We start from the raw sequence: 57,101 nt of genomic DNA on the forward strand, positions 1-57,101 counted from the left end.
CTTCGTCTGCGTCTCGGCGTTGAAGTACATCAGCGTGTTGCGGCAGACCAGCAGGTCGATGCGGGAGATCGGCGCGTCCTGCACCAGGTCGTTGCGCCCGAAGATGACCGACCGGCGCAGGTCCTTGCGGAAGCAGTACCGGCTCCCCTGCAGCTCGAAGTACTGCTCCAGCTGGGCCTCGGTGAGCCCTTCGACCTCGGCCGGGGTGTAGGCCGCGTGCCGGGCCTGCACCAGCGCTTCGTCGTCGACGTCGGTGGCGTAGATCTTCACCCGCTGCCGGAACGCCTCGATCCCGAGCGCGTCGGCGAAGAGCATGGCCAGGCTGTAGGCCTCCTGCCCGCCCGCGCACCCGGCGCTCCACACGCGGATCGGCTCTTCGGGACTGCGCTCGGCGAGCAGCGCGGGCAGCACCTCTTCCCGCAGGTAGTCCCACGCGTCGGGGTCGCGGAAGAACCCGGTCACGTTGATCAGGATGGTGTTGAAGAGCGCGACGAACTCGTCGGCGTTGACCTGCAGCTGGTCGATGTAGTCCGTGTAGTTGTCGATCTCGACCTGGCTCATCCGGCGGCGGACCCGGCGCATCAGGCTGCTGCGCTTGTACCCGGTGAAGTCGAAGCCCCGTGACTCCTTGAGGTAGGTCAGCACGGACTCGAACTCGCCGTTGGGTTCCCTGGGCTCGCTCACGATGTGACACGCTACCCGGCGTAACTGTCACCGCTGGTACGGGGACGCTGGACGAGAACGGCCCAGACGACCTTCCCGCCCGCCCACGACCGGCTGCACCCCCAAGTGCGAGCCAGCTGCGCGACGAGTTTCAGCCCCATGCCGGGTTCGAACGGGGAAAGCCGTTCGAGCAGCACCGCCGGGCGCGGGTCCTGGTCGGCCACGGCCACCGTGCACACGCCCGCCCGGAGGTCGAGGCGCAGCCGCGGTTCCGACGTGGTGTGCTTCAGGACGTTCTCGACCAGCTCGGTGGCGATGAAGCGGGCGTCTTCGGAAAGCCCGGGGACGCCCCACTGGGCCAGCCGGCCGGTGACGAATTCGCGGGCCTGCGCCGAACTGCCTTCGGCGCGGGCGAAGGTGCGTTCGCTCCGCCGCCGCACCGGGTGGTCCAGTGCCGCCGCGGCCGCGGCCAGGTCGGCGCGGACCGGGACGTAGCGGTCGACGGCGTGGCGGCCCAGCAGCGTCCGGCGTTCCGGCTCGGCGACCACCACCGTGAACGGGATGCCCGGCCAGTCGCCGATCCGCATGGCGATCAGGGCGAACACGCTGAGCAGCGACGGGTCGCCGATCTCGAGCGCGCTGATGTCGGCCACCAAGCCGTCCGGCGCGTCCGTCGCGATCTTGAGCAGGCCGTCGCGCAGCTGGGGGTAGGAAACCCGGTCGAACTCGCCGGTGACCGTCACGACCGTCGCGGTCCCGTGGCTGCCGACCGCGAGGTGCACCGCTGAAGAAATCATGGTCCCTCCGCCGTTTCCTCGCTTCCCGCGGCCGCGCGGAGCAGGAACCGGCGCAGCGTCTCCGCGGCGGCGGCGGCTTCACGGGCGGAGGAGGCATAGCGCTCCGCCAGTCCGCCCGGCCGCCGGCCGCCGGCCTGCGCCGCCAGCTTGGCGGCCAGGGTCGCCTTCTCGTCCAGCGCGCGCAATGCCTTCTGCAGCGCGAACCGGAACTCGTCGTCCTGGGCGGTGAGGAGGGCTTCGGCCGACCACGCGTGCCCGATCCGGCAGCGGTACCGGCCCACCGGGTCGACCTCGGCGAGCGGCCCCTGGCAGTCGGGGCAGGTGTAGCCCGCGGCGATGTCCCGTTCGGCGGGTTTGAGCGCGCCCGCCCGCACCCCGGCCCGCGCGATGCGGTCCTCCAGCAGCAGGACGTCCGACGGCGGCCGGCCCCCGGACTGCTCCACCGGCATCCGGACCAGCTTGTCGAGCATCGCGCCGATTTCGGCGGCACGGGCCGTGTACGCGTTGTCCACCAGGGAAAGCGCGTTTTCCGGCATGCCGCTGTAGAGCGCGTCGGCCGGGTCCTGGACCACGGCGACACCGCCCTGGTCCACGATCGCGCGCAGGCCGGCCGCGCCGTCGTCCAGCACCCCGGAAAGCACGACGCCGATGACGCGGGACCCGCCCGTCAGCGCGGCCGACCGGAACGTGGCGTTGACCGCGGGCCGGTGGCCGTTCTCGGTCGGGCCCGCCGAAAGGACCAGGCAGCCGCTTTCGGTGAGCAGGTGCCGGTCCGGCGGCGCGACGTACACGGTGCCGGGCTCGATCACCGCGCCGTGGCTCGCGGTCCGGGCGGGCAGCTGCCCGGCGTTGTCGAGGATGCGGGCGAGCGCGCTGTGCGCCCGCGCGGCGACGTGCATGGTGACCAGCAGTGTCCCGGGGAAGTCGGCGGGCAGTCCGGCCACCACGGCGCGCAGCGCCTCGACTCCACCGGCCGAGGCACCGACCACGACGAGATCACGCCGGAAGGGCGGCACGACGTCCACCTCCTCACCTGCACTTCCACGGTAGTCGAGTCGAGCCGCTACGACGAGTAGCCCCCACCGTGCGGGCTAAACCCGCCGGGACGCGCGATGTGCCCGCCGACGTGGTCGCGGATGGCCCCGGCGATCTCCGGCAGCGGCAGCACGGTGCCGACCTGCCCGGTGAGGATCGCGGCACCTGGCATGCCGAAGTGCTGCGAGGTGGCTTCGTCCTGGGCGAAAACGGTCCCCCCGCAGCGGACGATCGCCCGGATCCCGGCCTGCGCGTCGGTCCCGCGGCCGGTCAGGACCACCGCCAGCGCGCGGGGACCGCACGTGACGGCGAGCGTCGCCAGCAGCAGGTCCGCCGACGGGCGCGCCGGCGGCAGCGCACCGGCGTCCAGCAGCCCGATCCGCCCACCCGGGGTGACCAGCAGGTGCCGCGCCGAGGGGGCGACCAGCACGGTGCCGGGCGTCAGCTCGTCGTCGTCCGCGGCTTCGGCGACCCGCAGCGCGGTGCGTCCGTCGAGGATCGCGGCCAGCTGGCTCGGCCAGCTCGGATCCAGGTGCTGCGCGACGAGCACCGCGGCCGGGAAGTCCGCCGGCAACGCGCCGAGCACCCGGGAGAAGGCGTCCAATCCGCCGGCGGAGGCGACCAGTGCGACGACCGGGACCCGCACGGGGTAGGCGGCGGTCACCGGGACCCACCGCCGTCGCCGGCCACCCGCCGCGACCGGCCGCACGCTTCTCGACGGCCGCGCATACCCCGATTTTGACACCTCCGCGCGCCGGTCACCAGCAGCCCGGAGTGTCCTCGGTGCCGGACTCCGGGCGGACGTGGCATGCTCGACGCGTGACCACCTGGATCGACGTGATCAACTTTGTGCGGACGCGGTACGAAGTCCTGGAGGAGTCGGACGGCTGGCTGCGGTTCCGGCTGCACGGCCCGAGCGACCGGACCCAGCAGGCGACGGTCCACCACCTGGCCGAGCTCGACGGCGGCTCGTGGATCGAAATCTCCTCACCCGTCGGCTGGGCCGACTCGGTCGACCTGCGGAAGCTCCTCGAGCTCGCCGGCGGTTCGGCGGTCGGCGGCGCGGCCGTGGTGGACGGCGTCGCCCTCCTCAAGCACACCGTGCCGTTGGAGGACCTCAGCATCGAGGAGGAGTTCGAGCGCCCCCTCAAGGCGGTCGTCGCCCGCGCGGACGCCTTCGAGCACGAGCTGACCGCGGCCGACGAGTTCTGACCGTCCACAGGGGACACCGGGTGCCCGTCCGGAGTGGACGGCCGTCCGCTGCCTCGCGTGCAGCGGGCCGCCCACCGTCGGGCATGCTGGTCCCCGGTATCAGGGGACGAGAGGGCGCGAAATGGGTGTTTCACCCGATTTGACCATTCCGGCGAAGGTCGACAGCCCGGTGCCGCCGAAACCACCGGCGTCCGGGATCGCCCGGTGGCTGCTGGAGCACCGCGTGGCCCCCGTCGGCCGCGCCGGCGGTGAGGACCACGGCACCCCGCAGGCGTGGTGGAAGGTCATGTGCCTCACCGGCGTCGACTACTTCTCGACGCTCTCCTACCTGCCCGGGATCGCCGCGCTCGCCGCCGGGGCGCTCTCGCCGCTGGCCACGCTGCTCATCGTCGCGCTGACCCTGCTCGGCATGCTGCCGATGTACCGCCGGGTCGCCCGGGAAAGCCCGCACGGGCAGGGGTCGGTCGCGATGCTGGAAAACCTGCTGCCGTTCTGGCGCGGGAAGCTCTTCGTGCTCACCCTGCTCGGGTTCGTGGCCACGTCGTGGATCATCACGATCACGCTGTCCTCGGCCGACGCCACCGTGCACATGCTGGAGAACCCGTACCTGCCGGGCTTCCTGCACGGCCACGCCGTCCTCATCACCGTCGTGCTGCTGCTGATCCTCGGCGGGGTGTTCCTGCTCGGCTTCAGCGAGGCCGTCGGCGTCGCCATCCCGCTCGTCGCGGTCTTCCTGGTGCTCAACGCCGTGGTCACCGGTGCCGGCGTGCTCGACCTGCTCGGCGACCCCGCGGCGCTCTCCCGCTGGAGCGACGCCCTGACCAGCGGCGGCGGCGGGTTCGGCGGCATCGTCGGCCCGGCCGTCATCGCCTTCCCGATGCTGGTGCTCGGGCTCTCCGGGTTCGAGACCGGCGTCAGCATGATGCCGCTGGTCGCCGCCGACGGGAAGACCGCGGAGGAGCGGCTGGAGTCGCGGATCCGCAACACGCGGAAGCTGCTCACCGCCGCCGCGCTCATCATGTCCGTGTTCCTCATCGCGACCAGCTTCGTCACCACCGTGCTGATCCCGGCGGACGCGTTCAAGGAGGGCGGCGAGGCCAACGGCCGCGCGATGGCCTACCTCGCCCACCACGAGCTGGGCGAGATCTTCGGGACCGTGTACGACATCAGCAGCGTGCTCATCCTGTGGTTCGCGGGTGCGTCGGCGATGGCCGGGCTGATCAACATCGTCCCGCGGTACCTGCCCTCCTACGGCATGGCGCCGGAGTGGGGCCGGGCGGTCCGGCCGGTCGTGCTCGTCTACACCGCGATCAGCGTCCTCATCACCATCGCGTTCGGCGCCGACGTCAACGCCCAGGCCGGCGCCTACGCGACCGGCATCCTCGCGATGATGGTCTCGGGCGCGGTCGCGGTCAGCATCTCGGCGATCCGCCGCCGCCAGCGCGGCGCGGCCGCGGGTTTCGTCGTCCTGACGCTCGTCCTGCTCTACGCGCTCGTCGAGAACGTCATCGAGAAGCCGGACGGGATCGCCATCTCGGCGCTGTTCATCCTCGGGATCATCGTCGTCTCGCTGGTTTCGCGGGTCACGCGGACCACGGAGCTGCGTGCCGAGCACATCGAGTTCGACGACGAGGCCCGCCGGTTCGTCGCCGACTCGCTGGCCCACGACGGCGCCCTGAACATCATCGCCAACAAGCGCCAGGGCGGCGACCTCGCCGAGTACTCCGCCAAGGAAGCCGAACAGCGCGGGATGAACCCGGTGCCGGGCGCCGCCGACATCCTGTTCCTCGAGATCGACGTCGTGGACCCGTCGGAGTTCAGCAACGTGCTGCAGGTGCGCGGCGTCGAAGTCGACGGCTACCGCATCCTGCGCGCGAACAGCCCGGCGGCGCCCAACGCGATCGCCGCGATCCTGCTGACCCTGCGCGACGTCACCGGCGTCCGGCCGCACTGCTACTTCGAGTGGTCCGAAGGCAACCCGCTCGGGCACCTGTTCCGCTACCTGCTCCTCGGCCGCGGCGACACCGCACCGGTCGTCCGCGAGATCATCCGCAGCAGCGAGCCGGACGCGGACCGCAGGCCCGGCATCCACGTGGGCGGCTGAGGATGGGTTCGTTCGACGTACCGCTGGACGGCGAACGCGTCCAGCTCGAGGCGTTCATCGAGGAGCACCGCGGCGCCATCGAAGCCGCCCTCGACGGTTTGACGGAGGAGCAGGCCCGCCGCCGGCTGGTCCCGTCGGCGACGACGGTGCTGGGACTGCTCAAGCACGTCACGTGGATGCAGCGCGTGTGGTTCGAGGAGTGCGTGGGCGGCCGGTCCCGTGCCGAGCTCGGGCTGGTCGCGAGCCCGGACGACTCCTTCCGGCTGGGTGAGGGCGACACCGTCGCGTCGGTCACCGCGGCCCACCGGGAAGCCTGCGCGACGGCCCGGGAGGTGGTCGCGGAGCTGCCCCTGGACACCGTCGTGACCGGCCACCGGACGGGCCCGCGCACGCTTCGGTGGGTGTACCTGCAGGTGCTGCGGGAGCTGGCCCAGCACTGCGGGCACGCCGACATCCTGCGCGAGCAGATCCTCGCCGCCCGACCGGTCCCGCAGGCACGCACTGAAGGGGACGTTCCTGGCATGTGATGACAGGAACGTCCCCTTCAGTGCATCAGATGCCGGCAACGTCCCCTTCAGGACGGCGGGACCGCGCCGGGAGTCAGCGGGCGGCGGGCGGGGGTCCCGCGCGCCGGACCGGGGCGCGGGCGGGGGCCGGGGCGCGGCCCGGGGCCTGGACCGGAGCGCGGCCGGCGGGTGGACGCGGTCCCCGCGCCGGCTGGCGGGCCGCCGGGCGGCCGGGGTCGCGGGCCGGGGGGCGGGGCTGGCGGACCGGGCGGGGGTCGGGCTCGGGTGGGAGCGGCCCGGGGCGGTTGGCCCACGAGTCGAACAGCAGGATCAGGCCCGCGAACACCGCGCAGCCCAGCCCCAGCAGGACGTTGACCAGGGAGCCGAGGATTCCGGCGACCAGCAGGACCGGCAGCACGGCCATCAGGCAGTACGGGTCGATGCGGCCGAATTTCCGGCGCGGCGGACCTTCGCGCGAGCTCACCGCGCGGCCCCCGGCTTCCTCCTCGACATTCTTGCAGTATGCAGCGTCTCGCCCGGCGGGGCCACCTCCCTCCGCAGGGCCGTCTCGACCTCGGCGCCGGTGAGCCGCCTCGGGCCGACGTAGTAGAGGACCGCGCCCGCCGGCAGCTCCGCGTCCCAGGCCGGGTTGACCTCCAGGTCCGTGCCGGTGCGCACGGCCAGCACCGTCGCGCCGTACGAACGCCCGAGCGCGAGGCGGCAGCGTTCGGCCGGGAGCCGCCCGAGCGACTCCGGCAACGTCACCGAGAACGTGTCGGCGCCGCCGGCGGTCATCAGCTCGGCGTAGACGTCGGTGATGCCCGGCGACGTCAGCTCCTCGGTCACCATCCGCGGCGTGTGCCACTGCACGCAGCGGATCCGCGGGTCGACGTACCGGACCAGCTCGGCGCGCTCCAGGTCCCGCAGGGTGACGACGACGTGCGCCGCCGGGGTGGCGTGGTCGACGGTGACCGCGACCGCCAGCGCCGCGTTGTCGTCGGCCACGTCGACGAGGACCGCGGCCGCGCGCGCGACGCCCGCCCTGGCCAGGACGTCGGCCGCCGTCGGGTCGCCGCGGACGAACTGCACCGGCCGGTCCGGCATCGGGTGGACGCCGACCTCCTCCCCGGCGCAGAGCACCAGCCCGCTCACCCCGTCGGCCAGCAGCTGGGCCACGATCCGCTCGGTGCGGCCGGCGGTGTACCCGATCAGCACCGTGTGCCCGCTCGCCCGCACCGCCTCCGTTCCCTGCATCCGCCGTCCCTTCGCCTGTTCCAGCACCGAAGCGAGCTTCGTGAACACCGTCGTCAGGGTGGCGATGCCGCCCACGATGACGTAGGCGCCCACGACGTGCCCGGCGACGGTCTCGGGTGAGAAGTCGCCGTACCCGACCGTGGTCGCGGTGACGACGAAGTACCACCAGTACGTGCCGGGCCGGACCAGCTCGCTGCCCGCCGGCTCGGCCAGCGCCATCAGCGGCCAGCTGGTCGCGAACACGACGAGCACCACCGCGGCCGGCAGCAGCCAGCCGCGCCCCGGGTGGACGACCCAGCGCGCGAACAGCCGCGAAAGGAAGAACGCCACCGGCCCTCCTCACTCAGCGCGACCGCGGTCCCGTCACCCGATCACACGGTGCGACCGATCACAACGGTCTTTACCCGACCGTGACGGCGGACAGAAACGGACAGAATCCCGCCGGTTCCGGGGAAATCCCGCCGTTCCGTGGTGCACTCTGACTCATGGCGAACGACGTCCGGCGGAAGATCGGTGCGGCGGTCCTGGCGGTGGCGACGGCGTGCGGAGCGCTCACCGCCGCCGCGACCGCGGCGCCCGCCGCACTCCCCTCCCTCGCATTCTCCGACCCCGGCAGCCAGGCGTTGTTCGGCACGGCCTACGACGCGGCGCTCGACAACCTGGTGCGCACCAACACGATCGGCTACGACCCGAAGTACGACAAGAGCGGCCTGCTCGACCCGTCCGTCGGCTTCGTCCGCGCGGGTGGCGGCTACGACCAGCCGTGGACGCGCGACGCGTCGATCAACAGCTGGAACGCCACCAGCCTGCTCGACCCGGCCCTGGCCCGGAACACCCTCTGGGCGGTGGCCGACAAGGACGCCGGCGGCGCGCTGCGCGTGCAGCAGGACGACCAGCAGTGGGACCAGGTCGTCTGGGCGACCGCCGCGTGGCACCACTTCCTCGTCACCGGCGACCGCGCGTTCCTCGAAAACGCCTACGCCACCGCGAAGAACACGCTGACCATCCGCGAAAACGCCACCACGGCGGGGCTCAACCGCACCTACGGGTTGTTCACCGGCGCGTCGTTCTTCAACGACGGCATCGCCGGTTACCCCGCGCCCCCGGCCGACGCCACCGAATCGGTCAGCACCGGCAGCATGCCGTGGCCCGGCGTCGCGAGCGGGATGTTCTTGAGCACCAACGAGGTCTACTACGCGGCCTACGTCAACGCCGCGAACATGGCCGGGCAGCTGGGCCGGCCCGCCGCGGAAGCCGCCGTGTACCGCGCCAAGGCGGCCGCGCTGAAGAACGCGATCAACCGGAACTTCTGGAACCCGAAGACCGGCCTCTACGACTACCAGCTCCTCGCCGACGGCACCCGCGGCGCCTACCAGGAGGGCACCGGGCTGGCGTTCGCGCTGCTCTTCGGCGTCGCGAACCCCGCGCAGGCCCGCTCGATCGTCGCCAACGCCCGCGAAATGACGTGGGGCATGCCCGACACGTACCCGAACTGGGCGCGCTACTCCGACGCGCAGCCGGGCCGCCACAACGCGATCGTCTGGCCGCTCGTCCAGGGCCTGTGGGCGAAAGCGCTGGCCGGGCAAGGCGATCAGCAGGGCTTCGCCGCCGAGACCGCGCGCCTGGCGAAGCTGGCCGGCGGCAACAGCGGCTTCTGGGAGATATACAACGGGACCACCGGCGTCGTCGACGGCGGCTACCAGCGGCTCGGCGACGACGTGAAGTTCCACTGGGGCTCCCAGCCCGACCAGACGTGGTCGGCGACCGCGTACCTCGACATGATCCACAGTGGACTGTTCGGGCTGCGCTTCACCACGCGTGGCCTGAGCTTCGCCCCCACCCTGCCCGCCGGCTGGGGCGACGTCACCCTGCGGCACCTGCGCTACCGGGCCGCGGACCTCACCGTCACCCTGCGCGGCGCGGGCACCGCGATCCGCTCGGTCACCCTCGACGGCCGTCCCGCGGCCGCGGCGCTCCCGGCCACGCTCACCGGCGCGCACGCGATCGAGATCACCCTGACCGGCGCGCCCGCGGGCGACCGCGACGGCGACGGCGTGCCCGACGCCCGGGACCTCTGCGCCGACACCGCGGGGACCGTCGCGGGCTGCCCGGACCCGGCGCACCTCGAAGCCGAGGACGCGCACAACACCGGCGGCGTCAAGACGAACGCGAACCACACCGGCTACAGCGGCCGCGCCTTCCTCGACGGGCTCTGGGCCGAGGGCGCGGCGTCGGCCTTCACGATCCACCGCACCACGACCGCGCCGGCGTCCGGCACGATCACCGTCCGGTACGCCAACGGCAACAGCGACGCCCGCACCATGACGCTGTCCGTCGACGGCCGCCCGCTGCGGCAGCTGAGCTTCCCGAAGGTCTCCGACAGCTGGGACGACTGGGGCACGGCGACCTTCGGCGACGTCCCGCTCGCCGGCCGGGATCCGGTGCTCACGCTGTCCTACGCGCCCGGCGACACCGGCCGGATCAACCTCGACTGGCTCGGCTACCGCTGACCGCGAACACCATCCCGATGTCGGCGGCCTCCTGAACGGGGTCCTGCACCGCCTCGACGGTGAACCCGCGCGAGGTGAAGACGTCACGGACGGTGTCGCGGTGCTCGCGCCACCCTTCGACCTCGACGACCGCCTGCCGCACCAAGGGCCAATGGCGGTCTTCGAGACCGCGCAGGACGTCGAGCTCGGCGCCTTCGACGTCGACCTTGAGCAGGTCGACGCACTCGATGCCGTGTTCGTCGAGCACCGCCGAGAGCGGCCGGACCCGGACGCGGTGCGTTTCGAGCTCCCGCATCACCCGGAGCTTGCGCCCGACGATGCCGCGCAGGACGGGCACGGGCACCCGGCGGAGCCCGCCCCCGAGGCCGCCGCGCCGGATCATTTCGACGACGCTGGCGGTGACGCGCCGCCGCTCGACCTCGATGGTGCTCGCGTCCCGCAGCGACGACGAAAAGATGGTCGCCGCGGGGAAGTAGCTGAAGTCGAGCTCGGCTTCGGCGGCGGCCAGGCCGTACGGCAGCGCGGTCAGCCGGTCGGCGAAGAAGTCGCGGCCGTTGCGGTCCAGGGTCGCGAACAGCGGCGGGAGCGGTTCGAAGGCGTAGATCCGCGCGTCGCCGCCGAGGCGCTCGAACACCGCGGCGGAGAAGACGCCGACGTTGGCACCGACGTCGAGGACGGTGGCGCCGGGGGCCAGCTCGATGCCGTTGGCGAAGTAGGCGCCCACCTCTTCGCGCAGGAAGGCCACCTCCCACGGGTTGATGCTGTGGAGGTCGATCGCGTCCAGGGGCACGGGCGAAGGAATATCAGCAACGGCCTCGGCGGTCCAGCCCCGGAAGGCGCTTTCCGGCCCCCGGCGTGAACCGGCGGCCGCGGGGTATCCGCCGGGCATGACCGAGTCCGAGCACGAGCCCATCAGCCCCGACGTACCCCGCACGCCCGGGACCCCGGACGTCGACCTCGACATCGAGGTGCCGCCCGCGGACCGCGAGAAGCCCGACACGCAGGACGTCGAAGAGGACGCCGGCGAGGTCGAGCCGCCGGAGTGACTACCCGGCCGGCCAGGGCCGCGCCGCGGTCAGCAGGCCGATCATGCCCGCGACCAGGCGCATCTGCTCGACGGTCCGGATGTCGGCCTCGACCAGCCGCGGCGAGCACACCAGGATCGCCAGGGCCTGCGCCCGCGAGAGCGCGACGTTGAGCCGGTTGCGCGACAGCAGGAAGTCGAGCCCGCGGGGCAGGTCCACCGCCGACGACGACGTCATCGTCGTGATCACCACCGGTGCTTCCTGGCCCTGGAACCGGTCGACCGTGCCCACCCGGACCCCGGGGAAGCCGGCCTCCTCCAGCGCGCGGGTCACCGTGCGCGCCTGCAGGTTGTAGGGCGCGACGACGACGATGTCGGCGTCGCCGAGGGGCCGGGTCGTGCCGTGGTCGGTCCACGCGCGGCCGTGCAGGTCCGCGACGATCGCCGTGACGACGGCGGCTTCCTCGACCGAGCGGGTCGTGTTGCCGGCGTGGTCCGCCTCGGCCACGTACAACCCCGCGTCGACGCCTTCGAGCGACCGGCCGGCCGCCGACGGGTGGGCGTGGAGGCGGCCCGCGTAGGACAGCTCCGACACCGGCGCGCACACGGCCGGGTGCATCCGCCGCGTCTCGTCGAGGAAGTAGCCCAGCTCGGGCGGCATGATGTCGGCCTCGCCGATGAGGTGGCCCAGCGCCGAGGCCTCCGCGCCCGCCGGGTGCGTGCCCTGCACCACCTGCGGCAGCTGCTGCGGATCGCCCAGCAGCAGCACGTTCTTGGCGCAGACGGACACCGCGAGCGCGTCGGCGAGGGCGAACTGGCCGGCCTCGTCGATGATCATGTAGTCGAAGGGCTCTTCGCGGATCGCGGCGTTGGCGAAGGTCCACGCCGTCCCGCCGACGAGGTGGCCGGTGTCGTGCTCCGCGCGCCACTTGACCAGCGCCGGGTTGCTCTTCGGCTGCTCCCACGGCGCCGCGGGGTCCGGCGTCCGCTTCGCGCGCTTGGCGCACGGCAGGTCCGGCGCGCTCTTCTTCGCCGCGCTCAGCACGTTTTCCACGGCTTTGTGGCTGTTCGAGGTGACCGCGACGGTCCGGCCCGCGCGCACCAGCCGGGCGATCAGCTTGCCCGCGAGGTAGGTCTTGCCCGCGCCCGGCGGGCCCTGCACGGCGAGCGTCGAGCCGTCCAGCTCCTCGGCCGCCTCGATCACCGTGGCGACGAGGTCCGCCGCCGGCTCGGGCAGCGCCGCGCCCCAGCGCAGCCGCGGCGGGGTCCGGCGGAGCAGATCGATCCCGGGGTGGCGCGGGAGCGCCGGCAGCGTGTCGACGGTCAGGCGGGCGAGCTCGGCGACGGCTTCGTCCTTGGGCGAGGGCCGCACCGGGCTGCCGGGCAGGACCGCGGTCGGCCGGTCGTTCGTGGTCGCGTCCGGCGGGCTGCTCTCTTCCACCGTCAGCTCGACGGCCGACGCGGCGACGACCTTCCCGTCGCGGGCGGTGTCGCCGTAACGCAGCCGCACTTCGTCGCCGGGCGCGAACGGGTGCGGCCGGTCCGGGTCGCAGGCGAGCTGCAGCGTCCGCTTCGCCGTGCGCACCCGCCCGGCCGGGGGCACCCACTCCCCCGCCTCCAGCGCCACCGGGACGGCGCAGGCGGTGTCCACTTCGAGGTCGCCGAGCGGCGCGGCCAGCTGGCGGAAGTACTCCCACCACGCCGGGTTGGTCTCGCGGCGGTGGTAGCCGACGGACGCCGCCAGCAGCGCGCGGGCCCGGTCGTCCGCGGTGAAGTCCGCGGGGTCGTCCGGCAGGCCCTCGAGCAGCGGGTCGACCAGCGCGGCCAGCTGCGCGGCCCGTTCGGCGCGCCGCTCGGCGGCGACGTCTTCCTCGGCCGCGCGCAGCAAGGCGTCCTCGGCGGACTCCTCGGGCGGCACGGGTACGTCGATCCCGGCGTCGGCGCGGACGCGGTGCAGGAACCCGAACAGCCGCAGGGCGGAGACGCAGTCGTCCTCGGTGTCCTCGGCGATCCGCCGCAGCACCTCTTCCGCGCGCTCGGGTTCGCCGGACCGGTCGAACGCCAGGTACTCCTCGTACTCGTCGACGTCCGACACGGCGGTCTTGGTGCGGGCGCCGGGCTGGTAGAGCGGCTCGAGGTGGCGGATCGAGTACGACCGCTGCGACACGCGCAGCGCCTTGCGCACAACCGCGTGCAGGTCCACGACGGCGCCGCTGCGCAGCAGGTGGTCGACGGTCTCCTCGCGGGTCCCGTGCACGGCGGCGAGCCGCTTGATCGCGGTCACCTCGTAGGGCGCGTAGTGGTAGACGTGCGACCCGGGGTGCTCGGCGACGCGCGCGGCGGCGAAGTCTACGAACTCCTCGAAGGCGCGTTTCTCCTGGGCCCGGCTGTGCGCCCAGAAGGCGGTGAAGCGCCGGTCGTCTTCCTCGGTGACCGCGCCGAAGAGGTACTCGAGCCCTTCGCCGGCGAGGGCGTGCGGATCGCCGGCCAGGTCGACGAAGACGTCCCCCGGCGCGGGAGCCGGGAGGGCGGCCAGCTCGTCCGGGTCGACGATCTCGTAGGCGATCTCGCCGGTGGCGTCCTGCCGGACTTGCAGCGCGGCCTGGGCGCGCAGGGTGGCGAACGCCGTCACGGACAGATCCCGCGGCCGGTCCCCCGGCCCGGCGGCGGCCAGCGCGTCGATCGACCCCAGTCCGGCGGCGGTCAGCTTGCGCCGCTGGTCACCGCGCATCCCGGCGACGAGCGAGAGGTCGCGGTCGGCCTCGCGGGCGGAGGCGCAGTGCCGCGCGAACGAGCAGCCCGCGCAGGCCGGGCGTTCGTCGGCCCACAGCGGGAGGGGCAGCCGCGGGGCGCGGTCGCGCAGGCGGGCCCGCAGCCGGTCGACGAGGGGCCGGAAGTCGGCGACGCGCAGCGTCCGGGTGGTGCCGTCGCTCAGCCCGAGGTGCACGTTCGGCCCGCCTGCGTCACCGAGGGCATCGGCGCACGCGGTCAGCCGCACCACGGCGGCGGGCGTCGCGTGCCGGACGGGCTGGGCGTCGTGGACCTCGTAGCGGCCGTCGGCGGTCCGGACGAGCGAGTCGACGCGGCCGGTGAAGTCGCCGTCGCGGAGGACGGCGCCGGGGATGGTGGGTGTCCCGGCGCGGATGGCTTGCCGGGTGGCTTCGGCTTCGCTGCCGGGTTCCGGCTGGGACGGCGCGGCCGGGTCGGCGGGGCGGGGCGCACCGGGCAGGCCTGCGGCCCAGGCCTGGTGGAGGAGGCTGCGGTGCTCGCATTCGAGCAGATCGGCAAGATCAGCTGGGGTGACCATCGCCGCGAAGTCTTACACGGCGGGGGCGCCCGGGTTCCCGACACGCCGTGCGGCCGGCCCGCGCCCGCGGGCGCGACCCGGCCCGCGCCTGCGGGCGGACCGCGCGCCCGCCACCGCGGCCGCGAGCCATCGCGAGTGCCCCCGACGGCACCGCGAGCCCCCGCCACTGCGATCCGGAGCGCCCCCACCGCGGGCGTCATGGCCGCCGCCACCGCGAGCGCCCCGAGCCGCACCACCACAGCCGCGGCGGTGCTCGCCGCCGCGGGCCCTCCGCATCCGCCACCGCCATCGCGAGCCCCTGCCACCGCCGGGCCCACCACCAGCGCCGCCGCCACTCCACTTCGACCGCGGGCCTCACCGCGAGCACGAGCGCGGCCGCACCCGCGAGCACCGCCGCCGTCACCTCGAGCCCCTGCCACTGCCGGGCCCACCACTAGCGCCGCCGCCACTCCACTTCGACCGCGGGCCTCACCGCGAGCACGAGCGCGGCCGCACCCGCGAGCACCGCCGCCGTCACCGCGAGCACGAGCGTCGCAAATGACTCATTCGGGACCTCCGAGGTCCCGAATGAGTCATTCGCGACCTCGCTACCCGGGCTCGGCCACCGCCGGACGGCAGGTCAGCGGCCCGGGTCGCCCAAGAGCCGGTCCAGTTCGGTGGCCGCCTCCTCGTAGCCGGCGTCGCTCACCCGCTGCAGCTCCAGCAGGTCGCCGGCCGCGACCGCGCGGCGGGTGAGCAGGCGGCCGGCGTGCGTGCTGCCCTCGTCGAGGAGCTCGCTCAGCGCGGCGACGTCGCCGCGCGCGTCGGCCAGGTCGGCCAGGCGGTCGAGGGCGCGCTCGTTGCCCTCGTCGGCCAGCGCGCGCAGGGTGGCCGGATCCAGGTTCGTCATGCCATCGAGTCTGCAACCCTGCCCCAGGGGCGGGGTCAAGCGCGGCATCATGACGGGGTGATCACCATCGGCAGGCTGGCCGCGTACGCCGGCGTCTCGATCAAGACGGTCCGCGTCTACCACGCGAAAGGCCTGCTCCCGGAGCCGGCGCGCGATGCCTCCGGGTACCGGCGTTACACGGCCGCGCACGCCGTCGACCTGCTCAAGATCCGCACCCTCGCCGAGGCGGGCGTCCCGCTTTCGCGCATCAAGGACCTCGGCGACGCGACGCCCGAGGAGGTCCGCGCGGCCCTGCATGACGTCGACCGCGAGCTGACCGCGCGGATCAAGCGCCTCCGCGAGACGCAGCGGCGGCTCCGCCGGCTCGGGTCCGGCCCGGTGCACGGGCTGCCGTCCGACGTCGCGCGGCACCTCGAGCACCTCCCGGAGCTGGGGTTTTCCGCGCGCTGGGTCGCCATGGAGACCGACCTGTGGATCCTGGTGTACGCGACGCACCCGGAGCTGGCTGCGGAGTCCTTCCGCGACCAGGCGCAGGCCCTGACCGACCCGGGCCTGCGGCAGCTGTACCTGGACTACGACCGCGCGCACGACCTGGACCCCGCGGACCCGGCGCTCGACGCCCTCGCCGACCGGATCGTCACGGCCACCCGCCGCCGCTACGGCCCCGGCCCCTTGCCTGGCCTGGACGCCCCGTCGGCGGTACCGGCGCTGATCCAGAGCGCGGTCAACGCCGAGTCCCCGGCCTGGCGACGCCTCGACGGCCTGCTCCGCGCGCGGCTGATCCCCGGGACATAACCGTGCCGCGCCCCCGCGCTCGCCCTCGGAGAGGCAGCCATGCCGAACCCCGGGGCCCGCCCAGCCGGCCAAGTCCCGCGCCACCGGGAGGTAGCCGTGCCGAACCCCGGGCCCCGCCCAGCCGGCCAAGTCCCGCGCCACCGGGAGATGGCCATGCCGAATCCCGGGCCCCGCCCGGCCGGCCAAGCCCGCGCCGACCCTGGGAGGCGGCCGTGCCGACCCCTGGGCGCGCCCCGGCCGACCCAGCCCCGCGCCCAGTGAGGTACCCATGTCGAACCCAGCGACCCCCAGGAGGTAGCCGTGTCGCATCGAGGTCGCGTTCCCGGTGCCACCGGGCCCGTGCTCGGCCGTGCCCTCAAGGTGCTCGGAGCCTTCTCGCCGGACCACCCCGCCCTCCGCCTGAGCGAAGTCGCGCGCCGCGCGGGACTACCCGCGGCCACCGCGCACCGGCTGCTGCGGGAGTTCTGCGCGTGGGGCGCGCTCGAACGGGACGAAGCCGGCGTCTACCGGGTCGGGCTGCGGCTCTGGGAGCTGGGCGCGCTCGCGCCCCGCGGCTTGGGACTCCGCGAACGCGCCCTGCCGTTCCTGGAAGACCTCTCCCAAATCACCCGCGAGAACGTCCAGCTCGCCGTCCGCGAGGGCACCGAGGTGGTGTTCATCGAGCGGATCGCCGGCTCCGGCGCGGTCCCGGTCCTCACTCGCGTCGGCGCGCGGTTCGCGCTGACCGCGACCGGGGTCGGGCTCGTGCTGCTCGCGCACGCGCCCGCCGAGGTGCAGGAAGAGGTGCTCGCTCGCCCGATCGAGCGGTACACGCCGGAAACCGTCACCGACCCGGATCGGCTGCGGCACCTGCTCGCCGACGTCCGCACCCACGGGTTCTCCATCAGCGAGCGCCAGGTGACCCTCGACAGCCTCTCGGTCGGCGCCCCGATCCACGACGCGCGGGGCCAGGTCGTCGCGGCGGTGTCGCTGGTCGTCCGCCACGGCAGCGCTTCGCCGCACGCGCTGGCCCCGCTGGTCCGGACGAGCGCGCGGGCGATCTCGCGGGCTCTCGGCTGAGCTTTCCGTCTTATGGAAACGCCCTTCGCGACGAGGGGCCCGTCCACTCAGGCTGGGGGCCCCGCCACGAGAGGACGAACTCCGATGAGCGCCATTCCCCGTGACCAGTGGTACGTCGCCGCCTACGGATCCGAGATCGGCGCGGAGTTGTTCGGCCGCACCATCTGCGGCGAGCCCGTCCTGTTCTGGCGGACCCGCGACGGCAGCGTGACGGCCGTGGCCGATCGGTGCGTGCACCGGCGGTTCCCGTTGTCGCAGCAGCCTTCCCGGCTCGTCGAGGACCAGGTCGTCTGCGGCTACCACGGCTTCACCTACGGCGCGGACGGCAAGTGCGTGGCCGTGCCGGGACAGGCGCGGGTGCCCAGGACCGCCCGGCTGGCGCGGTACCCGGTCGTGGAGCAGGACTCCTTCGTCTGGGTCTTCATCGGCGACCCGGACAAGGCCGACGCCGCCCGGATCCCGCGCGCGCCCTACCTCGACTCGCCCGGCTACACCACCGTCGCCGGGATGGAACCGCTGCGGGCGCGGTTCTCGCTGCTGGTCGACAACCTGCTGGACCTCTCCCACGAGACCTACCTCCACGGCGGCTACATCGGCACCCCGGAGGTCGCCGCGACGCCGATCACGACCGAGGTCGACGAAGAAAACGCCGTCATCTACGTCTCGCGGCACATGGACGACGCGGAATGCCCGCCCTTCTACGCCAAGTCGACCGGGTTGCAAGGCCGGATCTCACGCTGGCAGGACATCGAGTACACCCCGCCCTGCCTGTACAAGCTGCACAGCCGCATCGCGCCGGTCGGGTCCGTGCCGCGCCCGGACGGCAGCGACCCGGACGCCTTCCACGTCGAGGTCGTCTACGCGATCACGCCCGAGACCGAGCACTCGACGCACGACTTCTGGGCCGTGGCCCGGGATTTCGCGCTCGGCGACGAAGGCGTGTCGGCGTTCCTGGCCGAGAACAACCGCACGGTGGTGCTGCAGGACGTCGAAGCGCTCGACGTCCTCGAACGCGTCATCGCCACCGAACCGGCGGGCTACCAGGAGCTTTCGGTCAACATCGACACCGGCGGGCTCGCGGCCCGCCGGATGCTGCAGCGGCTGGTCTCGCCGTGAACCGGGTGCTGTGGGTCCCCGGCACCGACTGGCTGCACGCGATCTGCCACTGCGGGGCCGAACGCGAATTCGACGACCCGGTCGCGCTCTGGGACTGGCTCCTCGCCCACCCCGAAGGACATCGATGAAGCTTCTGGTGGAAACGAAGGAAGAAGTGGCCGACGGCGTCGTCCGCTTGACGCTGCGGGCCCCCGGCGGCGAGCCGCTGCCACCTTGGGAGCCCGGCGCGCACGTCGACCTCGAGCTGCCCGGCGGCGTGCGGCAGTACTCGCTGTGCGGGCGTCCCGAAGACACCTCGGCGTACCAGGTCGCGGTGCTGCGGGAGCCCGCCGGCCGCGGCGGCTCGGCGTACGTCCACGACGAGCTGCGCCCCGGACACGAGGTCGAGGTTTCGCTGCCCCGCAACCACTTCCCGCTGGTGCCCGCGGAGCGGTACCTGTTCATCGCGGGCGGCGTCGGCATCACGCCGATCCTCCCGATGCTCGCACGCGCGACCGAGTGGCAGCTCGTGTACGGCGGCCGGACGCGTTCGTCGATGGCCTTCACCGGCGACCTGGCCCGCTACGGCGACCGCGTGACGCTCCACCCGCAGGACGAGGTCGGCCTCCTGGACCTGGCCGGGTTGCCGGTCGAGCCGGGCACCGCGGTGTACTGCTGCGGCCCGGAACCGCTGCTGGCGGCGGTGGAGGCACTCGGCTTCGACGACCTGCACGTCGAGCGCTTCACCGCGAAACCGGACGACGGCGCGCGCACGGCGTTCGAGGTGGAACTCGCCGGGTCGGGGCGCGTGCTGGCGGTGCCCGCCGACCGGTCGATCCTCGACGTGGTCGGGGAAGCCGGGGTCACGGTGCTGTCGTCGTGCCGCGAAGGGACGTGCGGCACCTGCGAAACCGGCGTGCTCGGCGGGACCCCGGACCACCGCGACACCGTGCTGACCGAGGCCGAGCGGGAGGAGGGCGAGGTGATGATGCTCTGCGTGTCCCGCGCCCGCTCGCCGCGGCTGGTGCTCGACCTTTGAGTTACCGCAAGCGCAGCTTCCGCAGCGTCTTGAGCCCGGAAAGCATGCTCTCGACGTACTTTTCGTAGCCCTGCCCCGGCCGCGGGCCCATCACCTGCTTCTTCAGCACCGCCAGGTTCTGCCCGTCGGTGTACTTGAGCAGGCCCTGGTCGCCGTGGCGGGCGCCGACGCCGGAGTTCTTGACGCCGCCCGACGGGGTGCCCTTGGCCGCGTAGGCCGTCGCGAGGATGTCGTTGACGTTCACGTTGCCGGACTCGATGCGGGCCGCCAGCGCGCGGGCCGCCGGGACGTCGGCGCTCCAGACCGAGGCGTTCAGGCCGTAGTCGGTGTCGTTGGCCAGCGCGACCGCTTCGTCGACCGTGCGGTAGGTGTGCAGCGCCACCACGGGGCCGAACGTTTCCGTCACACCGCAGAGCATGTCCTTCGTGACGCCTTCGAGGATCGTCGGCTCGAAGAACGCCGGGCCGAGGTCAGGGCGCGGCTTCCCGCCGGTCAGCACCGTGGCGCCCTTGGCGACGGCGTCGTCCACATGGGACTTGACGCGCCGCATGTGGTCCACCGAGACCAGCGAGCCCATCTCCGGACCGAAGTCGTACGCCGCGCGGACGTCGAGCGCCGACGCCGCCGCCACGAACGCCGTCTTGAACTCGTCGTAGCGGGACTCCGGCAGGTAGATCCGCTCGACGTGCATGCAGATCTGGCCGGTGTTGCCGAACGCGCCGAACACCGCGCCCCGCACGGCTTCCCCGATGTCGGCGTCCGCCAGCACGATCATCGGGTTCTTGCCGCCGAGTTCGAGGCAGCAGCCGATGAGGTTGCGGCCGGCGCGCTCGCCGATCACTTTGCCGGTGGCCGTGGAGCCGGTGAACATCACGTAGTCGGCCTGGTCGATCAGCGTCGGGCCGACGTCCGGGCCTTCGCCGCAGACGACCTGGAACAGCCCTTCCGGCAGGCCGGCCTCCTCCAGCAGCCGCACGCCGTAGAGCGGGGAGAGCGCCGTCTTGTTGTCCGGCTTCAGGACGACCGCGTTGCCGGCCATCAGCGCCGGGACGGCGTCGGAAATGCCGGTGGCGAACGGGAAGTTCCACGGCGCGATGATGCCGACGACGCCCTTGGGCCGCCGGACCTCGGTCGAGGACGTCACCAGCGGCACCGGCCCGCCGCGCTTCACCGGGGCCAGCAGCTTCGCCGCCCGCTTGAGGTAGTGGCTCATCACCATCGGCGGGTCGCAGGTCTCCTCGATCGCCATCCGCCGGTTCTTGCCGCTCTCGACCTGGATGAGGTCGGCGATGTCCCGCGCGTGGTCGACGAACAGCGTGTGCGCCCGCTTGAACACGGCCAGCCGCTGCTTGACCGGCGTGGCGGCCCACTTCCGCTGGGCCTCGCGCGCGACCGCGAACGCCCGCTCGATGTCCCCGGGCGTGGACTGCGGGAGCCCGACCAGGACGTCGCCGGTGTAGACCTCGGTGAGTTTCCAGGTCGCGCCGGACCCCAGCACCCTGGCGACCAGCTGGTTCAGGAACACGTCGGTCACCGAGGCCGGGCGGGAAAGCTCGAGCGGGGCGAGGGTCATGACCGGCTCCCGAGGACGAGCTGGGCGCCCATTTCGCCGATCATGATGCAGGGCGCGTTGGTGTTGCCGCCGGTGATCGACGGCATGATCGAAGCGTCGCAGACCCGCAGGGCGTCGACCCCGCGGACCTTGAGGTCGGGCCCGACGACGGCGAGCTCGTCGACACCCATCCGGCAGGTGCCGACGCCGTGGTAGACCGACGTCGCGCGGTTGAGGATCGCGTCGCGCAGCGCCTGGCCCTTGAGGTTCTCGCCGGGGTGGATCTCCTCCTTCACGGCGCCGCCGAACGCCTTCGAGGCCATGATCTCGCGCACCATCTCCGAGCCTTCGCCGAGCACTTCGAGGTCGGCCGGGTCGGCGAGGTACTGGAAGTCGATGAGCGGTGGGGCGGTGGGGTCGGCCGAGGCGAGCCGCAGCGTGCCGCGGCTCTTCGGGTAGATCAGCGTGGTGAGGACGGTCAGCGCGCCGCGCTTGTCGACGGCGTGCCGGATCGGGGCGTCCTGGTTGGGCGAGACGTACGCCCACGGCAGCAGGTGCAGCTGCAGGTCGGGGACGGTTTCGGCCTGCGAGGTGCGGAGGAACGCGACCGCCTCGAAGACGGAGTTCGCCAGGAACGTGGAGCCGGGGCGCAGCAGCTCCTTGGCCAGGCCGCGGGCGAAGAACGGCGCCGTGCCGCGCAGCTTGCTCGAAGACACCTGGAAGGTCAGGGCGTGGAACATGTGGTCGTGCAGGTTGTCCCCGACGGGCAGGTCGGCGACGACGTCGACGCCGTGTTCCTTCAGGTGCTCGGCGTGGCCGACCCCGGAGAGCATCAGCAGCTGCGCGGAGCCGACGACCCCGGCGGCGAGGATGACCTCCTTGCCGGCCCGCACGACCCGGCGACCGCCGCCGGTGTCGGTGACTTCGACGCCGCTGGCGCGGCCGTTCTCGATGAGCACCTTCGTCGCCAGCACGCGGGACTGGAGCTCGAGCGACGGCGGCGCGTGGTGGAGGTAGCCGCGCGAGGCGCTGTAGCGGAGGCCGTCGGCGGCGTTCTGCTGCATCCGGCTGACGCCTTCTTGGGACTCGGCGTTGTAGTCGTCGAGGATCTCGCAGCCGATGGCGTCGGCGGTGGCCTCGAGGAACTGCAGCGTCCCTTCCTGCGGGATCTTGTTGCGGGTGATGCGGATGGGCCCGCCGGCGCCGCGGAAGGCGTTCTCGCCGTCCTCGAAGTCCTCCATCCGCTTGTAGGCGGCGTTGACGCGATCGGCGTCCCAGCCCTCGTTGCCCTCGGCGGCCCAGGAGTCGAAGTTGGCGCGGTTGCCGCGGACGTAGACCATGCCGTTCACGGAGCTCGACCCGCCGACGACCTTGCCCCGCGGCACCGGCATCCGACGATCTAGAACGTGTTTCTGCGGAACGGAGTAGTAGCCCCAGTCGACGAGGCCCTTCAGCTGCGGCACCGCGTGCATCGGCGCGACCATGCCGGGCTTGGTGACCAGCAGCCGGCTGTCGCTCTTGCCCGCTTCCAGCACGATCACGCTGGCCCCGGACTGCGCCAGCCGCCCCGCGACCGCGGCACCGGAGCTCCCCGACCCGACGACGACGTAATCGGCTTCGTCGCCGCGCGGCGCCCGCTTCGCCATTTCCGCTCCTCGGTCCGCCCGGACACGTAAACTGTAACGTGTTCTAGTCAGGCAACCGTATAGCGTGAAGCCCGGGGAGCGCAACGGTCCCCGGGAGCGGCAGGCTCTCAGCCCCAGGTCAGGAAGCGGTAGTGCAACCCCGTCGAGGACTCCAGCCACTCCCCCACCGACTCCGCCGGCCGCCCCACCTCGGGTGCGTGGGTGTCGCCCTCGAAGGACTCGCGGAGCTCGGTCACCACCACCCGGTCCGCGACCGGCAGCGCCGCCGCGTACACCGCCGCGCCGCCGATCACCCAGACGTCGCCGGACACCGCCGCCAACGCCGAGGCCAGCGAGGGGAACGTCTCGGCGCCCTCCTGCGGGGTCCGCGAAAGCACCAGGTTGCGCCGCCCGGGCAGCGGCCGGAACCGCGGCGGGAGCGACTCCCACGTGCGGCGGCCCATCAGCACCGCCGCGCCCGCCGTCACCGCGCGGAAGTGGCGCAGGTCCTCCGGCAGGTGCCACGGCAGCTGCCCGTCCCGCCCGATGACACCGTTCGACGCCTGGGCCCAGATCAGCCCGATCACACCGCCACCGGGGCCTTGATGCCCGGGTGCGGGTCGTAGCCTTCGACCGCGAAGTGCTCGTAGGTGTAGTCGAACAGGCTGTCGGCCGGCTTCAGCTCCAGCGTCGGGAACGGCCGCGCCTCGCGCGCGAGCTGCGTGCGAACCTGGTCGACGTGGTTGTCGTAGACGTGGCAGTCGCCGCCGGTCCAGATGAAGTCGCCGACGCCGAGGCCCACCTGCGCGGCGATCATGTGGGTCAGCAGCGCGTAGCTCGCGATGTTGAACGGCACGCCGAGGAACAGGTCCGCGCTGCGCTGGTACAGCTGGCAGGACAGCTTGCCGTCGGCGACGTGGAACTGGAAGAACGCGTGGCACGGCGGGAGCGCCATCCGCGGGATGTCGGCCACGTTCCACGCGGACACGATGATCCGCCGCGAGTCGGGGTTCTCGCGCAGCGTGCGCAGGACCTCCGCGATCTGGTCGACGTGGCCGCCGTCCGGGGTCGGCCACGAGCGCCACTGGACGCCGTAGACCGGGCCGAGGTCACCGTCTTCGGCGGCCCACTCATCCCAGATCGTCACGCCGTGCTCGCGCAGCCAGCCGACGTTCGCGTCGCCGCGCAGGAACCACAGGAGCTCGTAGGCGATCGAGCGGAAGTGGACCTTCTTCGTGGTGATCAGCGGGAAGCCGTCCGAGAGGCGGTAGCGCAGCTGGTGCCCGAAGATCGACCGCGTGCCCGTACCAGTACGGTCCCCTTTGCGGGTCCCCGTTTCGAGCACGTGGCGGAGGAGGTCTTCGTACTGCGTGTCCGGCATGCCCGCGAGCCTAGCCAGCCTCGCCGCCGCCGAGGTACCCGCACCGCGTGACACCACCGGGTGGAACCGCCGTCGTAACTTGACTCATTCCAGATACGGTCCTAGGGTCGACGGCGATGTCCGACTACGAAGCGCAGTTGCGAGCTGTCTCGCTCCGCGTGACGCGGCCCCGCCTGGCCGTGCTCGCGGTGCTGCGCGAGAACCCCCACGTCGACACCGAAACGGTGATCGACCTGGTGCGCGCCGAGCACCCGTCGGTGTCGCACCAAACGATCTACGATGTGCTGCGTGCGCTGACCGACACCGGACTGGTGCGGCGCATCCAGCCCGCCGGTGCGAACGCCCGCTACGAGTCACGCGTGGGTGACAACCACCACCACGTCGTGTGCCGCTCCTGCGGGGCCATCGCCGACGTCGACTGCGCCGTCGGCCACACCCCCTGCCTCACCGCCTCGGACGACCACGGTTTCGTGATCGACCAGGCGGAGGTCGTCTACTGGGGCACCTGCCCCGACTGCGCGGCCGAACGCACCCGAAATGATTCGCCGCTCTCGGAAGGAAGTAAATGAGCTCCACCCAGGACAACGCCCCGTCCAGCGCGCAGGGCGTGGACAAGAAGGCGGCGGCCGGTTGCCCGGTCGCGCACGACTCCGTGACCTCGCACGGCAGCGAGAGCGAGAACCCGGCGATCAGCTCGCCGACGCCGAAGACGGGCGGCCGTCCGCGCACCAACAAGGACTGGTGGCCCAACCAGCTCGACCTGACGGTGCTGCACGCGCACTCGTCGAAGAGCAACCCGCTGGGCGAGAAGTTCGCCTACGCCAAGGAGTTCGCGAAGCTCGACGTCGACGCCCTCAAGCGGGACATCACCGAGGTGCTCACCACCTCGCAGGACTGGTGGCCCGCCGACTTCGGCCACTACGGCGGCCTGATGATCCGGATGAGCTGGCACGCCGCGGGCACCTACCGCATCCACGACGGCCGCGGCGGCGCCGGTGACGGCGGGCAGCGCTTCGCCCCGCTGAACAGCTGGCCGGACAACGCCAACCTCGACAAGGCGCGCCGCCTGCTGTGGCCGGTCAAGCAGAAGTACGGCCAGAAGATCTCGTGGGCCGACCTGCTGGTGCTGGCCGGCAACGTCGCGCTGGAGTCGATGGGCTTCAAGACCTTCGGCTTCGGCTTCGGCCGCGTCGACACCTGGGAGCCCGAGGAGATCTTCTGGGGCCCCGAGGACGACTGGCTGGGCGACGAGCGCTACGTCAGCGACTCGGAGATGGCGCCCGAGGTCGGGGCGACCGAGATGGGCCTCATCTACGTCAACCCCGAGGGTCCCCGCGGCAACGCCGACTTCAAGGCGGCGGCGGCCTTCATCCGTGAGACCTTCGCCCGGATGGCGATGAACGACGAGGAGACCGTCGCCCTCATCGCCGGCGGCCACACCTTCGGCAAGACCCACGGCGCCGGTGTCGCCGACGACCACGTCGGCCCGGAGCCGGAGGGCGCCCCGATCGAGGCGCAGGGCCTCGGCTGGCTGAACACGCTCGGCAGCGGCAAGGGCCCGGACCAGATCACCAGTGGCCTCGAGGTGACCTGGACCGACAAGCCGACCGAGTGGAGCAACCGCTTCTTCGAGATCCTGTTCGGCTACGAGTGGGAGCTCACCACGAGCCCCGGCGGCGGCAAGCAGTACGTCGCGAAGGACGCGCCGGAGATCATCCCGGACCCGTTCGACCCGAACAAGAAGCACAAGCCGACGATGCTGACGACGGACCTGTCGCTGCGCTTCGACCCGGTCTACGGCCCGATCTCGCGCCGGTTCCTGGAGAACCCGGACGAGTTCGCGCTGGCGTTCGCCAAGGCCTGGTACAAGCTGCTGCACCGCGACATGGGCCCGGTCAGCCGCTTCCTCGGCCCGTGGGTCGCCGAGCCGCAGCTGTGGCAGGACCCGGTGCCGGCCGTCGAGGGCGAGCTCGTGAGCGACGCCGACATCACCGCCCTCAAGGCGAAGGTGCTGGAGTCCGGCCTTTCGGTCGCCGAGCTGGTTTCGACCGCGTGGGCGTCGGCCGCGACCTTCCGCTCCACCGACAAGCGCGGTGGCGCGAACGGCGCCCGGATCCGCCTGGAGCCGCAGCGCAACTGGGAGGTCAACCAGCCCGAGCAGCTCGGCAAGGTCCTCGAGATCCTCGAGGGCGTCCAGCGCGAGTTCAACGAGGCCGGCGGCGCGCAGATCTCGCTGGCCGACCTGATCGTGCTGGCCGGCTCGGCCGCCGTCGAAAAGGCGGCGCGCGACGCCGGCGTCGAGACGACCGTGCCGTTCCACCCGGGCCGCACCGACGCCACGCAGGAGCAGACCGACACCGACTCGTTCAAGGTGCTCGAGCCGCGTGCCGACGGCTTCCGCAACTACCTGCGGTCCGGCGAGAAGCGCCAGCCGGAGGTGCTGCTGGTCGACCGCGCGTACATGCTCGGCCTCAGCGCGCCGGAGATGACGGTCCTGGTCGGCGGCCTGCGGGCGCTCGGCACCAACCACGGCGGTGCGGCGCACGGCGTCCTCACCGACCAGCCGGGCGTGCTCACCAACGACTTCTTCGCCAACCTGCTCGCGCCGGGCACCCGGTGGAAGGCGTCGGAGGCCGCGGAGAACGTCTACGAGATCCGCGACGTGACGACCGACGAGGTGAAGTGGACCGCCACCGCGGTCGACCTCGTCTTCGGCTCGAACTCGCAGCTGCGGGCCCTCGCCGAGGTCTACGCCAGCGACGACGCCCGCGAGAAGTTCGTGGGCGACTTCGTGGCGGCGTGGACGAAGGTCATGGAGCTGGACCGCTTCGACCTCGCCTGATCGGACGCCCGGGTCGTGAGTGTTTAGTCGGGTTAGAACCCGACTAAACACTCACGACCGGGTCAGGACCGGGCCGACGCCTCCGTCAGCGCGCGGCGGGTGAGTACGCGAGCCAAGTGACGGCGGTACTCGGCCGTCGCGTGCGGCTCGTCCGGCGGGTTCGTGCCCTCCGCCGCCAACGCCGCCGCGTCCTCGATCGACGCGCCTGACGCCAGCGCTTCCTCCGTCGCCGTGGCCCGCAAGGGCACGCCGCCCATGTTGATCAGGCCCACGCGGCCGCCGGCCACGGCCACGCCGACCATGGCCCAGTCGATCGCGCGGCGGGTGAACTTCTGGAAGCCCCACCCCTGCCCGGTCTGGCGGGGCAGGCGGACCTCGGTGAGCAGCTCGTCGGGCTCCAGCGGCGTCGTGAACGGGCCGAGGAAGAACTCCGCCGCCGGGATGCGCCGCTCCCCCGCCGGGCCGCGGGCGACCAGGACCGCGTCCGACGCCAGCACCACCGCGGGCAGGTCGGCCGCCGAGTCGGCGTGCACCAGCGAGCCGCCGAGGGTGCCGCGGTGGCGGACCTGGCGGTCGCCGACCTCGCCGGACGCGTGCGCCAGCAGCGGCGCGTGCTCCCGCAGGACCGGGTCCTGCGCGAGGTCGTGGTACCGGGACAGGGCGCCGATCACGACGTCGTCGCCGTCGAGGCGGACGTAGCGGAGCTCGTCGACCGGGCCGATGTCGACCACGTACTCCGGCGCCGCCAGCCGCAGCTTCATCAGCGGCAGCAGGGAATGCCCGCCCGCCAGCACCTTCGCCTCGTCGCCGTGCTCGGCGAGCCTGGCCAGCGCTTCGTCCACTGTGGACACGCGCTCGTAGCGGAATTCGGCGGGGATCACCGGTCCACCTCCTGGCCCGAAGCGTCGATCACGGCGCTGACGATGTTGTGGTACCCCGTGCAGCGGCAGAGGTTGCCCTCGAGCCCGGCCCGGACCTCGTCGCGGGTCGGCTTCGGGTTGTCCGCCAGCAGCGACACCGACGCCATGATCATCCCCGGCGTGCAGAACCCGCACTGCAGGCCGTGCTGCTCGCGGAACGCGCGCTGCACCGGGTGCAGTGAGCCGTCCGGCTCGGCCAGTCCTTCGACCGTCGTGACGGCGTGGCCGTCGGCCTGCGCGGCCAGCACCGTGCAGGACTTCACCGACTCGCCGTCGAGCAGCACCGTGCAGGCGCCGCAGGACGTCGTGTCGCAGCCGATGTTCGTGCCGGTGAACCCGGCCGTGTCGCGCAGGAAGTGCACCAGCAGCGTCCGGTCCGGCACCTCCTCGGCCACCGGCCGCCCGTTGACCTCGATCGAAACCTTCACCGCGCGCTTCCCTTCCCAGCTTCTTCAAGAGCCGCCCAGACCCGGATCGGGGTCGTGGGCATGTCCAGGTGGTGCACCCCGCGGGCGCTGAGCGCGTCCACCACGGCGTTGTGCACCGCCGGCGTCGAACCGATCGTCGCCGCCTCGCCGATCCCCTTGACCCCCAGCAGGTTCCGGTCGGTCGGGGTGGCCATGTCGACCAGCTCGAAGTCGGGCAGCTCCGCGGCGGTGACGAACGAGTAGTCCGCCAGCGTCGCGGTCGTCGGGTTGCCGTCCTCGTCGTAGGTGACGACCTCCATCAGCGCCTGCGCCGCGCCCTGCCCGAGCCCGCCGTGGCGCTGGCCGCGGAAGGTGAGCGGGTTGACGATCGGGCCGGCGTCGTCGACCGCGACGATCCGGCGCAGCTCGACCTTGCCGGTCTCGGTGTCGACCTCGACCACCGCGAGGTGCGCGCCGAACGGGAACGTCGGCTTGCCGCCACCGAACCAGACGTCGGCCGACAGCTTGCCCTCGCCCGCCGTCTCGGCAACCTGCGCCCAGCTCAGCACGGTGCTCGACGGCGCGCCGCGCACCTGCCAGACGCCGCGTTCGGCGTCGAGCTCGAGGTCGTCCGGCGCCGCTTCCAGCAGGTCGGCCGCCAGCTCGCGCGCCTGCGCGATCACCTCTTCCGCCGCCTGCCGGATCGCCGAGCCGCCCAGCTGCAGCGACCGCGAACCGAACGTGCCGATGGCCTTGGGCACCTCGTCGGTGTCGCCGTGGCGCACGGTGATCTTCTCCAGCGGCACGCCGAGCTGGTCGGACAGCAGCATCGCCAGCGACGTGCCGAGGCCCTGCCCGTGCGGCGAACTGCCGGTCCACGCGACGACCGAGCCGTCCGGGTGGATGTCGACGCGGCCGCTCTCGCCGCCGGAGTCGCCGCCGGTGATCTCGACGTAGGCCGCGATCCCCAGGCCCAGCTCGACCGGGTCACCGGCTTCGCGGCGCCGCTTCTGCTCGGCGCGCAGCTCGGCGTACCCGGCGGCGTCGAGGGCCTTGTCCAGCGCGGCCGCGTACTCGCCCGTGTCGTAAGAGGCGCCGGTCGGCGTCTGGTACGGGAACTCCTCGGGCCGGATGAAGTTGACCCGGCGGACTTCCGCCGGGTCCATCCCGATCTCCGCGGCGAAGACGTCCATCCCCCGCTCGACGGCGGCGGTCGCTTCGGGGCGGCCGGCGCCGCGGTAGGCCGCGATCGGCGTGGTGTTCGTGACGACCGCGCGGCTGCGCGTCTGGACCTTCGGGAACCGGTAGACCCCGACGGCCATCAGCTCGGTGAGCGTCGGCAGAAACAGCGTCCGCGGGTACGCGCCGGCGTCCTGGACGACGTCGAGGCGGTAGGCCAGGACGGTGCCGTCGCGCTTCCCGCCGATGGTCACGGTGTTCAGCTGCCCGCGGCCGTGCGTCATCGCGGTCAGGTTCTCGCTGCGCGACTCGACCCAGCGCACCGGGCGCCCGATCTCCTTGGCGGCCCAGCCCAGCACGGTGGCTTCGGGGTCGGCGCCGATCTTCGCGCCGAAGCCGCCGCCGACGTCGGGCGCGATCACGCGGACGTTCTCCTCGCCGACGCCGAGGCTCGCGGCCAGCTGCGTCCGCGCGATCTGGGCGTTCTGGGTGGACAGCCAGACCGTCAGCCTGCCGTCTTCGCCCCACGCGCACGAAGCGCCGCGCACTTCGAGCGGTGCCGGCGCGACGCGCTGGTTCACGATCGTCTGCGAAACGACGACCTCGCACTCGCCGAAGATCGTGTCGTCGAACTCTTCCGCGCCCTTGACCTGCACGATGTTGCTGCCGATTTCGGGGTACAGCACCGTCTCGTCCGCGAGGGCGGCGCCGATGCTCGCGACGGCGTCGAGCGGGTCGTAGTCGACGTCGACCAGCTCGGCCGCGTCGGCCAGCTGGTAGCGCTCCTCGGTGAGGACGAGCGCGACCGGCTCGCCGACGTAGCGCACCACGCCGTCGGCCAGCCAAGGTTCCGGCACCGGCCCGGCCGCGTGCGGGCCGAGCCCGAGGTCGGCGGCGGTGAACACGCCGAGCACACCCGGCGCCGCCTTCGCCTCGCTCACATCGATGCCGCCGATCCGCGCGTGCGCGATGGGACTGCGCACGAACACCGCGTGCGCGGCTCCGGAAAGCGCTTCCTCCCGCAAATCGTCAACGTAGGTGCCGCCCGCGGTGATCAGGTTCTGATCCTCTTGGCGGACGACCCGGGTCCCGACAATGCTCATCTGGTCTCCTGCTCGCCGATACCCCGCCGATCATGCCTTGTCCGCGGCACCGCCGTCAGCCCGCGGCGGGGAAGTCTTTCAGGCGTAAGCCTGCCAGGCGAGCACGACGGCCAGCCCGAGCCCGGCGAGCCCGATCCCGATGCGCAGCGGCGTCGCCGGCAGGTGGCGCACGAGGGTCGAGCCCAGCCACGAGCCGCCGAGCGAACCGAGGCAGACGGCGAGCGCGGCGAGCCAGACGACCTTGCCGGTACAGGCGAAGACGATCGCGGCGAGGAAGTTCGCCGACCCGGTGACCAGGTTTTTCGCCGCGTTCGTCCGGGCGAGCGGCTGGCTCCACACCGACACGAGCAGCGCAAGCATGAGGACACCGGCGGCGGCCCCGAAGTAGCCGCCGTAGACGCCGATGAAGAACGCGGCGACCGCGGTGCCGGGGCGGAGGCCGTGGTGTTCGGCGGCTTCGGCCAGGCGGCGCAGGCGCGGGCCCGCCATCAGGACCACCGCGGCGCCGCCGATGAGCCACGGGACGATCGCGGTGAAGGCGTCGGACGGCGTCAGCAGGAGCACGAGCCCGCCGGCCGCGCCGCCGACGGTGGTGATGAGGCAGAGCGGCACGATCCGGGCGCGCTGACCGGCGAGTTCGGGCCGCGCCCCGGCCGCGGCCCCGGCGGTGGTGCCGAGCATGGCGACGGTGTTGGTGACATTGGCGACGACCGGCGGCAGCCCGGCGGCGAGCAGCGCCGGGTAGGAGACGAGCGAAGCGAGCCCGGCGATGGCCCCGGTGAGCCCGGCGCCGACGCCGGCGAGCACGAGGAGGAGCAGGGTGGCCGGGTCGGTGATCACGTTGTCATCTCAACACGCCGGCCCCGCCCGTCGCCGGTGAGCTTGCTCCCACCGCCCGCGCGTCCGGCCCGAAACGACGTGAATGACTCATTCCTGTCGTCGGAGGCCAGGGCTCCGGCAAAGTCGTCGGCCCCGGCTCGCTTCACCGCCGGCAGGCAGAGTGGGCGGTTCGAGCGAGGTCGCGAATGAGTCATTGGCGGCTTTAGAGGTCCCGAATGAGTCATTCGCGACCTCGCCTTCGGCAAGCCGCCGCTCGGTGCGCGGGAGGTCCGGACGGGCGGGAACCAGCCGCGCAGTATAGGTCGTTATACGAATTACCCGGGTCTTGTCCGAAATCGGACGGGATCCGGCCGCAGGGTTGCCCGGCCGCCGCCCGGCGTCCCAGAATCCGCGCTGACAAGGTTGTCAACGCACCTGGGAGTCACGCATGGGTGAGCTCGACCGGCGGCACGCGCTCGCCCTGTTCGGCGCGGCCGGCGCCGCCGCGCTGCTGGTGAACCTGCCCGGCCGGGCGGACGCCGCCGCGAGCGCGCCCGATCCCGTCGCCGCCACCTACCTCCGCGTCCTGCTGCGGCACACCCGCTGGGCCGAGCAGCAGTTCGACGCCAAAGCCGGCATCTACCCCGCCCGCGACTTCACCTTCGCCGTCGTGCTCGGCAACGCCGTCCTCCTCACCCGCGACGGCTACGACCCCGAAACCGCCGGGGTCGACCGGGAGACGCTCAAGGCCCACACCCTCGCCACGATCCGGCACTTCGCCGCGTCCAACCTCCTGACCGGCGGCACCGAGTGGGGCCGCAAGCTGTTCTTCGACACCACGTTCCAGTCCTACTTCCTGCTCGCCGCCCGTCTACTGTGGACGGACCTGGACGCGGCCACGCGCGCCAACGTCGAGCGCATCACCACCGAACAGGCCGCCTACACGACCGCGCTCGGCGACCAGGACGACCCCACCTCCGGCAGCTGGACCCCGAACGGCCTCAAGGGCGGCTACGTCGGGGACACGAAACTCGAGGAAATGGGCGTCTACGCCCAATCCCTCGCCCCGGCCCTCGCCTGGGCGCCGGCCGACCCCCGGGCGCAGGCGTGGCGGGACGCCTTCGGCACCTGGAGCCGCAACGAAGCCGGGCTGCCCGCCGCCGACCTCGCCAACCCGCGGCTCGTCGACGGCCGCCCGGTCAGCGCCAACACCGCCACCAACCTCTACGACACCTTCCTCGTCGAGAACCACGGCTCCTTCGGCCCGCACTACCAGGAAGAGCTCTGGCGCACGTCCGGCCGCAACGCGATGCACTTCCTCGCCGCCGGGACGCCGCTGCCCGAGGTGCTCACCGCGCAGCCGAACGGCGAACTGCTCTGGCGCACCATGCTGCTCATGACCAGCGACGCCGGTGAGCCGCTGATGCCGATGGTCGCCGACCGCGAGCACCTCTACGGCCGCGACGTCATCCCGCTCGCCTTCCGCGCCCAGGTCCTCGGCGACCGCTACGCCGCGTACGCCGAGGCGCAGCTGGCCGGCCGGCTCGAGCCGTACCAGGCCTACGCGCCCGCCGACCGGATCACGAAGTTCTCCGGCGAGCCGAAGTACGAGCCGGAGGCCCGCGCCGAACTCGCCATCAGCTACCTGCTCCACGAGTGGCGCGCGAAGCAGGGCCGGGTCACGCCGGTCACGAAGCAGGAGTTCGACGCCCACGCCGCCGGGGTCGCCGACTTCGGCACCGGGCCGGGGCTGCTCGCCCACCGCTCCCCCGCCGCCTGGGCGGGCACCGTGACCAAGCCCGGGTTCGTGAAATTCGCCTGGCAGCCGAACCACGACGACTGGCTGTTCGTCCTCGGCGGCGCCAACCCCGCGCTGCTGCCCGCCACGAACATCGCCGTGCGCGAACGCCACGCGACCACCTACGAGCGGGTCCGCGACGGCTTCGACGCCACCGTCGGCGTGCTGCGCTTCGACACCGGGTACGCCGCCTTCGCGACCCTGCCCACCGGCGCCGCCGTCTACGCCAGCACCGGCGTCACCGACGGCGAAGGCGTGCTGAACGTCTACAACCTCGCCATGCCCGGCGTGCCCGGCCTCGACGGCGACCGCGCCTACACCTCCGCCGAAGGGACCGTGACGGTCGAAGCGCAGGCCGCACCGACCGGCGCCCGCACCGACGACGTCACCTTCGCGCCGGTCACCGCGCGGCACGTCCGGATGCTCGGCGTCACACCGGACCCGCAGTACGGCTACTCGCTCTGGGCGTTCGAAGTCCGCGACGGGACCGGCCCCGACCTCGCCCGCGCCGGGACGGCGACGGCGTCCTCGGCGACCGCGGGCAAGGAAGCGAAGTACGCCAACGACGGCGACCCGGCGACGCGCTGGGCGGTGTCCACTTCGGACCGTCCGCGCGCCGACAGCTGGCTCGCCGTCGACCTCGGCACCGCGCGGGTGTTCGACCGCGCCCGGCTCAGCTGGGAGGCGGCCGCGGGCCGCAAGTACCGGCTCGAAACCTCGCCCGACGGCGTGACCTGGACGGCGGTCGCGACCTACCCGGTCCCCGCGCTGCGGAGCACCGGCGGCCGGCTGGACGTCGACGGGCGGGCCGGGATCGTCGTCGACAGCCCGAACCCGCTCACCGTCACCGGCGACCGCGTCACGCTTTCCGACGGCCCCGCCGCGCCCCTGCTCGCGGAGCTCTACCCGGCCCCGGCCGGTGCGAAGCCGTCCGGACGCGCCGCGACCACCGCGCCCGCCGTCCGGGCGAGCGTCACCGACGGCTTCCTGGTGCTGGTCAACCTTTCCGGCACCGCCGCCACGGGCACCGCGGACCTGCGGCAGAGCCGGCCGGAGAAAACGCTCTACCGCGGCGAGCAGGTCCTCACCGCGACCGGGACCACCTACACCGTCGGCCTCGCGCCCGCCGAAGGCCGCGTCGAACCCCCGCGGTTCACCGTGCGCGGCCCGGCCGGGCTGAAGGCCGTCGTGCGCGACGCGAGCCGCGTCGACCTCACCGCGCCCGGACCGCTGCCGTCGGTCGTCACCGTGACACCCGAGGGTGGACGCCCGCGGCCGGTGGTGCTGCCGCCGCGCCGGACGGTGCCCGTCGTGTTCGGCGAAGTCCGGCCCTACCCCCTGGCCGACCTCGCGCTCGGTGCGCGCGCCTTCCCCGCCGAACCGCTGCCGCCCGGGATGTCGAGCCCGGCCGCCGCCGTCGACGACGACCCGGCGACCGCGTGGCGGCCCGGGCCCGGCGGCCGGCTCGTCGTCGATCTCGGCGCGGCGGCCGCGGTCTCCGCCGTCGAGCTCGCCTGGACGCCGGGGCGCGTGCCCGCCGCCACGGTGGAAACCAGCACCGACGGGGTCACCTACACGACCGCGGGTACCGCGGGCCGCGGCCGCACCTCGACGGTGAAGCTCACCGGTCCGGCGCGGTACGTCGCCGTCCGGACGGACTGGCGCGGCGGCGACGCGAGCCTCACGCGGTTGTCCGGGTGGACTTGATCGATTTCGCACCGGTCGCGGCGGGCGCCGAGGCGAGTACCTTGGCACCACAGGACTTGCCACCCCCCGCTCGGGAGGACGGATGCGCGTCACGATCGCCGAGGTCGCCCGCCGCGCGCGGGTGAGCAAGACGACCGTGTCCAGGGTGCTCAACAACAAAGCCGATGTGGACGCGGCGACCGCGATCCGGGTGCGCGAGGTGATCGCCGCGACCGGGTACATCCCCAGCGCCGGCGCGGTCGGGCTGGCCCGCGGCGTGACGCGCACGGTCGGGATGCTGGTGCCGGGCCTGACCTGGCCGTGGATGGGCGAAGTGCTGCAGGGCGTCGCCGACGTCGTGGAGTCGAAGGGTTACGGCCTGCTGCTGTCCACCGCCAACCGCGGCAGTGAATCCCTGGACGAGTTTTCCCGGCAGGTGTCGGCCAAGGCGTTCGACGGCCTGCTGCTCATCGAGCCGCCGGACGCGGTGCGCCACTTGCGCGTGCTGCACGACTCCGGGCTGCCGGTGGTGGTGATCGACGACCGCGGCCGCCGTCCCGCGTTCCCGTCGGTGGGCACGGACAACCGCCACGGCGGTGCGGTGGCGGCGCGCCACCTGCTGGACACCGGCCGCACCCGGCTGGCCACGGTCACCGGCCCGCGCGACTTCGGCTGCACCGCCGACCGCCTCAACGGGTTCAACGAAGCCGTCCGCGACGCCGGGCTGACGCTCGACCCGAACCTCATCATCGAAGGCGACTTCACGAGTGAGAGCGGCGAGGCCGCGATCCTCCAGCTGCTGGCGTCGGGCCCGGAGTTCGACGCGGTCTTCGCGCACAACGACCTCACCGCGGCCGGGGTGCTGGCCGGGCTGCGCAAGTCCGGGCGCGCGGTGCCGGGGGACGTCGCCGTGGTCGGCTTCGACGACATCCCCCTGGCCGCGCACACCCAGCCGCCGCTGACGACGATCCGCCAGCCGCTGCGGACCATGGGCGAGACGGCGGCCCGGCAGCTGCTCGCGCAGCTCGCCGGGGCGCCGCCGCCGGGACAGCCGCTGATCGTCCCGACCTCGCTCGTGGTGCGGGAATCGACTCAGGAAACGGTCAGCGTGCCCGACAGGGGCACGTTGCGCGACGAGTCGCCGACGTAGACGCGGTACTGCCCCGCGTTCGCCGTCCACGAACCGGTCCAGTGCGCGAGGTCCCGCGGGGTGAGCGGGAACGACACGGCCTGGCTCTGCCCGGGGTTCAGCTGGACCTTCTTGAACCCTTTCAGTTGTTTCGGCGGCTCCCCGTTGCCGGCGGGCTGCCCGACGTAGAGCTGGACGACGTCGGCGCCCGCCCGGGTCCCGGTGTTGGTCACCGTCGCCGTCACGGTGGCCGTGCCGTTCGTCCCCTGCGGGGAGACGACCAGGTTCGAGAACCCGAACGTCGTGTACGACAGGCCGAAGCCGAACGGGAACAGCGGTTCGACGTTCCGGCTGTCGTACCAGCGGTAGCCGACGTTGAGCCCTTCGGAGTACTCGATCCGGTCGTTCGCGCCCGGGAACTGCTGGACGTTCGCGGTCGGCAGGTCGGCGAGCTGCTTCGGGAAGCTGACCGGCAGCTTGCCCGAGGGGTTGACGTCGCCGTAGAGCAGCGACGCGATCGCGGTGCCGTTCTCCTGGCCCGGGTACCAGCCCTCGATCACCGCGGCGACCTTGCCCAGCCACGGCATCGTGACCGCGGACCCGGTGTTGAGCACGACCACCGTGCGCGGGTTGGCCGAGGCGACGGCGTCGATCAGGTCGTTCTGCTGGTGCTGCAGATCGATCGTGTCGAGGTCCTCGGTCTCGGATTCACCGTAGCTGGCGAACACGATCGCGACGTCCGCGGTGCGCGCGGCCGCCACCGCACCCGCGATGTTCGGCGTCTGGACGTGCTCCCCTGCACCGTCCACATAGGACACCGTGACGCCGGACCCGGCCCGTGCCCTGATCCCGTCGATCGGGTTCACCGACGCCGGCGACGGGTTGACCTTCGCGCTGCCGCCGCCGATGTTCTGCGGATCGATGCCGTCGCCGCCGGAGAGCGCGATCGATTTCGTCGAAGCGGTCAGCGGCAGCACGCCGGTGTTCTTCAGCAGCACCGATCCGGCCGCGGCGACGTCCCGCGCGGTGGCGACGTTCGCCGCGTTCGTCACGACCGACTGCGGGGTCCCCCGCCGGGCCCGGTCGAACACCCCGAACCGGAACATCTGCGTCAGCACCCGCCGGACCATGTCGTCGACCCTGGCCTGCGTGACCTCGCCGCGTGAGACGGCGTCGAGCAGACCCTGGCCGAAGAACGCGCCGCCGGGCATCTCCATGTCCAGTCCGCCGTTGGCCAGCTGCCGCGGGCCGCCGGTCGCCGAACCCCAGTCGGAGCCGACGAAGCCGCCCCACCCGGCGTCCTGCTTGATCGCCGTCGTGAGCACGCCGGCGTTCTGGCACGCCGGGACGCCGTTGATCTGGTTGTAGGCGCACATCATCGACGCGACCTGGCCCTGGCTCGCCACCTGCTGGAAGGCGGGCAGGTACAGCTCGTGCAGCGTCCGGTCGTCGATGATGACGTTGTCCGACGGCGTCCCGCGCGAGGCCCCGGCCTCGACGTTGTAGGCGGCCGCGTGCTTGGCCTGCGCCATCACGCCCTGGCTCTGGATGCCCTGGATCGTCGCGGTCCCGGCCGCCCCGGCGAGGTACGGGTCTTCGGCGTAGGTCTCGAAGTTGCGGCCCCAGCGCGGATCGCGGACGAGGTTGATCGTCGGGCCGAGCGCGATGTCGACGCCCTTCCCGGCGAACTCGGCACCCATCGCGGAGCCGTACCGGTTCAGCAACGCCGTGTCCCAGGTCGCGGCGGCCGTCACCGGTGCCGGGAACTGGGTGACGCCGTCGAGGCCGTCGCCGACCCCGGCCGGCCCGTCCTGCAGGCCGAGCGCGGGGACGCACAGCTCCGGCACGGCGTCGGTGTTGCCGATGTACGGCCCGGTCGCGCCGTTGCCGTGCAGCACCTTCACCTTCTGCTGCGGGCTCATCGCGGCCATCAGCTGGGTGAGGCGGTCGGCGACCGGTGCCGTGGAGCCGACCCACGGGCACCCGGTCGTCGGCGGCGGGTCGCTGTCACTCGTGTGCACCGCGAATTCCCACAGCGAGACGCCCCACTGGGTCGCCCGCGCGGTCGCGTCCACCCGGACGTACCTCGCCGTGCCCGACACCGCGGGGTGTTCGGTGCCACCGGTGCCGGTCACGGTCGCCGCCGTCGTCCACGACGTGCCGTTCGTGGACAGCTGGATCGTGTACGCGCTCGCGTAGGCCGCTTCCCAGGTCAGGTTGACGCCGCAGACCGGCCGGGCACTCCCGAGGTCGACCTGGAGCCACTGCGGGTCGGCGGCCAGGCTCGACCACCGCGTGCCGCCGTCGCCGTCGACGGCCGCGCTCGCCGGGAACGCGTCGGACTGGACGCTCGACGCGGTCGCGGGCTGCCGCAGGGCGGCGTTGGCGCTGCCGCACGCCTGGGCCGAGCCGTCGCCGAAGACCTGGAACTCCCACAGCGACACGCCCCACTGGGTCGCGCGCCGGGTCGTGGTCAGCCGGACGTACCGGCCGCTGCCCGACACCGGCAGCGTCTGGGTGCCGCCCGTGCCGGTCGTGGTCGAGTAGACGGTGGCCCACTGCCCGCCGTCGGCCGAGGCCTGAATCGTGAACGCCGTGGCGTAGGCCGCTTCCCACTGCAGGACGACCTGGCTCAGGGTGTGCGACGAGCCGAGGTCGACCTGCAGCGTCTGCGGGTCGGCGGCGAGGCTGGACCAGCGCGTGCCCGGGTCGCCGTCGACCGCCGCGCTCGCCGGGAAGGCGGCGTTTTCGGTGGAGGACGCGGTCACGGCGTGGCCTTGGGAGAGCAGCGCCGGGGCCGCCTGGGCGGCGAACGGCGGGACGGCGAGCAGGCCCGCCGTCACCACCGCCCCGAGGACGAGCCGCCTCACTGGTAGACCCGCACGTAGTCGATCACCATGTCCTGCGGCAGGACGGTCCCGGCGCCCGGCGGACCGGGGAAGTCGCCGCCGATGGCGTTGTTGAGGATCAGGAAGAACGGGTGGTCGTAGACCCACGGGCCGCGCGTGCTCTCCACGGTGTCGCGGTTGATCGTCTCGAAGGCGTTCCCGTCGACGGAGAAGGTCATGTGGGTGGCGTCCCAGTCCATCCCGAACCGGTGGAAGCCGGCCGAGACGTCCTGGCCGAGGTCGAGCGGCGCGCCGATGCCGCCCGCGCCGTTGTACGCGGGCGCGTGGATCGTCGAGTAGGCCAGGTTCGGCGACTTGCCGACGTGCTCCATGATGTCGATCTCACCGCAGTTGGGCCACGGCGTGCCGCTGAAGAAGTTGGCGCCCAGCAACCAGAACGCGGGCCACAGCCCCTGCGTGCCGGACACCTTGATGTTCGCCTCGACGTGGCCGTAGGTGAAGCTGAACTTGCCCGCGGTGTTGATCCGGCCCGAGGTGTACTGGCAGGTCGTGCTGCCGCTGATCGGGTCCCGTGGGCAGGCGCTGCCCGGGGTGGCTTCGCGGCGGACCTGGATGACGAGGTTGCCGCGGCCGTCCTGCTTGGCGTTGTTGTTGTTCGTGTAGTACTCGAGTTCGTTGTTGACCCCGGGGCCGGTCTCGGCGGTCCACTTGCTCGCGTCCGGGTTCGCGCCCGCGGCGCCGTTGAACTCGTCGCTCCAGACCAGCGTGCCCGGGAAGTGCGGGGCCGGCGGCGCGGGCGGCGGGGTCGTCGGGCTGCCACCGGTGCCGTAGACGTCGAAGCCCCACAGCGAGTAGCCGTAGCCGTTGGAGCGGGCGGTGCCGTACATCCGGACGTACCGGCCCGAACCGTTGACGGTCAGCGTCTCCTTGAAGCCCTTGCCGGTCGTGGTCGAGTAGAGCGAGGTCCAGTTCGCGTTGTCGTTCGACACCTGAATCTGGTAGGCGACCGCGTAGGCCGGGTCCCACTGCAGGACCACCTGGTGGATCGCCGCGGACGCGCCGAGGTCGACGGTGATCCAGCCGGGGTCGACCCAGCCGGTCGTCGCGCTGGTCGCCCAGCGGGTCGCCGGGTCGCGGTCGAACGCCTTCGCCGGGAGGCAGCCGGGGCAGGCCCCGTCGTCCTGGTACGACGACGCCGTGCCGGACTTCCCGTACGACAGCAGGACGTCACCGGGCTGGGTCGTGCCGCTTCCGCCGTAGACCTGGAACTCCCACAGCGAGTAGCCGTACTGCGTGGCGCGCTGGGTGCCGGTGAGCCGGACGTACCGGCCGCTGCCGGTGACGTTCAGGGTCTGCGTCCCGCCGGCGCCGGTGGTCGTCGAGTACAGCGACGTCCAGGTGGTGCCGTCGGCGGACGCCTGGATCGTGAAGGCCTTGGCGTAGGCGGCTTCCCAGTTCAGCACGACCTGGGACAGCTGCTGGGTGGACCCGAGGTCGACCTGCAGCGTCTGGGGGTCGCCGAACGCGCTGGACCAGCGCGTGCCGGGATCCCCGTCGACGGCGGCCGACGCGGGGAAGGCGGCGGATTCGGCCGAGGACGCCGTCACCGGCCGCCCTTGGGAGAGCAGGACGGGCGCGGCTTGGGCGACGGGCGCGGCCGGCGCGGTGAACAGAGCGGCCAGGGTCAGGACGAGGACGGCGAGAACCCGGGTTCTCGGCATGCGGCGTTGCATGGGCACCTCCACGGCGAACCGGCGCCGGGACGGCCTTGCCCCGGCGCGGATCGGCTCACGTGGTCCTCGGTGCGGGTGTGGGGCCCGCCCCTCGGCACGCTCTTAGTTCAGGATATAAATAAAGAGCCGTAAAATGTCAACTTCCCTGCGCCGGACGGTCGTGGACCACCCCCGGGACTGGTCCGGGTGAACGAATCCGCGGCGGATCCTTGACTCCGCGGAACCCCGCGGTGTTGACTTCGAGCCGCTGGAACCGGTTCCGTGACCGCCACCCGGGCCGATTCCCCGCGCCACGCACACCTTCGGGCTGACCGGTTCGCGCCGTCGCACCCACTCCGGCACCGCTCTTCCGGCTCACGGCGCCGGGCGGGCGCCCGGCGCGAACCCGCCGCACCACCCGAACACCGGCGCGAGCTGTGGGGCTCGCCCGGTCCCTTTCGCACGTCCTCCCCCCCGATCAGCAGGCAGGCCGATGAGATCAACGACGTTCTCCCCCGTACACCGCCTCCTCGTCATCGCCACCACCTTCGTCACCGCGGTCACGACCGCGGCGGTGGTCGGCTCCGCACCCGCGCAAGCCGCCGCGTGCGGGACGACCAACCTCGCGCAGGGCCGCACCGCGACCGCGTCGTCCACCGAAAACGGCGGCACCCCCGCGTCCGCCGCGGTCGACGGCAACACCGGCACGCGCTGGTCCAGCGCGTTCAGCGATCCGCAGTGGCTCCAGGTCGACCTCGGGTCCGCGCAGCAGCTCTGCGACGTGGTGTTGACCTGGGAAGCCGCGTACGCGAAAGCATTCTCCGTGCAGCTGTCGAGCAACGGCACGAGCTGGACCGACGCGTACGCCACGACCGCCGGCAGCGGCGGCACGCAGACGGTGCCCGTCAGCAGCACCGCCCGTTACCTGCGGGTCTACGGCACCCAGCGGGCGACCGGCTACGGCTACTCCCTGTGGGAAGTCGCCGTGCACGGCACCGGCGGCGGCACCACGATCCCGCCGACCGACCCGCGCAACCCGGACCTCGGGCCGAACGTGTCGGTGTTCGACCCGTCGACGCCGGCCTCGACGATCCAGAACCGGCTCACGCAGCTGGCGAACCAGCAGCACACCAACCAGTTCGGCGACGAGCGCTACGCCGTGCTGTTCAAGCCGGGCACCTACACCGCCGACGTGAACCTCGGCTTCTACGAACAGGTCGCGGGTCTGGGCCTGTCCCCCGACGACGTCAACCTCAACGGCCACGTCCGCGTCGAAGCGGACTGGCTGCAGCAGGGCGACAACCCGAACAACAAGGGCAACGCGACGCAGAACTTCTGGCGCTCCGCCGAGAACCTCTCGGTGACGCTGCCCGCCGGGCAGGTCGAGCGCTGGGCCGTCGCGCAGGCCGCGCCGTACCGCCGGATGCACCTCAAGGGCAGCCAGATCCAGCTGTGGAACGGCGGCGACGGCTGGGCCAGCGGCGGCCTGATCGCCGACAGCAAGATCGAGGGCCAGGCCGTTTCGGGTTCGCAGCAGCAGTTCCTGACCCGCAACAGCGAACTGGGCAGCTGGACGGGTGGCGTCTGGAACATGGTGTTCGTCGGCTCGACCGGCACCCCGCCGGCGTCGTTCCCGAACCCGCCGGAGACGGTGGTCGGGCAGACGCCGGTGATCCGCGAGAAGCCGTTCCTCTACGTCGACGGCTCGGGCAGCTACAACGTGTTCGTCCCGGCGCTGCGGCAGAACTCCCAGGGCACGAGCTGGGGCCACGGCACGCCGGCCGGCCAGTCGATCTCGCTCAGCGAGTTCTACGTGGCGAAGCCGTCCGACTCGGCGGCGACGCTCAACGCCGCGCTGGCCGCGGGCAAGAACCTGCTCGTCACGCCCGGCGTGTACCACCTCGACCAGGCGCTGAACGTCACGCGCCCGGACACCGTGGTGCTCGGCCTCGGCCTGGCGACGCTGATGCCCACCAACGGCACCGCGGCCATCACGACGTCCGATGTGGACGGCGTGAAGATCGCCGGGCTGCTGATCGACGCCGGTGCGGTCAACTCGCCGGTGCTGCTGCAGGTCGGGCCGCCGGGGTCGAACGCCGGCCACGCGGCCGACCCGACGTCGCTGCACGACGTGTTCTTCCGGATCGGCGGCGCGGCCGTCGGGAAGGCCACGCAGACGCTGGTGGTCAACTCGAACAACGTCATCGGCGACCACATGTGGCTGTGGCGCGGCGACCACTCGAACGGCGTCGGCTGGAACGTCAACACCGCGGCCAACGGCCTCGTCGTCAACGGTGCGAACGTGACGATGTACGGCCTCTTCGTCGAGCACTACCAGCAGTACGAGGTGCTCTGGAACGGCAACGGCGGGCGGACGTACTTCTTCCAGAACGAGATGCCGTACGACCCGCCGGACCAGGCGTCCTGGACCAGCGGCGGCGGCCGGCAGGGCTGGGCGGCGTACAAGGTGGCCGATTCGGTGACCAGCCACGAAGGCTGGGGCCTGGGCAGCTACTGCTTCTTCAACACCAATCCGTCCATTGTGGCCAGTCACTCCTTCGAGGTGCCGAACAACGGCGGGGTCCGGTTCCACAACCTCGTTTCGGTGTCACTCGGTGGCGTCGGCACGATCGCGCACGTCGTCAACGACGCGGGTGACGCCGCGAACACCGGGCACCAGGTGAGCCCGCTGGTCAGCTACCCGTAGCACGGCGGCGACGTACGCGTCCGGGCGGACCAGCCAGGCTTCGCCCGGACGCGCGCCGAGGGCCCCGCCCAGCGGGATCCCGGCGCTGGGCGCTCCCTCGGCCCGCACGCCCGGGGTCGTCAAGAGCAGGAAGCCTTGCCGGGCCAGGTCGCGCAACCGTCCACTCGCGACGGTGACGTCCGGCAGCAGCACCCCCGGCCCCGGCGGCGGCACCGTTCCCCGTGGTGGCCTGCCACCGAACGGCCGCTCCGGGTCTGCCGTGGTCAAGGGCGAGCCGGCGTACCAGAACGGTTCCGCGAGCCGTCCCGAGTCGACCCGCACGTGCACCGCCGGGTCGGTGGCGGCCCGGGTGAGGACGTCGAGGCGGTGGGCCCGCTGCTCGTCGTCCTGCGGGACCAGGAAGTCCATGGTGGCGGTGGTGACCGCCGCGTTCTCCACGGCCGCCGCGTGCCGCTCGGTGTGGTAGCTCTCCAGCAGGTCCTCGCCGGCGTCGCCGCGCAGGACCCAGGCGAGCTTCCAGGCCGCGTTCTCCGCGTCGGCGACCCCGGAGTTGAGCCCGCGCGCCCCGAACGGCGCGACCAGGTGCGCGCAGTCACCGGCGAGCAGCACGCGGCCGACGCGCATCCGCTCGACGAGCCGCGTGTGGAACCGGTACACCGAGCGCCACACGACTTCGTAGGGCGCCGGGCCGATGATCGCCCGGATCCGCTTGTCCAGTGCGCCACCGGATTCCTCGGCCGCGAGGTCGTAGTCCTCGGGCACCTGCCAGTCGATGCGGAACTCCGAGCCGGGACACGGGTGGATCAGCACCTGACGGCCCGGGTTCCAGGGCGGGTCGAAGAAGAACCGCCGTTCGGCCGCCCAGCCCGGCAGGTCGGCGCGGATGTCGCAGATGAGGAACAGGTCCCGGAACGAGATCCCGTCGAGGCGCTGGCCGAGGGCCCGGCGCACGGTGTCGCCGCGCGCGCCCGCGCAGGCGATCGCGTAGTCGGCTTCGATCCGGCGCGGCCCGTTCTTCGTTTCGCACCGGATTTCGACGCAGCCCGGCTGGGTCACACCGGTGACGCGGTGCCCGCGCCGCACGTCGATCAGCGGCTGCCCGGCGATCAGGCCGTCGAGGACCTCCTCGACGCGCGCCTGCGAGATGTTGACGAACGGCGGGAGCGCCGACCCGCCGCCGGGCAGTTCCAGCGAGAAGAGCTCGGTCTCGCGGTGGAACGTCCGCGCGGTCGTCCAGGTGAGCCCTTCCTCGGCGAGGCACCCCGCCCCGAGCGACGCCCAGACGTCCAAAGTGTCCCGTTGCTGGCAGATGGCCTTGGACCCCAAGGGGTCGCGCACCTCGTGCTCGTCGACGAGCACCACCGGTACGCCCCAGCGCGCGAGCAGCAGCGCGGCCGTCTGCCCGACCGGGCCGCCGCCGAGGACCGCGACCGTCATCCCTGCAGCTGGTCCCAGACTTCGCGGTCGCGTTCGGCGGTCCACACCACCGGCCGCTCGATGCCGCCCAGCTCGTCCCAGAGCCGGGAGACGTCGAAGGGCAGGCAGTGCTCGAAGATCGGCCAGTGCCCGTACTGGTCGTTCAGGGCCGCGTGCGTGCGCTCGAAGGCGTCCTTGAGCGTGCCGCCGGCGTCGCGGACCGCACCGACCTCGCGGATCATCGTGGTCAGGAAGTGCCGGGTCTGCGCGACGGCGGCCTCGACCGCCTCCCGGCCCCGGCTCACGCCGCCGCGTCCGCCGATCAGCGTCTCGGCACCGAACGCGCCGACGCGGTCCAAAGTGGACGAAGCCCAGTCGCGGTGGAACGCGTCCCCGGTGTACAGCGCGGCTTCGGCTTCCACGAGGTCGCCGGCGTAGAGGATCTTCTGCCGCGGCAGCCAGGCCACGATGTCGCCTTCGGTGTGCCCGCGCCCGCAGTACTGCAGGACCAGGTCGCCGCGGTCGCCGCCGAGGTCGATGGTGAGCCGGTCGGAGAAGGTCAGCGTCGGCCAGGTGAGCCCGGGCACCGAATCCGCGCCCTTGGCCAGCCGCGGCATCCGGCCGAACTCGCTGGCCCAGTCCTCCTTCCCGCGCTCGGCGACCAGCGCGCGGGTGTTCTCGTGCGCGACGATGACTTCGGCGTCGAACGCGGAAGCGCCGAGCACGCGCACCGCGTGGTAGTGGCTGAGCACCAGGTAGCGCACGGGTTTGTCGGTGTGTTCCCGCAGTTTCGCGAGCCACTCGCGAGCCGCGACGGGTGTCGCCAGCGCCTCGAAGCAGACGAGGAAGTCCTCACCCTCGACGGCGCCGATGTTGGGATCACCCTCGGCGGTCAGCGCGTAGACGCCGTCGTCGAGGACTTCCAGGGTCTGCGTTTTCTCCGCCAGGTCGGCCGAAGAGGCGAACGCTTTCTTCGTCACGGCTAGGGCTCCTTGATCGTCAAAGCATTGACCATCTCGGCCCAGGCTAGCCCGCCGCGCCGCCGCGCGGAACCCCTCCGTCGCCTAACCTTGGCCGTATGACCGACCGACCGGCCGACCTCGACTACCTTTCGTTCGTCGACTACGCGATCGGGAAGACGCAGGCCGAGCTCCCCGCGACCGACCCGGTGGCGATGCGCCTCGGCCTGACCCTGCACCGCCTCGCCGGCGCGCTGGTCTACGACTGGGAGTCGACGGTCCACCGCCCCCGCGGCTGGAGCTGGGGCGGGTTCCGGGTGCTGTTCGTGCTGTGGCTGGCCGGCCCCCTGGAATCCCGCCACGTGGCCCGCCTGGCCGGCATGAGCCGCGCGGCGGTGTCGGCACTGGTCAAGACCCTGGAGCGCGACGGCCTGGTGACCCGCGCGCCGGTCCCCCGCGACCGTCGCGCGGTCGAACTCGACCTGACGGAGGCGGGCCACACCTCGGTCGCCGAGGCGTACGAGGAGCACAACGCACGCGAGCGAGCCTGGGCGGCGTCACTCACGCCGTCGGAGCAGACGGCGCTGATCGGCTTGCTGGAGAAGCTGACGACAGGCCCGGCCGCGGCGGCGGCCCAGCGCCTGACCTAGGGCCTGTATCGAAGTCGGTCAGAGCCACTCGTTGATCGCAGCGACATGGACGGCGGCTTCGTAGCGGACGGCGAGCTTGTCGTAGCGGGTGGCCACCCCACGGTGGCGTTTGAGCCGGTTGATGCCGCACTCCACCGCGTGTAGCCGGGACGGGGATGAACTGCGGGCTGTCACCGCCGGATCGCGTCGATCAGCTGCCGTCTGCTCCACATCGACGGTCGCCCAGGCCGCTTCGGCTCGGGCAGCAACGGCCCCAGAACGGCCCACTGAGCGTCGGTCAGGTCGAACTGCCCCGCCACCACCAGGGTGTCCACGAGGTCTCCGGTGTTCAGGTTCTGAGGACGGGTTATCCGATGGGGAGCGGGGCAGGTCGACATAGGGATGCAGGCCCGGAGCCTGGTGACTACGGGCCGATCCCATCAAGCCGCGAACGGCAGCGGCTGGTGCAGATTGTTGCGCCTGGGTTTTCGACGCTTGTCCAGGAATCGCGGGGGCACGAATTCCGGGTGACCATCGGACGCCACGCGGACCTGCCAGCCGGAACGGTGGATCAGTCGATGGTGATGCGCGCACAACAGGACCAGGTTGGCCAGATCCGTGGGACCACCGTCGACCCAATGGCGAATGTGGTGGCCCTGGCAATGCCGCGGCGGGCGGTGACAGCCCGGGAACGCGCAGCCACGGTCACGCAAAAACAAGGCCCGACGCAGACCAGGTGAGATCAGGCGGCGCGCTCGGCCCAAGTCCAGCGGTTCGCTGTTCGTACCCAGGACGGCCGGGATCAGCTTGCAATCGCAGGCATGGATCCGAGCCTCGAACGCCGAGATCAGGCCGGTGTCACCCAGGGTCGCGTGGCCCAGGCCGGATTTGAGGTCGGCGAGGGAGACCGCGACCATCACGTGGGCGCGTTCCCCGGCCTGGGCCGGTAGCTCCGGGGAGTTCAACGCCAGGTCCACCGCGTCGGAGAAGGCGTCGCCGTAGCGTTCCTGCGGGGAACGGAAATCGCCACCGTCGTCAGCGGTGCGGCGTTCGGCCAACGCATCGAGCAGGGCACCGGCGCGGGTACCGGTCTCGTCGTCGAACCGGCCGGACAGCTCCCAGACCCCGGTGCGTTTGCGGCGCAACGAGAGCTCCCGGGTGGGAGTAGCGGGTTCCGTCTCGACCGGCGCGGCGCCGTCAGGGTCGAGGTGGGCGACGATCCGCGCACCGAGAGCGGCGACTTGGCGGTGGCCCGCGTCGGCGGCGAAAGCCAGCAGATCCTGTTCGGCGGTGTCGCGGTGCTCGGCGGGGATCCGGGACACGGCCTCGATGATGGTGTCGATCATCGAGGTGCTCAGCGACCCCGTCAGGGCGGCAACGCCGGTGGCGGGGGCGAGCGCAGGAGTCCCGTCGAGGCTGTGAGTGGCGTTGAGGGCGTAGGCTCGGGTGACCGTGCGCCGGGCGGCGGTGTGGGGAATGTCCGCGAGGTGTTCCAGCAGCCGGGCAGTGGAGCGGTAGCCGAACAGCTCCATGACGCCACGGGATTCGATTTCCACGAGCAGCGCGCCGATTTCGGCCTCGGCAGACCGCACGACGGTGAGCAGCGCACGGAGACGGTCGGCCAAGGCCTCCGCGTCCGCTTGCCACACCGCTTCGCTGTCCACACAACAAGATTATCGGCGTTCGCACGCCTGTTCATCACTCGACCGGGTGGCGATGAGCGTTGCCCGGGAAGCCGTATCAGTGAAGCCGGCCAGTATCAGCTGGCGATCCCGGGCAGGCTCAGGGTGTGCCCGGTCTGCTCGGCCTTGGCCCGCAGGTACCGGACGTTGTTCTCGGTCGCGAACACCCCGGTGGGCACCTGGTCCCGCACCGCGATCCCGGCCGCCCGCAGCTGAGCGGCCTTGTCGGGGTTGTTGGAGAGCAGATCGACCTCATCGGCCCCGAGCGCCTTGAGCATCTGCGCGGCGACGGCGTAGTCCCGCGCGTCTTCCGGCAGCCCGAGCGCGGCGTTGGCGGCGTAGGTGTCGAGGCCGCCGTCCTGGAGGGCGTAGGCGTCGAGCTTGTTGTAGAGCCCGATCCCCCGGCCTTCCTGCCGCAGGTAGAGCAGGTACCCGCCGGTTTCGGAGATCCGCTGCACGGCTTCGGCCAGCTGCGGCCCGCAGTCGCAGCGCGCGGACCCGAAGACGTCCCCGGTGAGGCATTCGGAGTGCGGCCGGACGAGGGGAACGTCCCCGGGGGTGCCGAGCACGAGGGCGAGGTGTTCCCCGCCGTCTTCGAGCCCCCGGAAGGTGACGGCTTCGGCGTCGACCTCGAGCCCGCCGTGCAGCCGCAGCGGAATCCGCACCCGGGTCCGCACCTCGGCGGTCACGTCGTCGCCCCTGGAATCAGCCACAAGATCGACCCTACACGAAGTTCAAATTCGAACCTGAGAGGTTCGCCACCCGGGAAAACCGCTGGCGCGGCGGTCGTAAGCTCGCCCCATGATCCCCGCTGCCACCGCGGCCTCCTTCCTCCTCGTCGTCGTCCTCGGCGCGATGTCCCCCGGCCCCGACTTCGTCGTCGTCACCCGCTCGGCCCTCACCGGGGGGCGGCGGGCCGGGATCGCCGCCGGGCTGGGGATCGCGCTCGGGGTCTTCGCCTGGGTGGTCGCGATCGCGCTCGGGGTGGCCGCCGTGCTGACCGCGTCCGCGGTCGCCTTCACCGTCGTCAAACTGGTCGGGGCCGCCTACCTCGTCTTCCTCGGCGTCAAGGCCTGGCTGGCCGTCCGCCGCGGGGACTACCGGGACCTCGGCGAAGACGAGCACAAGGACCCGCTCAAAGCCGCCGCCGCGTTCCGGCAAGGGCTCTTCACCAACCTGCTCAACCCGAAGGTGGCCGTCTACTTCCTCGCGCTGCTCCCCCAGTTCCTCCCCGCCGACGGCTCCACCCTGCAGACCCTCGAGCTCGCCGCCATCGCCACCGCCGGGACCGTGCTGTGGTTCGTCACCCTCGCCGTGGTCGTCGGGGCGCTCAAGAAGGTCTTCCGCAGCGGCCGGGTCCGGCGAGGGCTCGACGCGGTCCTGGGCAGCCTGCTCGTCGCGCTCGGCCTGAAAGTCGCGGCCGGGACGGCGTGAGCCCGGAGCGGCACCCCCGGGCTCACGCCGCGGCTCAGCCGAGCTTCTCGGCGGCCAGGCGGGTGCCTTCCACCCGGGCCTTGATCTTCGCGAAGGCGATGTCGCGCGAGGTCGACGTGTCGTCCGCGAACGGGGAGAACCCGCAGTCGTCGCACGTCCCCAGCCGCTCCACCGGCACGTGCCGGGCCGCCCGCAGCACGCGGTCGCAGACCTCTTCCGGGGTTTCCACGCGCGGGTCGATCGGGTCGACGACGCCGACGAAGACCCGCTGGTCCGCCTTCAGGTTGTCGGCGATGATCGCGAGCGCGCGGTCCGGGTCGGGTTCGCTGGCCAGCTGGACGAAGAAGCGCCCGGCCTTGAGGTCGAACAGCGCCGGCAGCAGGCCCGCGTAGTCGACGTCGAGGCTGTGCACCGAGTCCTGGTCACCACCGGGGCAGGTGTGGACGCCGATCTTCGCGCGTTCCTCCGCGGTGAACCGGTCGAGGACCGCGTTGTTCAGGTCGACGAACTGGCGCAGCAGGCCGCCGGACGGGTCCAGCTTCAGCGACAGGCGGCCCTCGGTGAAGTCGATCTGGACGCTGTCCGCGCCCGCGTCGAGGCTGCGCCGGATGTCCGCTTCGGCCGCGTCCACCAGGTCGGCGACGAACTGCTCCTGCGAGTACCCGTCGATGCCGTCGGCCGGGTAGATCAGCGAGATCGCGGACGCCGCGATCACCGCCTGCTTGACCGGCTTGCCCGTCAGCGCCTTCGCCCGGGTCAGGTACTCGTCCGCGTGGGTCGCGTAGCGGAACGGGCCCGCCGTCAGCCGCGGCAGCTGGCGGGTGTGCCCGTCGGCGAACGGGATGACGACGCCGTCCGGGGCCAGCGCGGTCAGCCCGGCCAGCGGGTACGTCGCGAAGCTCGGCTTGCCCTGCTCGCCGTCGGTCAGCACCGGGGACCCGGTCTCTTCGAACCGGCTGATCGTGTCGGCCAGCGCGCGGCTCTCCAGCTCGGCGAGCGCGGCGGCGTCGATCCGGCCCGCGGCGAACTCGCCGAGGCCTTCGACGAGGTAGTCGGGGCGCGGGATGCTGCCGATCGGTTCGGTGGGCAGGGTCATCGAGGTCCTCCAGCTGCTTGAAGGTTCAGGCGCACGAAGAGGACGCAACGGCCCCCATCCGTCACCCGGGCCGTCACCGGCCACGTTCACAGGGCAACTTAACGTGCTCATCGGCCGTTACCGGGCCGGGATCACCCGGTCGGAGCAGCAAAAAGCACGAAATCAGAAGACGTTCGGCGGTTCGTTCGGAGGACGATGGGGTATTCGCTCTGGCGACACGGCGGGTTCGGCGCCGAAGGAGTACCCCGATGCTCAGTCACCACGATCGCACCGAGCTCGAGAAGATCGAGCGCAGTCTCGAGGTCAGCGACCCCGACCTCGCCACCGCCCTGCGCGAGGGCAAGCGCCCCCGATCGCGCGCGCTCCGCAGCACCGTCCTGATCGTCTTCGACGTCGTCGCCGTGGCCCTGCTGGTCGTGGGGCTGGTCCTGCCCGACCCCGGGGTCACGCTGTGCGGGATCCTCGCGCTCACCGGCACCGTCTGGACCCACGTGGCGCGGCACCGGATCTGAGGCGAGACTGGGCCCCGTGAAGTGGGTCCTGCACGTCGACCTCGACCAGTTCATCGCCGCGGTCGAGATCGCCCGCCACCCGGAGCTCGCGGGCAAGCCCGTCGTCGTCGGGGGCAACGGCGATCCCACCGAACGGGCCGTGGTCGCGACCGCCTCGTACGAGGCCCGCGAGTTCGGCGTCCAGTCCGGCATGCCGCTGCGGCTCGCCGCCAAGCGCTGCCCGGACGCCGTCTTCCTGCCCAGTGACCCGGACGCCTACCTCGAGGTGTCCGCGCGCGTGATGGCGGTGCTGCGGGAGTTCCCGGTCGTCGTGCAGGTGCTGGGCTGGGACGAGGCGTTCCTGGGTGCGGAAACCGGCGACCCGGAGGCGCTCGCGGCCGGCCTCAAGGACGCCGTGGCCCGCGAGACGGGGCTGTCGTGCGCGGTCGGGATCGGCGACAACAAGCTGCGGGCCAAGCTCGCCACCGGGTTCGGCAAGCCGGGCGGGATCTACCGGCTGACGCAGGAGAACTGGTGGGCGGTGATGGCCGGACGCCCGACCGACGCGCTGTGGGGCATCGGCGGCAAGACCGCGAAGAAGCTGGCCGAACTGGGCATCCACACGGTGCTCGACCTGGCGGGCGCGGACGCGGCGGCGCTGGCCGCCCGGTTCGGCCCGAAGACGGGACCGTGGCTGCGGCTGCTCGGCGGCGGCATCAGCGACGCCGACGTCAGCGCGACCCCGTACGTGGCCCGCTCCCGCAGCCGCGAGACGACGTTCCAGCGCGACCTCACCGACCCGGCGGAGATGGCGGCGGAGGTGTCGGCGCTGGCGAAGCGGGTCGCCCAGGACGTCCTGGACGAAGCCCGCCCGGCGGCGCGGGTGGCGGTCAAGGTCCGGTTCGTGCCGTTCCTGACCCACACGCACAGCATCACCCTGCCGGAGCCGACGTCGGACGCCGCGGAGATCGACCGGGCGGCGCGCGAGGTGCTGGGGATGTTCGAGCTGACCCGCGCGGTGCGGCTGCTGGGCGTGCGCGCCGAGTTCACCCGCGAGGAAACCTCGTGAGTGGTAAGTCGGGTTAGAACCCGACTTACCACTCACGACCTCTAGAGCTCGCCGGGCAGCGGCAGCGGCCGGTCCGGGTCGAGGTCCACCCCGCCCGCCTTCAGCGTGTGGTCCAGCATCGCCCAGATCGTGCCCGTCAGCTGGTCCGTCAGCTGGGGCAGGCTCAGCGCGCCCGGGTGGTCGAGCCAGCGGGTGGTCGCCGACTCGACGTAGCCGACCAGGCCGAACGCGATCGTGTCCGCCGGGGCCGGGTCGAGGCCGAACGCCGTCAGGTAGCCCGAGAACAGGCCGCTGAGGTGGCGGGCGATCGTGCCGCGGACGTCCGGCGTGGCCGGGACCGCGCGGGTCAGGTAGCGGTGCAGGGACTCGTGCTCGGTCAGCCAGCGCAGGTGCGTCGAAATCACCGCCGTGATCATCTCGTGCGGCGAACCCGAGGGGTGCCACAGCGGCGCGAGCTCGGCCGTCACCAGTTCGGCCGCGCGTTCGGCGATCGCGCGCTGGAGGTCGGCCGCGTCGGCGAAGTGGCGGTACAGCCGGGTGCGGGCCACGCCGGCGCGCTCGGCGATCTGCTCGGTCGAGACCTCCGGGCCGTGCTCGGCGATGGCCGCCAGCGCCGCGTCGACGAATTCGGCGCGCCGCCGCTCCTGCTGGCCCGCCCAGCGCGCCGCCCGTCCGTCGACCTTGGTCACCCGGGAAGCCTACTCAAGTCCGGCGAGCCGGTGTACGCTCGCCGAAGTAACTAGTACAGCGCGTACCCCCTACTTTTCCGGAGGCCGCCATGGGCGTCGAGGCCCAGGACCGGGACGTCACCGCGGCTCGCCTGCTCAAGAGCTCCGCGAAGAACTCCTACGACCCGTACGTCGACATCGACTGGGCCGCGCCGCTCGCCGAGGGCAAGGCCTACATGCCCCTGGAGCGCGTCTCCCTCTACGGCACCGCGCTCTGGGCGGACCTCACGCCGGAGCAGCGGATCGAGCTGTCCAAGCACGAGATCGCCAGCATCATGAGCGTCGGCCTGTGGTTCGAGATCGTCCTCATGCAGCTGCTCGCCCGGTACGTCTTCGACCTCGACGCGCGCACCGAGCACGCGCAGTACGCGATGACCGAGATCGGTGACGAGACGCGGCACTCGGTGATGTTCGCCCGCACCGCCGAGCGGCTCGGCGTCCCGCGCTACGGCGTCCCGAAGGTCGTGCACCGCGCCGCCAAGGTGTTCGGCGCGACCGCCGCCGGGCCGTCGATGTTCGCCAGCGTGCTGGTCGCCGAGGAGACCACCGACCGGCTGCAGCGCTCGATGATGGACGACGACGGCATCCAGCCGCTGATCCGCTCGGTCAACCGCATCCACGTCGTCGAGGAGGCCCGGCACGTCCGGTTCGCCAAGGAAGAGGTGCTGCGGGAGACGCCGAAGCTGTCGAAAGCGGCGCTGCAGCGGCACCGGCTGCGGACCGCGCTGGTCGCGTTCGGCGTCATCGACAGCATGGTCGACCCGCGGGTCTACCGCAGCGTCGGGATCGACCCCCGCGCCGGCCGGGCCGCGGCGCTCGCCAACCCGCACTTCCACGAGACGCGCCGCTGGATGGCGGAGAAGATCGTGCCGTTCCTGCGCGACGCGGGGCTGATCGGCGGCCGGTCGGAGGGCGTTTGGCGGCGCGCGCACCTGCTCTGACGCGCTGACCGGAAAATTCCCTTCACACCCCTTGCCCGGTTCCGCCACGATGCTCGCGTGACCGCAGAGCTCCCCGCCGCGCCCGCGCCGCCGCGCACCCACCCCGTCTTCGCGGGCCTCGTCGGCGTCATCGTGGGCGCGGTGCTGGTCGGCGTGCCGTGGCTGGCGCTGAGCCTGCTCGGCGGGCCCAGCGGAGGCGCGCTGACCGCGCCGGCCACCCTGGGCGGGCTCGCCCGCGCCCAGGACGCGCTCGCGAAGTTCGGCGTGGAAGAGAGCAAGGGCCAGGTCGCCCGCGTCGACAAGGCCGACCGGGAGACGGCCGCCCGGACGTCGGCGGCCTACGGCGGCGCGGGCGCGGTCGTGCAGCAGTACCAGGACGCCGGGCTGGAGCGCTCGTTCCAGCTGATCGCGGTGCGCGCGGCCTCGCCGGAGCTGGTGGCGCCGTACGAGGACGCCGAGGCGCTGGACCTGGCCGCGCCGGGCACCGAGCTCGTGCGCACCGGTGCCGTGCAGTGCCTGGTCCACCACGACCCCGAGCCGGCGGGCTCGCCACCGGACCCCGACCGGTCCTCCGTGCTGAGCTGCCAGCGCAGCGGCCCGGATCTGACCGTCACCGTGCGGTGCCTCAGCGCCGAGGGCAACCGCGATCCCCGCGAACTCGCCGGGATCGTCGAAGAGGCGTGGAAGGAGCTGTCGTGACGATCGCCGTCCGGCCGGCCCGCGCCGGGGACGAAGCCGCGCTCGCGAAGATCGACGAGCGCACGTGGGGCCCCGCCGTGTCCCCCGCTCCCCCGCCGCCGCCCGGCACGCCGTTCTTCGACGGCGGCTTGCGCACGGAGAACGTCCTCGTCGCCGAGCACGACGACGTCGTCGCCGGGTACGTCCGGCTCGACGAAGGCTTCGGCATCCCGGCCCACCGGCACGTGCTGGTCCTCGGCGGCCTCGCCGTCGACCCGGACCGCCAGGGCCTCGGCATCGCGGGCCGGCTGGTGGACGCGGCCGTGGCCGAAGCGCGCCGGCGCGGCGCCCGCAAGCTGACGCTGCGCGTGCTGGGTCACAACGCCGCCGCCCGCCGGGTCTACGAGCGGTGCGGGTTCACCGTGGAAGGCGTGCTGCGCGGGGAATTCCGCGTCGGCGGGACCGACGTCGACGACGTCCTGATGGCCCGTTCGCTCGCTTGACAGCTTCCCGGCGGCTTTGCCATCCTGGATCCGGGCCGAGAGGCGCTGCGACGGAAATTCTTCCGCCACGCTCGGCCCGCGACACGCATCCAAGGGCGCCTCCCGCGAGGGAGGTGCCTTTTTTCGTGGTGTCCCGCCAGTTCCTCCCGAGCGCTTCCGCAACCAGCCTCAGGAAAGAGCTCGAGGAATGAGTGACAAACTCGCACGCCGCAACGGTCTCGACTTCGCCGTCGCCGACCTTTCCCTGGCCGACGCCGGCCGCACCCAGCTGCGGCTGGCCGAGCACGAGATGCCGGGCCTGATGGCGATCCGCCGCGAGTACGCCGCCGCGCAGCCGCTCAAGGGCGCGCGCATCGCCGGGTCGCTGCACATGACCGTGCAGACCGCTGTGCTGATCGAGACCCTGGTCGCGCTCGGCGCCGAGGTGCGCTGGGTCTCCTGCAACATCTTCTCCACCCAGGACGAGGCCGCCGCGGCGGTCGTCGTCGGCCCCGAGGGCACGGTCGACGCCCCGGCGGGCACCCCGGTGTTCGCCTGGAAGGGCGAGACGCTCGAAGAGTACTGGTGGTGCACCGAGCAGCTCTTCGCCTTCGCCGGTGGGAAAACCCCCAACATGATCCTCGACGACGGCGGCGACGCCACCCTGCTCGTGCACAAGGGCGTCGAGTTCGAAGCCGCGGGCGCCGTCCCGCAACCGTCCGAAGAGGACCCGGAGGAGTACCGGATCGTCCTCGAGACCCTCCGCGCGAGCCTGGCCGCCGACGGCGAGCGCTTCACCCGGATGGCCAAGGAGATCCGCGGCGTCACCGAGGAGACGACCAACGGCGTCAAGCGGCTCTACAAGCTCGCCAAGGACGGCGAGCTGCTCTTCCCCGCGATGAACGTCAACGACTCCGTGACGAAGTCCAAGTTCGACAACAAGTACGGCATCCGGCACTCCCTTGTGGACGGCCTGAACCGGGCCACCGACGTGATGATCGGCGGCAAGCGCGTCGTCGTCTGCGGCTACGGCGACGTCGGCAAGGGTGCGGTCGAGGCGCTGCGCGGCCAGGGTGCCCGCGTCGCGGTCACCGAGATCGACCCGATCTGCGCGCTGCAGGCGTCGATGGACGGCCTCGACGTCGTCGAGCTCGACGACGTGGTCGCGACCGGGGACATCTTCATCACCACCACCGGCAACTTCGGCATCATCTCCGCGGACCAGATGAGCCGCATGAAGCACAACGCGATCGTCGCCAACGTCGGGCACTTCGACAACGAGATCGACATGGCCGGGCTGGCGAAACTGCCGGGCATCGTCAAGAAGGAGATCAAGCCGCAGGTGCACGAGTGGGCGTTCGCGGACGGCCACTCGATCATCGTGCTCTCCGAAGGCCGCCTGATGAACCTCGGCAACGCGACCGGCCACCCGTCGTTCGTGATGTCGAACTCGTTCACCAACCAGGCGATCGCGCAGATCGAGCTGTTCGCCAAGCCCGGCGAGTACGCCATCGACGTCCACCGGCTGCCGAAGCACCTCGACGAGAAGGTCGCCCGCCTGCACCTCGACGCGCTCGGCGTGCGGCTCACCAAGCTCACGAAGGAGCAGGCCGAGTACATCGGGGTCGACGTCGAAGGTCCGTACAAGCTCGATCACTATCGGTACTGACCCGAGATTGCTCCATTTGACGCAGTTTGCCGCACCGCGAAAGTGGCCATTCTCCCCGTGACAGCGCATCCGCCGGCCGGCACGCCGGATGGGTCCCATGCGAAGGAGTGTGTGTCAAAGTGATCGTTCTCGGTGTAATTCTTCTGATCATCGGGTTCATCGTGGGAATCCCGGTGCTTTACACCATCGGCATCATTCTCGCGGTGGCCGGCGTGGCGTTGGCCATCCTCGGCGGCACCGGCCGCCGGATCGGTGGGCGTGCGCACTGGTACTGATCCACGACCGGCGAACGGCCCGGCACGTCAGCAGCGATGCTGTCGCGCCGGGCCGTTCGGCCGTTCCGCACCGCTTCGGGCGGGGAAAGCGGGAAATTTAAGGGTCCTCCGGCTCCGAGGGGGAGGGAGAGCCGAAGGACCCCGTTAGTGTTAGCACATCGCCAAGCCGGTGTACACAGCTGCATACACGATCGTGTGACCGCAGGGGCACCGTCCCCACGCCGCGAAGGCCTCCCCGGCAGGTGCGCGGCACCCGGCGGGAAGGCCTTCGCGGATCCTGGCGGGAGGCTCAGGAAGCTCGGCGCGGCAACGACTTCCGCACACTTCCTGGGTACCACCGCGAGGCGGCCGGGCGCGCGACCGCGGCGGCGTGTCGGCCGCGACCACCCGTCCGGGGTGCTCAGGCGGACTTGGGGGCCCGTTTCCTCGGTGCCGACTTCTTCTTCGGCGCCGGCTTCGCGTCCTCATCGGACGCCTCCGAAGTGGACGTGTCCGAAACGGACTCACGCGACTTCTTCGCCGCGTCGACGCTGGCCTGCAGCGCCGCCATCAGG

The 57,101-nt window shown here is 72.3% G+C and carries 51 protein-coding genes and 1 riboswitch (2 of these 52 cut by a window edge); of the genes, 24 read left to right on the forward strand and 27 right to left on the reverse strand.

What is annotated here, in order from left to right:
- The 4 genes in view from SD460_RS27755 to SD460_RS27770 are tightly spaced (at most 38 nt apart) and all read right to left on the reverse strand, a layout consistent with a single transcriptional unit that may run on beyond the window.
- Positions 1 to 684, reverse strand: the beginning of a protein-coding gene (locus SD460_RS27755) for a CheR family methyltransferase (RefSeq protein ID WP_290059580.1). It extends 1,176 nt beyond the left edge of the window; only the first 684 of its 1,860 coding nucleotides appear in the window; its start codon is at positions 682 to 684; its stop codon lies off the left edge, out of view.
- 11 nt (positions 685 to 695) lie between these two features.
- Positions 696 to 1,460, reverse strand: coding sequence for an ATP-binding protein (locus SD460_RS27760; protein WP_290059581.1), 765 nt, complete (start codon positions 1,458 to 1,460; stop codon positions 696 to 698).
- Positions 1,457 to 2,485 carry a chemotaxis protein CheB gene (locus SD460_RS27765; RefSeq protein ID WP_290059583.1) on the reverse strand — a complete coding sequence of 343 codons (1,029 nt, stop codon included), beginning with the start codon at positions 2,483 to 2,485 and terminating at the stop codon, positions 1,457 to 1,459. The genes SD460_RS27760 and SD460_RS27765 overlap by 4 nt, the downstream gene beginning before the upstream one ends.
- Positions 2,486 to 2,523: 38 nt before the next feature.
- The gene (locus SD460_RS27770; RefSeq protein WP_290059585.1) at positions 2,524 to 3,159 is read right to left on the reverse strand and encodes a chemotaxis protein CheB; all 636 of its coding nucleotides are present in this window, start codon (positions 3,157 to 3,159) and stop codon (positions 2,524 to 2,526) included.
- A gap of 155 nt (positions 3,160 to 3,314) precedes the next feature.
- Between SD460_RS27770 and SD460_RS27775 the strand changes: the two genes are divergently transcribed.
- The 3 genes from SD460_RS27775 (at position 3,315) to SD460_RS27785 (ending at position 6,338) form a co-directional block, all read left to right on the forward strand.
- Positions 3,315 to 3,707: a hypothetical protein gene (locus tag SD460_RS27775; RefSeq protein WP_290059587.1), complete on the forward strand. Its 393-nt coding sequence runs from the start codon at positions 3,315 to 3,317 to the stop codon at positions 3,705 to 3,707.
- 121 nt (positions 3,708 to 3,828) lie between these two features.
- Positions 3,829 to 5,811 (forward strand): APC family permease, encoded by a 1,983-nt coding sequence (locus tag SD460_RS27780; RefSeq protein ID WP_290059589.1) that lies wholly within the window; start codon positions 3,829 to 3,831, stop codon positions 5,809 to 5,811.
- 2 nt (positions 5,812 to 5,813) lie between these two features.
- Positions 5,814 to 6,338, forward strand: coding sequence for a DinB family protein (locus tag SD460_RS27785; protein WP_290059590.1), 525 nt, complete (start codon positions 5,814 to 5,816; stop codon positions 6,336 to 6,338).
- Positions 6,339 to 6,411: 73 nt separating this feature from the next.
- On the opposite strand, the gene SD460_RS27790 is transcribed toward SD460_RS27785, so the two are convergent.
- The gene (locus tag SD460_RS27790; RefSeq protein ID WP_318306938.1) at positions 6,412 to 6,801 is read right to left on the reverse strand and encodes a hypothetical protein; all 390 of its coding nucleotides are present in this window, start codon (positions 6,799 to 6,801) and stop codon (positions 6,412 to 6,414) included.
- Complete coding sequence (locus tag SD460_RS27795) at positions 6,798 to 7,901, reverse strand: potassium channel family protein (protein WP_290062268.1); 1,104 nt, start codon at positions 7,899 to 7,901, stop codon at positions 6,798 to 6,800. Before SD460_RS27795 ends, SD460_RS27790 begins: the two co-directional genes overlap by 4 nt.
- Before the next feature lie 155 nt (positions 7,902 to 8,056).
- On the opposite strand from SD460_RS27795, the gene SD460_RS27800 reads away from it, so the two are divergent.
- Entirely contained in the window at positions 8,057 to 10,081 is a 2,025-nt protein-coding gene (locus tag SD460_RS27800) for an MGH1-like glycoside hydrolase domain-containing protein (protein WP_290062269.1), read from the forward strand.
- Here SD460_RS27800 and SD460_RS27805 read toward each other — a convergent pair.
- Positions 10,053 to 10,871: an FkbM family methyltransferase gene (locus tag SD460_RS27805; protein ID WP_290062270.1), complete on the reverse strand. Its 819-nt coding sequence runs from the start codon at positions 10,869 to 10,871 to the stop codon at positions 10,053 to 10,055. The two genes, SD460_RS27800 and SD460_RS27805, sit on opposite strands and share 29 nt — an antisense overlap.
- A gap of 97 nt (positions 10,872 to 10,968) precedes the next feature.
- On the opposite strand from SD460_RS27805, the gene SD460_RS27810 reads away from it, so the two are divergent.
- Complete coding sequence (locus tag SD460_RS27810) at positions 10,969 to 11,127, forward strand: hypothetical protein (RefSeq protein ID WP_290062271.1); 159 nt, start codon at positions 10,969 to 10,971, stop codon at positions 11,125 to 11,127.
- Here the strand turns inward: SD460_RS27810 and SD460_RS27815 are convergent, their stop codons facing one another.
- Together SD460_RS27815 and SD460_RS27820 are read right to left on the reverse strand one after the other, a co-directional pair.
- Positions 11,128 to 14,412: a TM0106 family RecB-like putative nuclease gene (locus tag SD460_RS27815; protein ID WP_290062272.1), complete on the reverse strand. Its 3,285-nt coding sequence runs from the start codon at positions 14,410 to 14,412 to the stop codon at positions 11,128 to 11,130.
- 619 nt (positions 14,413 to 15,031) lie between these two features.
- On the reverse strand, positions 15,032 to 15,301 hold the full coding sequence (locus SD460_RS27820; RefSeq protein ID WP_318306939.1) for a hypothetical protein: 270 nt from the start codon (positions 15,299 to 15,301) through the stop codon (positions 15,032 to 15,034).
- A gap of 57 nt (positions 15,302 to 15,358) precedes the next feature.
- Here SD460_RS27820 and SD460_RS27825 point away from each other — a divergent pair, with 57 nt between their 5' ends.
- From SD460_RS27825 to SD460_RS27845, 5 genes are all read left to right on the forward strand, one after another.
- The gene (locus SD460_RS27825; RefSeq protein ID WP_318306940.1) at positions 15,359 to 16,096 is read left to right on the forward strand and encodes a MerR family transcriptional regulator; all 738 of its coding nucleotides are present in this window, start codon (positions 15,359 to 15,361) and stop codon (positions 16,094 to 16,096) included.
- A gap of 339 nt (positions 16,097 to 16,435) precedes the next feature.
- Positions 16,436 to 17,155, forward strand: coding sequence for an IclR family transcriptional regulator (locus SD460_RS27830; protein WP_438860667.1), 720 nt, complete (start codon positions 16,436 to 16,438; stop codon positions 17,153 to 17,155).
- 84 nt (positions 17,156 to 17,239) lie between these two features.
- Positions 17,240 to 18,271 carry a Rieske 2Fe-2S domain-containing protein gene (locus SD460_RS27835; protein ID WP_290059224.1) on the forward strand — a complete coding sequence of 344 codons (1,032 nt, stop codon included), beginning with the start codon at positions 17,240 to 17,242 and terminating at the stop codon, positions 18,269 to 18,271.
- Positions 18,268 to 18,399 carry a hypothetical protein gene (locus tag SD460_RS27840; protein WP_290059223.1) on the forward strand — a complete coding sequence of 44 codons (132 nt, stop codon included), beginning with the start codon at positions 18,268 to 18,270 and terminating at the stop codon, positions 18,397 to 18,399. Before SD460_RS27835 ends, SD460_RS27840 begins: the two co-directional genes overlap by 4 nt.
- Entirely contained in the window at positions 18,396 to 19,289 is an 894-nt protein-coding gene (locus SD460_RS27845) for a PDR/VanB family oxidoreductase (RefSeq protein WP_318306941.1), read from the forward strand. The genes SD460_RS27840 and SD460_RS27845 overlap by 4 nt, the downstream gene beginning before the upstream one ends.
- A gap of 1 nt (position 19,290) precedes the next feature.
- Here the strand turns inward: SD460_RS27845 and SD460_RS27850 are convergent, their stop codons facing one another.
- From SD460_RS27850 to SD460_RS27865, 4 genes are all read right to left on the reverse strand, one after another.
- Positions 19,291 to 20,862 carry a succinic semialdehyde dehydrogenase gene (locus tag SD460_RS27850; RefSeq protein WP_290059221.1) on the reverse strand — a complete coding sequence of 524 codons (1,572 nt, stop codon included), beginning with the start codon at positions 20,860 to 20,862 and terminating at the stop codon, positions 19,291 to 19,293.
- Positions 20,859 to 22,487 (reverse strand): GMC family oxidoreductase, encoded by a 1,629-nt coding sequence (locus tag SD460_RS27855; protein ID WP_318306942.1) that lies wholly within the window; start codon positions 22,485 to 22,487, stop codon positions 20,859 to 20,861. The genes SD460_RS27850 and SD460_RS27855 overlap by 4 nt, the downstream gene beginning before the upstream one ends.
- 107 nt (positions 22,488 to 22,594) lie before the next feature.
- A complete protein-coding gene (locus tag SD460_RS27860; protein ID WP_290059218.1) occupies positions 22,595 to 23,053 on the reverse strand; it encodes a dihydrofolate reductase in 459 nt (152 codons plus the stop codon).
- Entirely contained in the window at positions 23,050 to 23,847 is a 798-nt protein-coding gene (locus SD460_RS27865; RefSeq protein ID WP_290059217.1) for a thymidylate synthase, read from the reverse strand. The genes SD460_RS27860 and SD460_RS27865 overlap by 4 nt, the downstream gene beginning before the upstream one ends.
- A gap of 116 nt (positions 23,848 to 23,963) precedes the next feature.
- Here SD460_RS27865 and SD460_RS27870 point away from each other — a divergent pair, with 116 nt between their 5' ends.
- Together SD460_RS27870 and katG are read left to right on the forward strand one after the other, a co-directional pair.
- Positions 23,964 to 24,416 (forward strand): Fur family transcriptional regulator, encoded by a 453-nt coding sequence (locus tag SD460_RS27870; RefSeq protein ID WP_086857501.1) that lies wholly within the window; start codon positions 23,964 to 23,966, stop codon positions 24,414 to 24,416.
- Complete coding sequence (gene katG, locus SD460_RS27875; protein ID WP_290059215.1) at positions 24,413 to 26,689, forward strand: catalase/peroxidase HPI; 2,277 nt, start codon at positions 24,413 to 24,415, stop codon at positions 26,687 to 26,689. The genes SD460_RS27870 and katG overlap by 4 nt, the downstream gene beginning before the upstream one ends.
- A 62-nt stretch (positions 26,690 to 26,751) precedes the next feature.
- Here katG and SD460_RS27880 read toward each other — a convergent pair whose 3' ends face one another.
- From SD460_RS27880 to SD460_RS27895, 4 genes are all read right to left on the reverse strand, one after another.
- Positions 26,752 to 27,570, reverse strand: a complete 819-nt coding sequence (locus tag SD460_RS27880; protein ID WP_290059214.1) for an FAD binding domain-containing protein — start codon at positions 27,568 to 27,570, stop codon at positions 26,752 to 26,754.
- A complete protein-coding gene (locus tag SD460_RS27885; RefSeq protein ID WP_290059213.1) occupies positions 27,567 to 28,037 on the reverse strand; it encodes a (2Fe-2S)-binding protein in 471 nt (156 codons plus the stop codon). The genes SD460_RS27880 and SD460_RS27885 overlap by 4 nt, the downstream gene beginning before the upstream one ends.
- The gene (locus SD460_RS27890) at positions 28,034 to 30,298 is read right to left on the reverse strand and encodes a xanthine dehydrogenase family protein molybdopterin-binding subunit (protein ID WP_318306943.1); all 2,265 of its coding nucleotides are present in this window, start codon (positions 30,296 to 30,298) and stop codon (positions 28,034 to 28,036) included. Before SD460_RS27890 ends, SD460_RS27885 begins: the two co-directional genes overlap by 4 nt.
- Positions 30,299 to 30,376: 78 nt before the next feature.
- Entirely contained in the window at positions 30,377 to 31,138 is a 762-nt protein-coding gene (locus tag SD460_RS27895; RefSeq protein ID WP_318306944.1) for a sulfite exporter TauE/SafE family protein, read from the reverse strand.
- A gap of 427 nt (positions 31,139 to 31,565) precedes the next feature.
- Between SD460_RS27895 and SD460_RS27900 the strand changes: the two genes are divergently transcribed.
- Together SD460_RS27900 and SD460_RS27905 are read left to right on the forward strand one after the other, a co-directional pair.
- Entirely contained in the window at positions 31,566 to 34,622 is a 3,057-nt protein-coding gene (locus tag SD460_RS27900; RefSeq protein WP_318306945.1) for a discoidin domain-containing protein, read from the forward strand.
- 82 nt (positions 34,623 to 34,704) lie between these two features.
- A complete protein-coding gene (locus SD460_RS27905; protein ID WP_290061776.1) occupies positions 34,705 to 35,751 on the forward strand; it encodes a LacI family DNA-binding transcriptional regulator in 1,047 nt (348 codons plus the stop codon).
- Here the strand turns inward: SD460_RS27905 and SD460_RS27910 are convergent.
- Positions 35,694 to 38,600 (reverse strand): glycoside hydrolase family 3 C-terminal domain-containing protein, encoded by a 2,907-nt coding sequence (locus SD460_RS27910; protein WP_318306946.1) that lies wholly within the window; start codon positions 38,598 to 38,600, stop codon positions 35,694 to 35,696. The two genes, SD460_RS27905 and SD460_RS27910, sit on opposite strands and share 58 nt — an antisense overlap.
- Positions 38,597 to 40,300, reverse strand: coding sequence for a discoidin domain-containing protein (locus SD460_RS27915; RefSeq protein WP_290061774.1), 1,704 nt, complete (start codon positions 40,298 to 40,300; stop codon positions 38,597 to 38,599). The genes SD460_RS27910 and SD460_RS27915 overlap by 4 nt, the downstream gene beginning before the upstream one ends.
- Positions 40,301 to 40,784: 484 nt before the next feature.
- Between SD460_RS27915 and SD460_RS27920 the strand changes: the two genes are divergently transcribed.
- Entirely contained in the window at positions 40,785 to 42,998 is a 2,214-nt protein-coding gene (locus tag SD460_RS27920) for a pectate lyase-like domain-containing protein (protein WP_318306947.1), read from the forward strand.
- Here the strand turns inward: SD460_RS27920 and SD460_RS27925 are convergent.
- Together SD460_RS27925 and SD460_RS27930 are read right to left on the reverse strand one after the other, a co-directional pair.
- Complete coding sequence (locus tag SD460_RS27925) at positions 42,900 to 44,435, reverse strand: FAD-dependent monooxygenase (RefSeq protein ID WP_318306948.1); 1,536 nt, start codon at positions 44,433 to 44,435, stop codon at positions 42,900 to 42,902. The two genes, SD460_RS27920 and SD460_RS27925, sit on opposite strands and share 99 nt — an antisense overlap.
- Positions 44,432 to 45,394, reverse strand: a complete 963-nt coding sequence (locus tag SD460_RS27930) for an MBL fold metallo-hydrolase (RefSeq protein ID WP_290059987.1) — start codon at positions 45,392 to 45,394, stop codon at positions 44,432 to 44,434. The genes SD460_RS27925 and SD460_RS27930 overlap by 4 nt, the downstream gene beginning before the upstream one ends.
- Positions 45,395 to 45,492: 98 nt before the next feature.
- On the opposite strand from SD460_RS27930, the gene SD460_RS27935 reads away from it, so the two are divergent.
- A complete protein-coding gene (locus tag SD460_RS27935; protein WP_290059988.1) occupies positions 45,493 to 46,023 on the forward strand; it encodes a MarR family winged helix-turn-helix transcriptional regulator in 531 nt (176 codons plus the stop codon).
- 170 nt (positions 46,024 to 46,193) lie between these two features.
- Here SD460_RS27935 and SD460_RS27940 read toward each other — a convergent pair whose 3' ends face one another.
- The 3 genes from SD460_RS27940 to SD460_RS27950 all read right to left on the reverse strand — a co-directional run bounded on the left by SD460_RS27940 (position 46,194) and on the right by SD460_RS27950 (position 48,373).
- Positions 46,194 to 46,337: a transposase gene (locus SD460_RS27940; RefSeq protein ID WP_290059989.1), complete on the reverse strand. Its 144-nt coding sequence runs from the start codon at positions 46,335 to 46,337 to the stop codon at positions 46,194 to 46,196.
- Between the two features lie 105 nt (positions 46,338 to 46,442).
- Entirely contained in the window at positions 46,443 to 47,666 is a 1,224-nt protein-coding gene (locus SD460_RS27945; RefSeq protein WP_290059990.1) for an HNH endonuclease signature motif containing protein, read from the reverse strand.
- A 95-nt stretch (positions 47,667 to 47,761) separates the two neighbouring features.
- Positions 47,762 to 48,373 carry a GTP cyclohydrolase II gene (locus SD460_RS27950; protein ID WP_290060009.1) on the reverse strand — a complete coding sequence of 204 codons (612 nt, stop codon included), beginning with the start codon at positions 48,371 to 48,373 and terminating at the stop codon, positions 47,762 to 47,764.
- A 112-nt stretch (positions 48,374 to 48,485) separates the two neighbouring features.
- On the opposite strand from SD460_RS27950, the gene SD460_RS27955 reads away from it, so the two are divergent.
- Positions 48,486 to 49,118: a LysE family translocator gene (locus SD460_RS27955; protein ID WP_290059991.1), complete on the forward strand. Its 633-nt coding sequence runs from the start codon at positions 48,486 to 48,488 to the stop codon at positions 49,116 to 49,118.
- A 34-nt stretch (positions 49,119 to 49,152) separates the two neighbouring features.
- Here SD460_RS27955 and SD460_RS27960 read toward each other — a convergent pair whose 3' ends face one another.
- Positions 49,153 to 50,214, reverse strand: a complete 1,062-nt coding sequence (locus SD460_RS27960; RefSeq protein ID WP_290059994.1) for a cobalamin-independent methionine synthase II family protein — start codon at positions 50,212 to 50,214, stop codon at positions 49,153 to 49,155.
- Positions 50,215 to 50,462: 248 nt separating this feature from the next.
- On the opposite strand from SD460_RS27960, the gene SD460_RS27965 reads away from it, so the two are divergent.
- The gene (locus SD460_RS27965) at positions 50,463 to 50,726 is read left to right on the forward strand and encodes a DUF3040 domain-containing protein (RefSeq protein WP_290059996.1); all 264 of its coding nucleotides are present in this window, start codon (positions 50,463 to 50,465) and stop codon (positions 50,724 to 50,726) included.
- Between the two features lie 16 nt (positions 50,727 to 50,742).
- Positions 50,743 to 51,774 (forward strand): DNA polymerase IV, encoded by a 1,032-nt coding sequence (locus SD460_RS27970; protein WP_318306949.1) that lies wholly within the window; start codon positions 50,743 to 50,745, stop codon positions 51,772 to 51,774.
- A gap of 41 nt (positions 51,775 to 51,815) precedes the next feature.
- Here the strand turns inward: SD460_RS27970 and SD460_RS27975 are convergent, their stop codons facing one another.
- On the reverse strand, positions 51,816 to 52,463 hold the full coding sequence (locus SD460_RS27975) for a TetR/AcrR family transcriptional regulator (protein WP_290059999.1): 648 nt from the start codon (positions 52,461 to 52,463) through the stop codon (positions 51,816 to 51,818).
- Between the two features lie 89 nt (positions 52,464 to 52,552).
- Between SD460_RS27975 and SD460_RS27980 the strand changes: the two genes are divergently transcribed.
- From SD460_RS27980 to SD460_RS28000, 5 genes are all read left to right on the forward strand, one after another.
- On the forward strand, positions 52,553 to 53,443 hold the full coding sequence (locus SD460_RS27980; protein ID WP_290060000.1) for an AurF N-oxygenase family protein: 891 nt from the start codon (positions 52,553 to 52,555) through the stop codon (positions 53,441 to 53,443).
- Between the two features lie 57 nt (positions 53,444 to 53,500).
- Entirely contained in the window at positions 53,501 to 54,142 is a 642-nt protein-coding gene (locus tag SD460_RS27985; RefSeq protein WP_290060002.1) for a hypothetical protein, read from the forward strand.
- Positions 54,139 to 54,624 carry a GNAT family N-acetyltransferase gene (locus SD460_RS27990; RefSeq protein ID WP_290060003.1) on the forward strand — a complete coding sequence of 162 codons (486 nt, stop codon included), beginning with the start codon at positions 54,139 to 54,141 and terminating at the stop codon, positions 54,622 to 54,624. The genes SD460_RS27985 and SD460_RS27990 overlap by 4 nt, the downstream gene beginning before the upstream one ends.
- A 31-nt stretch (positions 54,625 to 54,655) precedes the next feature.
- A riboswitch (S-adenosyl-L-homocysteine riboswitch) is annotated at positions 54,656 to 54,732 on the forward strand.
- Positions 54,733 to 54,811: 79 nt separating this feature from the next.
- On the forward strand, positions 54,812 to 56,272 hold the full coding sequence (gene ahcY / locus SD460_RS27995) for an adenosylhomocysteinase (RefSeq protein ID WP_290060005.1): 1,461 nt from the start codon (positions 54,812 to 54,814) through the stop codon (positions 56,270 to 56,272).
- 119 nt (positions 56,273 to 56,391) lie between these two features.
- On the forward strand, positions 56,392 to 56,547 hold the full coding sequence (locus SD460_RS28000) for a hypothetical protein (protein ID WP_086678182.1): 156 nt from the start codon (positions 56,392 to 56,394) through the stop codon (positions 56,545 to 56,547).
- Positions 56,548 to 56,947: 400 nt separating this feature from the next.
- Here SD460_RS28000 and ku read toward each other — a convergent pair whose 3' ends face one another.
- Positions 56,948 to 57,101: the end of a non-homologous end joining protein Ku gene (gene ku, locus SD460_RS28005; RefSeq protein ID WP_290060006.1), read on the reverse strand. It continues 731 nt past the right edge of the window; the window shows 154 of its 885 coding nt (coding positions 732-885); the start codon falls outside the window, past its right edge; it ends in the stop codon at positions 56,948 to 56,950.

The organism is Amycolatopsis solani (assembly GCF_033441515.1).
Classification (GTDB): domain Bacteria; phylum Actinomycetota; class Actinomycetes; order Mycobacteriales; family Pseudonocardiaceae; genus Amycolatopsis; species Amycolatopsis solani.

Excerpts from the sequence above, each read along its gene's own strand:
- SD460_RS27760 (WP_290059581.1), bottom strand. The coding sequence starts at position 1,460 with ATGATTTCTTCAGCGGTGCACCTCGCGGTCGGCAGCCACGGGACCGCG.
- SD460_RS27780 (WP_290059589.1), top strand. The coding sequence starts at position 3,829 with ATGGGTGTTTCACCCGATTTGACCATTCCGGCGAAGGTCGACAGCCCG.
- SD460_RS27785 (WP_290059590.1), top strand. The coding sequence starts at position 5,814 with ATGGGTTCGTTCGACGTACCGCTGGACGGCGAACGCGTCCAGCTCGAG.
- SD460_RS27800 (WP_290062269.1), top strand. The coding sequence starts at position 8,057 with ATGGCGAACGACGTCCGGCGGAAGATCGGTGCGGCGGTCCTGGCGGTG.
- SD460_RS27810 (WP_290062271.1), top strand. The coding sequence starts at position 10,969 with ATGACCGAGTCCGAGCACGAGCCCATCAGCCCCGACGTACCCCGCACG.
- SD460_RS27815 (WP_290062272.1), bottom strand. The coding sequence starts at position 14,412 with ATGGTCACCCCAGCTGATCTTGCCGATCTGCTCGAATGCGAGCACCGC.
- SD460_RS27820 (WP_318306939.1), bottom strand. The coding sequence starts at position 15,301 with ATGACGAACCTGGATCCGGCCACCCTGCGCGCGCTGGCCGACGAGGGC.
- SD460_RS27835 (WP_290059224.1), top strand. The coding sequence starts at position 17,240 with ATGAGCGCCATTCCCCGTGACCAGTGGTACGTCGCCGCCTACGGATCC.
- SD460_RS27845 (WP_318306941.1), top strand. The coding sequence starts at position 18,396 with ATGAAGCTTCTGGTGGAAACGAAGGAAGAAGTGGCCGACGGCGTCGTC.
- SD460_RS27850 (WP_290059221.1), bottom strand. The coding sequence starts at position 20,862 with ATGACCCTCGCCCCGCTCGAGCTTTCCCGCCCGGCCTCGGTGACCGAC.
- SD460_RS27855 (WP_318306942.1), bottom strand. The coding sequence starts at position 22,487 with ATGGCGAAGCGGGCGCCGCGCGGCGACGAAGCCGATTACGTCGTCGTC.
- SD460_RS27865 (WP_290059217.1), bottom strand. The coding sequence starts at position 23,847 with ATGCCGGACACGCAGTACGAAGACCTCCTCCGCCACGTGCTCGAAACG.
- SD460_RS27870 (WP_086857501.1), top strand. The coding sequence starts at position 23,964 with ATGTCCGACTACGAAGCGCAGTTGCGAGCTGTCTCGCTCCGCGTGACG.
- katG (WP_290059215.1), top strand. The coding sequence starts at position 24,413 with ATGAGCTCCACCCAGGACAACGCCCCGTCCAGCGCGCAGGGCGTGGAC.
- SD460_RS27890 (WP_318306943.1), bottom strand. The coding sequence starts at position 30,298 with ATGAGCATTGTCGGGACCCGGGTCGTCCGCCAAGAGGATCAGAACCTG.
- SD460_RS27900 (WP_318306945.1), top strand. The coding sequence starts at position 31,566 with ATGGGTGAGCTCGACCGGCGGCACGCGCTCGCCCTGTTCGGCGCGGCC.
- SD460_RS27905 (WP_290061776.1), top strand. The coding sequence starts at position 34,705 with ATGCGCGTCACGATCGCCGAGGTCGCCCGCCGCGCGCGGGTGAGCAAG.
- SD460_RS27915 (WP_290061774.1), bottom strand. The coding sequence starts at position 40,300 with ATGCCGAGAACCCGGGTTCTCGCCGTCCTCGTCCTGACCCTGGCCGCT.
- SD460_RS27920 (WP_318306947.1), top strand. The coding sequence starts at position 40,785 with ATGAGATCAACGACGTTCTCCCCCGTACACCGCCTCCTCGTCATCGCC.
- SD460_RS27925 (WP_318306948.1), bottom strand. The coding sequence starts at position 44,435 with ATGACGGTCGCGGTCCTCGGCGGCGGCCCGGTCGGGCAGACGGCCGCG.
- SD460_RS27935 (WP_290059988.1), top strand. The coding sequence starts at position 45,493 with ATGACCGACCGACCGGCCGACCTCGACTACCTTTCGTTCGTCGACTAC.
- SD460_RS27955 (WP_290059991.1), top strand. The coding sequence starts at position 48,486 with ATGATCCCCGCTGCCACCGCGGCCTCCTTCCTCCTCGTCGTCGTCCTC.
- SD460_RS27960 (WP_290059994.1), bottom strand. The coding sequence starts at position 50,214 with ATGACCCTGCCCACCGAACCGATCGGCAGCATCCCGCGCCCCGACTAC.
- SD460_RS27965 (WP_290059996.1), top strand. The coding sequence starts at position 50,463 with ATGCTCAGTCACCACGATCGCACCGAGCTCGAGAAGATCGAGCGCAGT.
- SD460_RS27980 (WP_290060000.1), top strand. The coding sequence starts at position 52,553 with ATGGGCGTCGAGGCCCAGGACCGGGACGTCACCGCGGCTCGCCTGCTC.
- ahcY (WP_290060005.1), top strand. The coding sequence starts at position 54,812 with ATGAGTGACAAACTCGCACGCCGCAACGGTCTCGACTTCGCCGTCGCC.